Raw genomic sequence first — 55755 nt, 5'->3', positions numbered from 1 at the left:
CCGCCACCGCGTCGACGTCCTCGCGGGCCAGGAACGGGCTGGTGCACTGCACGAGCAGCACCACGTCCACCGGCGAGCCGTGCAACGCCTCGTGGGCGTCGAGGGCGTGCAGGACGGCGGCCTCGCTGCTCGCGGTGTCACCGGCGATGGCGGCGGGCCTGAGGACCACCTCGGCGCCGGCGGCCCGGGCGACCTCGGCGATGGCCGGGTCGTCGGTGGACACCAGAACATCGGTGATGAGCCGGGTGGCGCGGCATTCGCGCACCGCGCGGGCCACCAGGGGTACGCCGGCGACGAGGGCGAGGTTCTTGGCGGGTACGCCCTTCGAGCCGCCGCGTGCGGGGATCACCGCGAGGACGCGGCGGGGCCCCGGTGCGCCGGACGGGCGGGCGCCCGGCTCGGCTCCGGGTTCCGGACTGGTCATGGGCAGGTCTCCTTGGAGAAGGGGCGTGCGGGTGTGGGCGCCGGCGGCGCGGGCCGGCTCTTCGGCGGGTGCGGGGCTCACAGCTCCCCCATCCGCCGGATCACCGGTGCGACGCGCTGCACGCCGTGCCGGTAGGCGCCCCGGGCCGCGTCCCGCATCGCCCCGCGCACCACGCGCCGTACGCCGGTCGCCTCGCTGCTCGCGGGCGCGCCGGGCAGCGGCGCACCGTCGGGGGCGAGGTGGTGGCGGGCGAGGATGCCGGGCTGGTAGCCGGGGGCGGTGACGGGTGTGTAGTACGGCGCCAGGGGCGGGCGTCGGGGCCGGTCGAGCAGCTCGGTGACGCGCTCGCGGGCGGCGTCGAAGGCACGCTCGTACGCGCCGTCGGCCGCCACGCCCTGCCGGGCCAGCCACTGCGCATCGGGGACGGGTGCGTGCCCCGCGTCGAGTTGGTCGAACGAGGCGAGGCAGCCCGAGCCGATGAAGTGGTGGTTGCCGAGCGTCTCGCGGACGCCGACGTCGGTGAGGATCGCGGTGGGGATGCGCCGGTGCAGGGATTCCAGGGCGGCCGTCGAGGAGACGGTGACCAGGAGGTCGGTGCGGTCGAGGACCTCGCCCATGTGCCCGTACACGAGCCGGAGGTTGGGCGGGAGCCCGCCCGGCACCTTCTGCACGAGCTTCTGGTACGGGAGTTCCTCGATGTGCGTGGTGTGCTCGCCGGGCCGTGAGCGCAGCTTGAGCAGCACCTCACGGTCGGGATGCCGCTGGGCGTGCCGGACCAGGCGGCCGAGCAGGTGGGTGCGGTCCGCGCGGGTCACCGGCACGGACGGCTGGGCGGCGAAGACGACGGTGTACGGGGTGTGCGGGCGGTACGGCTCGCCGCCGAGGAACGGCAGCGCCGTCTCCACCACGCTCGACGCGTCCGCGCCGACACCTTCGTACACCGCGCGGAAACGCTCCGCGTCCTGACGGGAGTTGGCGAGGACGACATCGGCGCCGTGCCGCAGGAGCAGTCCGTCGGCGAGCTTCTCGTAGACGACACCGACGTAGCCGGTGACGACGACGGGCCGGCGGCTGCGGCCGCGCCACGCATGGGCGAGCCCGTGCAGCATGGCCTGCACTCCCCCGCCGACCAGGGCGAGGACGACCACGTCGTACGTTCCCTCGCGCAGTGCCGCGAGGAATTCGCTCCCGGTGACCTCGCGCAGGGTGTCGGCGCGCACTCCGACCTCGGTCAGCTGCCGGGGTGTGGGGGTGGCCCGGCCGCGCAGCAGGTAGCCGTCGAGGGCGGGAGCGGAATCGGCCGCGGGTGCGTCCGCGGGCCCGCCGTCCGCCGCCGCGACGAGGCGGTGCGCGGTGAGCGCACCCCACTTCCATCGGGTGTCGGAATCGGCGAGCACGGCGACCCGTGGCTTCCTGTGGATACTTGGCACGTCACAGACGCTAGGAAGCCATTCGGTTCGGCGGCCCAACCCGAATACAACAAACGGTTAACAGCACGTCGACGATCGGCGAATCAGCGTGCCCCGCGGGCTGGTTCACCGATCTGCCACGCTTCGTTCACCCGCCATCTTCCTACGGGTCAAGACGAATGGCGGCGGGACACCTAGCGTCACCCGCGTGGTTAAGCTCTCCGTCATCGTGCCGTTCTACAACGTGCAGCAATACGCGCCCGACACCCTCAGAAGTCTGCGGGCCAATGCGCGTGCCGACTTCGAATTCCTGCTCGTCGACGACTGTTCCAGAGATCGCACGCCCGAGATCCTCGAGCAGACCGCCCGCGAGTTCCACGACGCCGGCCTCGCCGAGGTGCGAGTCCTCAGGCACGAGAAGAACGGAGGCCTGGCCACCGCACGCAACACCGGACTCGACGCGGCGCGTGGCGAGTACCTCGCCTTCCTGGACGGGGACGACTGGCTCGCCCCCGGCTACTATCCCGAACTCCTGTCCCGTATAGAGGACTTGGGCTGCGATTTCGTCCGCACCGACCATGTCCAGTGCACCGCGCGGGCACGCAGCGTGCACCGTGTCCCGTACGGCCGGCGCGACGAGGTCCTGGTGCCGCGCGATGTGATCCTGCCCGCCGACCGGTCGACGCCGGTGGACTACGCGTACGCCTGGGCCGGTATGTACCACCGAAGGCTCGCCGACCGCGGTCTGCTGCACTTCACCGACGGCCTGCGTACCGCCGAGGACCGGCCGTGGATCTGGCGGCTGCACCGGGAAGCGGAATCCTTCGCCGTGCTCGGACTTCTCGGTGTTTTCTACCGGCGTGGTGTCGCCTCGTCCCTCACCCAGATCGGGGACGTACGCCAACTCGACTTCATTCGGGCATTCGACCAAGTGATCCGGGAAACCGCGGAGGACCGGGATGCCGCACAATTGCTGCCGAAAGCCGTCCGTACCTACTGCGCCATCATTTCGCACCATCTCGGTTCCATCGAAAGGTTCGAACCAGCCGTGGCCCGTAAGCTGCGTGCCCTGAGCGCGGCGGCATTGAAGAGAATGCCGCAGGACATTCTGAACGACGCACTCGACTCCATGGACGTCCAGCGCGCGACCCGGCTCCGACGGCTCAGGCGCCGTCCCGTCTCCGCGGAGGTGGCGGCCTGATGGCCCGCGGCACCACCCAGATCTTCTTCGCCTCCACCCTGTACGGGACGGCGACCCTGGCCGCCGCGCTCGACGCGGGCCTCTTCCGCCCGGCGGACCGGCGGCTGCTCCTGGTGAGCAACAACGCGTCCAACCCCGAGACGACCCCGTCGATCGACGCCATGCCCGGCTTCGGCCTGCTGGGCGCGCGCTTCGACGCGGTGGTGTCCTGGAACGACGCCATCTCCCCCTTCCACCCCGGGGGTTGGGCACCTCGGCAGGACGATGTGCCGATGTGGGAGCGGTATCTGCGGATGCTCTGGGACCTCGGTGACGACCGCCTCGAGCTGGTCGTCGAGTCCATCCAGGTCAACCCGTCGCTCGCGCTCGCGCAGATCTTCACCGGCGCCCCGATCGACGTGTACGCGGACGGCCTGATGAGCTACGGCCCGACCCGCAGCAAGCTCGACCCGCTGATCGGCACCCGGATCGGCCGGCTCCTGCATCTGGACCTGGTGCCGGGCCTGCAGCCGCTGCTGCTCACGGAGTTCGACGTACCACCGGAACTCGTCCCCACCGAAACGTTCGTGAAAGTGCTCGGCGAACTCACCGATACGGCAGCCGACTTGGAGCTCCCGGACGGCCAACCGCCCCTGCTGCTCGGCCAGTACCTCTCCGCACTCGGCATCCTGACCGCCGAGGAGGAGGAGCAGCTGCACATCCGGATGCTGCGCGGCGTCCTCGAACTCGGCCACACCCGCGTGGTGTTCAAGCCGCACCCCACCGCGCCGGCCCGCTGGTCGCGGCTCCTCGAGGAGGAGGCGGAGCGGCTCGGCGCCGAACTGGCCGTGATCGACCGACCGGTGCTCGCCGAGGTCCTCTTCCAGCGGCTGCGCCCCGCACTGGTCGTGGGCTGCTTCTCCACCGCGCTCCTGACGGCCGCATCGCTGTACGGACTCCCGGTCGCCCGGATCGGCACCGATCTGCTCCTGGAGCGCCTGACCCCGTACGAGAACAGCAACCGGGTGCCGGTCACGGTCGTCGACGCGCTGCTGCCTGAGCTGACCGACCGGACCGCGGTCGAGGCGCAGCACCTCGACCCGGACGCGTCCCGGCTCGCGGGTCTGCTCACCGCGGTCGGCTTCGCCATGCAGCCGCAGATCCATCCCGGCCTCCGGCCGGCCGCCGAGCGCTACCTCGGCCAGTACCTGAACGCCCGTACGCGCCGCTACTTCAAGCGCCGCCGGCTCACGGCCCTGGCCCTGCCCGGCGCCGTCCCCGCCCAACTGGGCTTCATCCCACGCAACTCGACGGTGCGCCGGGTCGCCCGCCGGGCACGCGCCGTGAAGCGGGCCGCACTCGGATGAGCGCCTCCACCACCACGGTCCCGGACCCGCATCTGCCGCCGGAGACCTCCACCGGCCCGGCCCTGTCCATCAAGCCGCCCGCCGTACGCGCCGCACCGCGCGCCTCCCGGCTGCGCGCCCTCGACGGGCTCCGCCTGGTCGCCGCCCTGATGGTGGCGCTCTACCACTACGGCGGCCGGGACGGCGAGATCTCCCAGGCCTGGGGCAGCTCGCCCGCCATGCAGTTCCCCACCGCGCACACCTGGTTCGCGTACGGCTGCCTCGGGGTGCAGATCTTCTTCGTGATCAGCGGGTTCGTCATCTGCATGAGCGGCTGGGGCCGGCCGCTGCGCTCGTTCTTCGCCTCGCGTGCGGCCCGTCTGCTGCCCTCGTACTGGGCGGCGGTGATCCTGGTGACCGCGGTCTTCGCGCTGCCACCCGTCGTGTACGCGGCCGTCTCGCCGAGCGATTTCCTGGTCAATCTGACGATGCTCCAGCAGCCGCTCGGCGCGGACCGGGTGCTCGGGGTGTGCTGGACGCTCTGGGCGGAGGTGCGTTTCTACGCGCTCTTCGCACTGTGCGTCGTGCTGCCGGGGGCGAACCGGCGCCGGGTCGTGCTGTTCTGCGCGGTCTGGACGCTGGCCTCGGTGATCGCGGAGGCGGCCTCGATGCCGCTGCTCGATCTGGTCCTGATGCCGGAGTACGCGCCGTTCTTCATCGGCGGCATCGGCCTCTACCTGGTGCACCGGGACCGGCACGACGTCACCGCCTGGGGCATCGTCGGCGTCAGCTGGCTGCTCGGCCAGCACTACGCGGTGGACCGCCTCTGGCACGCGCCGAACCCGGACTTCTTCTCGTTCCGCCCGTCGCTCGGCATCATCGCGGTGGTCACCCTCGGCTTCGCCGCGGTCGCCGCCGTCGCGCTCGGTCTGCTGAACCGTGTGGACCGGGCCTGGCTCACCACGGCCGGGGCTCTGACGTACCCGTTCTATCTGGTGCACGAGCACCTGGGCTGGGTGTCGGTGGGCGCCCTGCACCGCGGTCTCGGACTGCCGAGCTACGCCACGGTGCTCGGCACGGTCGCGCTGATGCTGGGGCTCGCCTGGCTGCTCAACCGCTTCGTCGAGGACCGCTTCACACCGAGGATCCGGGCGGCGCTCAAGCGGGGGTGACGCTCTGCCGTTCAGGCGGCGCCCGGGAGCGGGCGTCCTCGGCGGCCGCGCGGGCCGTACGTACTCAGGCGCCGCTCATGGAGAGCTTCACCGCGAAGCCGAGGAAGAGCGCGCCCGCCGCCGAGGTCGCCCCCGCCGACAGCCGCCTGCGGCTGCGGAAGGCGGCCGCCAGGCGCGTACCGCCGAAGATCAGCGCGGACAGGTACAGCACGCTGGCCAGTTGCGCGAACGCCCCGAGCACCACGAACGACAGCGCGGGATAGGCGTACCCGGGATCGACGAACTGCACGAAGAACGAGATGAAGAACAGGATCGCCTTCGGATTGAGCAGGCTGATCACGAAGGCCCTGCGGTACGGCCGCTCGGCCTCGCCCTCGGTGGGGTTCGCCGGAGCGGCGCCCGCCTCGGCGGCGCGCTCCGCGCGGGTGCGCCACAGGTTCCACGCGGAACGCATCATGCCGATCGCGAGCCAGGTCAGATACGCGGCTCCGGCGTACTTCACGATCCCGAACAGCACGGCGTTGCCCTGCAGCAGCGAGGCGACGCCCGCGGCGGACAACGTCATCAGCACGGTGTCACCGCACACGACACCGAGCGCGGCCCGGTATCCGGTGCGTACGCCGCGCCGAGCGGCGACGGACAGCACGTACAGCGAGTTCGGGCCCGGCAACAGGACGATGAGAGCAACGCCGATGAGATACGTCGGCAGATCGGTGACACCCAGCATGTCGGCGAGTGTGACACGCACCCGCCGACTCGGACACGGCGTTCCGTATAGCGGACATCACCGTCCACGGGGCGCCGGGGTCACCGCAGCGCCCACGGGAAGCGCGGCGCCCACGGACAGTGCGACGCCCTCAGAACGCGTCCGTCGGGACGTACGTGCCCCACACCTCGCGCAGCGCGTCGCAGACCTCGCCGACCGTGGCGCGGGCCTTGAGCGCGTCCTTCATCGGGTAGAGGACGCATGCGTCGCCGCGGGCCGCCTCCTTGAGCGCGGCCAGTGCGGCCTCGAGCGGCGCGGGGTCGCGTTCGGCGCGCAGCCGGGCCAGGCGTGCGGCCTGCTGCGCCTCGATCGCCGGGTCCACGCGGAGCGGCTCGTACGGCTCCTCCTCGTCCAACCGGTAGCGGTTGACGCCGACCACCACACGTTCGCCCGCGTCGGTCTGCTGGGCGATGCGGTACGCGCTGCGCTCGATCTCGCCCTTCTGGAAGCCCTGCTCGATGGCGCGGACCGCGCCACCGAGATCCTCCACGCGCTGCATCAGGGCCAGGGCCGCGGCCTCCACCTCGTCGGTCATGGTCTCCACCACGTAGCTGCCCGCGAACGGGTCGACGGTGGCCGTCACATCGGTCTCGTACGCGAGGACCTGCTGGGTGCGCAGGGCGAGCCGGGCGCTCTTGTCGGTGGGCAGTGCGATGGCCTCGTCGAAGGAATTGGTGTGCAGCGACTGGGTGCCGCCGAGTACCGCGGCGAGCCCCTGGACGGTGACCCGCGCCAGATTCACCTCCGGCTGCTGCGCGGTGAGTTGGACGCCCGCGGTCTGGGTGTGGAAGCGCAGCATCAGCGACTTGGGATTCCGCGCCCCGAACTCGTCCCTCATCACCCGGGCCCAGATGCGGCGCGCGGCCCGGAACTTGGCGACCTCCTCGAGGAGTGTCGTACGGGACACGAAGAAGAAGGAGAGCCGCGGCGCGAAGTCGTCCACGTCCATCCCGGCCGCGACCGCGGTCCGTACGTACTCGATGCCGTCGGCGAGCGTGAAGGCGATCTCCTGCGCGGGTGAGGCACCGGCCTCGGCCATGTGGTAGCCGGAGATCGAGATGCTGTTCCACCTCGGGATCTCTGTCCGGCAGTACTGGAAGATGTCGGCGATCAGGCGCAGGGACGGCTCCGGCGGGAAGATGTAGGTGCCGCGGGCGATGTACTCCTTCAGCACGTCGTTCTGGATCGTGCCGGTGAGTTGACGGGGACTCACACCCTGTTCCTCGCCCACGAGTTGGTAGAGCAGCAGGAGCAGGGCCGCCGGGGCGTTGATGGTCATCGAGGTGGACACCCGGTCCAGTGGGATGCCGTCGAACAGGACGCGCATGTCGTCGATCGAGTCGATGGCGACGCCGACCTTGCCGACCTCGCCGGAGGCGATCGGGGCGTCGCTGTCGTGGCCCATCTGGGTCGGCAGGTCGAAGGCGACGGACAGGCCCGTGGTGCCGTTGGCGATCAGCTGCCGGTAGCGGGCGTTGGACTCGACGGCGGTGCCGAATCCCGCGTACTGGCGCATGGTCCAGGGCCGGCCGGTGTACATCGTCGGGTAGACGCCGCGGGTGTACGGGTACGACCCGGGCTCGCCGAGCGCGGTGGCCGGATCCCAGTCCCGCAGGGCGTCCGGTCCGTACACCGGCTCGATGGGCAGTCCCGACTCGGACTCGCGCGCCATGGGGGTGTGCCTTCCGCTCGTCGTGTGCCGTGCCGGTCGTGCGGTGCCGTGCCGGTCGTCGCGGGCCGGTCGTGCGGTGCCGTGCCGCTGCCGCTCGGGCTTCGGATGTGGCTCAAGCCTTCCGCCGCCGGGCGTTCGCCTTCCATGATGCGCGGGAAACATCCGGGGGACACGTGGGCCGTGGCACGGGCGTACGGCCGGGGCGCAGAACGGACGTCGGGGGGACGGATGCAGCGGACACCGGGGGTCGGACGGCGGCGGGCGATGGCGGGCGGCGCCGCCGCACTGGCCGTCCTGCTCGCCACGGCGGGCTGCAAGGTGAGCGGCACGGACGGGGAGCACGTGGGCGCATCGGGCGCCGCCACGGGCAAGCAACCACCTCCCCTGACGCAAGCGCCGGACGACTCCGAGGGCCGGGACGACTCCCCGGGCCGGGACAGCGATTCCGGCAGCGGTGACGGCTCCGGTTCGGATCAGGAGAGCGGCCGTACGCCCCCGACTCCCTCCGCCCGGCCGTCCCCCGTCGCCGCGCCGGGCGACGACGGCGGCCGGGTGCGGGAGCTGCAGGCCCGTCTCGCCCAGATCGCCTGGTATTTCGGGCCCGGCCCGAGCGGCGAGTACGACACCGGCACGGTGAAGGCGGTCAAGGGCTTCCAGGCCAAACGCGGACTCCCGCGCACCGGCACCACGGACCGCGCGACCTGGGACCGCCTGACCGGCATGACCCGGAAGCCGACGTACTTCCAGCTCTACGCCGCGGGCGACCAGCCGCCCGCGAAGCCCGACAAGCGCTGCCTGACCGGACGTGCGCTGTGCATCAGCAAGACCAGCCGCACGCTGACCTGGATGGTCGACGGCAAGGTCGTCTCGACCATGGACGTCCGCTTCGGCTCCCAGTACACGCCCACCCGCGAGGGCGAGTTCACCGTCTACTGGAAGTCACGGCACCACGTCTCGACCCTCTACGACACCCCGATGCCGTACGCCCTCTTCTTCTCCGGCGGCCAGGCGGTCCACTACTCGTCGGACTTCGCGGCGAGCGGCTACACGGGTGCGTCGCACGGGTGCGTCAACGTACGGAAGAAGGAGCGGATCGCGTCCCTCTTCGCCCAGGTCCGCAAGGGCGACAAGGTCGTCGTGTACCGGTGACGGAGCCTGCGTGGCTTCTGGGCGCGCCCGCCTCGTGGAACTCGAGGGCCGGGCGCGGGAGAGGTGCAGAGCGAGGGTGGGACCGGGGGAACGTGTCCCACCCTCGCCAACTGCACAGAGCCGTGGGTACGGGGGGAACCCCGGCTCGTGCGGGCCGATGACCAGTCGGCTCACTCATTACTGCGCCGGTGTCTTCGAGAGTGTTACACCCCAGTACGACGAGCGCGGATCGCGTTCCGCGGAGCGCCCGATCAGCCCTTCGGAGAGCTCGTGGCGGACGGGGACGGCGTCTTGTCGGCGGGCGGCGCGAAGCCGGCCGGCGGGTCGGGGGCGTCGGAGGACGACGGGTCGTCGCCCGGCTCGGTCGGCTTACCGCTCGCGCCGTCCCCGTCGGAGTCGTCGCCGTCGTCCTGGCCGTCGCCGGGCCGGTGCTCGCCGCTTCCGCCGCTCTGGCCGCCGTCGCGGTCGAGCAGCCGGTCGCAGAACCGCTTCACGTCGGCGGAGCTCTTCGCCGCCTTCTCCAGCTTCCGCTGGATGCTCGGCTCGAGCGGCCGGCCCGCGCGGTGGTCGCGGCAGGCGTCGACCGCCTGCTCGTACCACTCGCCAGGGGACCACTGATCGCGTCCGCCGCCGGTGGACGGCTGATCGCCGTCGTCCTGCGGCGGCTTGTGGTGGTCACCCTCGGACGGGTGCCCGCCGTCGGTTCTCGGACGGTCCTCGTCCTGCTCCTCGTCGTCCGGTTCCGGCGTTCCGGAGCCGGCGATCCCGGGCTCGGACGGGTCCGTGGACGGCGAGGACAGCGGGTCGGGCGGTGTGGCGACCGCGGACACCGAGGACGCGGGTCCCGGCTCGGACCGACCGCCGAACGGCGTGGGGATCACGCCCGCACCCGCCGCCATCGCGACCCCGCCGAGCGTGCATGCGGCGAGCGTCGCGGCCAGGCCGAAGCGGACCGGACGGCCCCAGCGCGACGTCGTGGGCCGCCCGCGCCCGCCCGCGACACGTACGGCAGCCACCGTGGCGCCGCCCCCGCGGACCGTGGCGCCACTCGCCCCGGTCGCCTGCCGGAAGGCGGCGACCGCGGCTTCTTCACCGGGGAGTTCCTCGTGCTGCGGGTGGTGCGCCGCGCGGGCCGCGCCCAGGACCGAGGACAGTCGGCCGGCACGCGCGTGTGCGTCGTCGTCGACGGCGTCGAGGGGCTCACCACGCAGCAGCTGCTCTGCCACGTCCTCGTCCAGCCACTTAAAGCGCTCGTCGGCCATCACATGTCCTTCTGCGTCCGCATCCGCGATTCCGTCACACCCGCGGAGCTCGCGGTGCGTCCGCGGTGTCCCCGTTGCGGCGGTACGACACCGAGCATCTCGTCGTGCCCGCCGAGCAGTTCCGCCAGTCGTTTCAGTCCCCGGTGGGCGGCCGTACGCACGGCTCCGGGGCGCTTGCCCAAGGCCTTCGCGGCACTCTTCGCGTCCAGACCCATCACCACCCGCAGCACCACGGCCTCGGCCTGGTCCTGCGGGAGCTGCGCGATGAGCGCCATGGTGTCGCCGGTGGCCAGCGCCTCCATGGCCTCACCGGCGGTGTCGGCGTGACCGGGCTTGCCGGTCAGCTCCTCCTCGTCGCCGCCGACCGCGGGGCGGCGGCCGCGCATGCGTATGTGATCGAGGGCCCTGTTGCGGGCTATCCGTGCCGTCCAGCCGCGGAACCGGTCGGCGTCGCCGCTGAACCGCTCCAGGTCGCGCGCGATCTGCAGCCACGCCTCCGACGCCACGTCCTCGGCGTCGATGTCACCGACGAGTGTGCGTACATAGCCGAGCAACCGCGGGTGCACTGCGCGGTACACCAGACGGAAGGATGCCTCGTCCCCGTCCTGTGCAGCGAGCACCGCGGCGGTCAGCTCCGCGTCCTCCCCCAGCACTGCGCGCGCCCCCCTTGCCCCTCGGCCGGCGCCGCGGTCCACGGCTCCGGGATTCGCCGTCCTGATCGATCTCTGGTGGCTGCCACATGCCCGTGGTCAACCCGGCGCGAAGCAGAACGCTACGGGCCGACGGGCACCCGCGTCCATGTTTGTACAACGTGCAACCATCACGTGACGTACCGCGGTGTGACAGAAAACGCATGCCCGGCGCTGAGGTAAGTACGGGTCGCCGCGCGACCCGTCCCGTGCGACGGTCGGGGCCTCTCCTGTGGGGGGTGGCGGCCCCGGCCGTTCGCCTCTGGCACGTACACCCATTCCGGTATCCCATCTGTCCCGGCCGGGGCCGGTGTGCTGTGCCCGACGCGCTGTGCCGAGCCCGGCCGCACCCCGGCTCCGGCGCCCTGCCCCCTTCGTGCGCGCCTACAGACGACGGAAAGGCCCCGGTGGCCGACGGACCTGGTGGTCCACGTCGGCCGCGGAGGCCTTTCTCCCGTCGCGAGGCCCGCTCACGGGCCGTTCCCCGGATGCTCCACCCGGCAGAGGCGACGGCCTCACCTTTGGGTACGGCCCCCGGAAGCAGCGAGGCGGCGGCGCTCGAGGCGGGTGGCGACGGCGTAGGCGCCGCCTCCGGCGAGGGTGAGGACCCAGTAGAGGCCGGTGCTGCCGGCGAGGAGGGCGCCCGTGGAGGTGAGGGCGAGCCAGGTGCCGAGGCCGTAGTGCAGGAGGTTCCGGCGCTGGGCGCCCTCGGCGACGTAGAGGAGGCCGACGATGAGGCCGGATCCGGTGGGCCAGAGCATGGCCTGCAGGTCGGGGTCACCGAGGGCGGAGGTCAGGCCGGTGATGGCGAGGAAGAGGGCGGCGAAGCCGGTGATCCAGGCGGCGCCGAGCAGCTTGCCCGAGAGGACGTCACGGGGGTCGGTGGCGGTGCGCTGGGCGCGCAGGGCGGCGAGCGTGGCCCGGACGGTGCCGAGGGCGAGACCCGCGCCGAGCAGGGCCGGCGGCAGCCAGCCCGGCAGGTCGAGCAGCGGGGCGTCGCCGGCGGAGACGGCCGCGGAGCCGTGGCCGAGCACGTAGGCGAGACCGAAGCTGATGTACGTCGCGCGGTTGTCGACCTCGCCCGGCGTGCGGACCGGCGTGACGGTGCTGGTGACGATCGGGGCGGCGGGAGCGGTGGGAGCGGCGACGGACATGGCGGGAACCTCCGGGTGATCGGTACGGGCGTCGGGGCGGGACTCGGAGCCGAGTGCGGCACGAGGGCCGGAACAGGCTTCGGCGCAGGCTTCGGAACCGGCTTCGGAACAGGCTTCAGAACAGGCTTCAGAACAGGGCGAGTCGGGACGACACAGCGCCAGACCCCGGGAACGATGACGACCTTGCCGGTGACGGTGCGGGACTCGGCCAGCGCCAGCGCCGAGGCGGCGTCGGCCAGCGGGATCCGGGCGGCGATCTGCGGGACGAAGGAGCCGTCGGCCATCAACCGCAGGACCTGGGTGAGGTCCTCACTCATCCGCCGCTGCCAGGAGGCGCGGCAACGCCGCTTGCCCGCCCAGAGGTTGTAGAAGTGGGCGCTCCTGCCGTTCGGCAGGCTGTTCCACGCCGCGAGCCGTCCGAAGAGCTTCAGGACCGGCAGTTGCGAGTTGCCCTTGTCGCCCTTCGACGCCGCCGAGCCGTAGGAGACGAGCGTGCCGCCCTTGCGCAGCAGCCGCCACGACTCCTCCACTCCCGCACCGCCGACATGGTCGAAGACCGCGTCCACGCCGTCCGGCGCCAACTCCCGGATACGGGCGTACATGTCCGGGTCGCGGTAGTCGACCGGTGTCGCACCCAGGGCACGCACCGCCTCGTGGTGGCGCTCCGAGGCCGTGCCGATCACCGTGAGGCCGGCGTGCCGTGCCAGCTGTACAAGGGTGGAGCCGACTCCGCCGTTGGCGCCCAGGACCACGATCGTGCCGCCGGCACGGACCTCGGCCGTGCGGTGGAGCATCTGCCAGGCGGTGATCCCGTTGACGACCACGGTCGCCGCGCCCGCCGCGTCCACGCCGTCCGGCACCGGCATCAGGTCCGCGGCATCGACCGTCAAGTGACTGGCCCACGCGCCCACTTTGGTGACCGCGGCGAACCGGCGGCCGACCAGTCCGGCGTCCACACCGGGTCCGGCCGCGACGGCCGTACCCACCAGGTCGTAGCCCGGCACGAAGGGGAACGGCGGCTGGTCGAAGTACGTCCCCAGGCGCATCTGCTGCTCGGCGAACGAGACGCCCGTCGCATCCATCCGCAGCACGACCTGCCCCTGCTCCGGCGCAGGCAGCTCGCGGGTCCGGGACTCCAGCCCCTCCGGCTCGACCTCCCCGGGGAGCACGATCTCGGTGGCGGTGATGACGGCGGTGCCTTTCGCGGCGTTCATGGCGTCCATGGCGTACTCCTCGGTGCGATGCCCATTAACTTACGGCCGTAAGACTACGGCCGTAAGTCGAGCGGGCGCAAGGGAGTGCCGCAATAAACTTCACGGTGTAAGTTGACAGCATGGAACACACCGGAACGGCCGACGCGCCAACGCCCACCCGACCCCGCGCACGTGCACGCAACCGACGCGGCGAGGGAGGGCGCCTGCGCGAGGACATCGTCGCGGCGGCGATGGAACTCCTCGACGAGACGGGCGACGAACGCGCCATCACCCTCCGGTCGGTCGCCCGCAAGGTCGGCATCGCCGCGCCCTCGATCTACCCGCACTTCCCCGACCAGCCGGCCATCATGCTGGCCGTCGTCCGCCAGGAGTTCACCGGACTGATCACCAGCCTGCGCACGGCAGTCGAAGAGGCGGGCGACGCCCCGCGGCGACGTCTGTACGCCGTCTGCGAGGCGTATCTCGAGTTCGCCCAGCTCCATCCGCAGCGCTACCGCACCATGTTCGGCGGACTGTGGATCCCGGACCTGACCGACAGCTCCCTGTCCGAGCAGGACCTCAGCACCCTCGGCATGGACAGCATGCAGATCCTCGTCGACGCCCTCTCCGACTGCGTCGAAGCGGGCGAGTCCACCAGCACCGACGCGTCCGCCGACGCGGTGGCCCTGTGGGTGGGCCTGCACGGACTCGCCCACCAGCGCGCCGTCAGCGCCTCGTTCCCGTGGCCGGAGGGGATCGCCGACCGCGTCATCACCTCGCTCGCCCACCTCAAGGACACCGGCGCCTGATCCGCCCCTGCCGGGCAGGGACGGATCAGGACTCCGCGAAGTGCCCCTTCGGGGGCGGCAGTTCAGGCACTCAGTGCACTCTCCACCGCACGGGCCAGTGCGCCGTACCCCGCATCGTTCGGGTGCTTGTGGTCGCCACTGTCGTACGCCGGGTGGAGGCGCTCCGGGTCGTCCGGTGCGGCGAGTGCGCGGTTGAGGTCGACCACGGCGTCGAACTCCCCCGACGTCCGGACCCAGTTGTTGAACTCGCGGATCTTGGCGGCCGATGCGGCGTTGTAGTACTCGGCGCCCTTCATCGGCAGCAGGGTGGCTCCGACGACCTCGACTCCGCGGCGGTGCGCCTGGCGTACGAGGCTGCGCTGCTGCTCTATCAACTCAGCTACGGATACAGCCGGGTTGGGCTTGTACGTCGTCAGGTCGACCTCACTGAACCCGATGTCGTTCAGACCTTCGAGGAGCACCACTGTCCCGACCCCCGGCTTGTCCAGGACGTCCCGCTCGAAGCGGGACCAGGCACTGTCGCCGAACCAGGACGAGTCGTGGAGCAGGAGATTCCCGCCGATCCCGGAGTTGAGTACGGGACGAGGCTCGCCCTTCGCGGCCAGGCGTTCCGCGAGTTGGTCCGGCCAGCGCTTGTCCGCGTCGGCCGTGGAGCCGAAACCGTCGGTGATCGAGTCGCCGAAGGCGACGATGCCGCCCTTACGCCGAGGGGAGTCCCCGGCGCCGCGCACCTCGACGTCGCTCAGGTAGTACAGCGACTGGGTGGTCTCGGTGAACGGCTTCCCGCTGCTGTCGGCCCGCCGGTCGCCGCGGGCGCGGTAACTGGTGGCGTACGCCTGGTCGTGGAAGGTGGCGGCACCGGTGCGCTCGCGGAGGTAGAGGGTGACGGTCAGTTTCTGGAGTCGGCCGGTCCTCAGGGCGACGGGGTCGCCGGCCAGCCGACCGCCGACCGGCACGGTGGCGGATCGGCTTCCACCGAAGGTCAACTCCTTTGCTGTACCTGGACGTTCTGCCGCTCCTCGGCCGGCCAGGGCCGCCGTCGCGCCGGTGATGTGCAGGGGCGAGGTTCCGTAGCGGTTGGAGAGGCGGATGCGTATCTCCTCGCCGGGAGCCGTGACCCGTACGACCTGGCGGAGGGTGTGGTCGCGGAAGCCCTCCTCGCTCCAGTTGTCCCGGAAGCTGGTACTGGGACGCTGTGAGGGCGCGGTCCAGGCGGCGGTCCAGGGCGACCGGCTGCCGTGATCGGCGGGGGTACCGCCCGCAGCGGCGGACGCGGCCGAGGCCGGGCTCGTGGCGGTCGAGGCCAGCAGGAAGGCGGCTGCCAGGGCGAGGGCGGGGCGGAGGGTGTGGGTGTGGGTGTGCATGGGGTGCGGGGTCCTCTTCTACGTGGTTCAGGGATCGGGGCTGACTTCGGGGTTGCGCGTTCGGGTTCGGGTGCGGCTTCGGCGGGGCGGCGGGCTCAGAGTTGGCGCAGGGCGCCGCCGTCGACGCTCCATTCGGCGCCGGTGACCTGGGCGGCTCGCGGGGAGAGGAGGTACGCGATCACGTCGGCCACCTGATCGGGGGTGCCGATGCGCCCGGTGGGCAGGCGGCGCTCCTCCTGGATGAAGTGGTCCACGGCCTTGTCGGCGGCCAGCCCGAAGCGTTCGGCCAGCTGCTCGGCGAAGCCGCCGGGCGCGTCGAAGAGGGCGGTACGGGTGGGCCCGGGCGAGACGACGTTGGACCTGATGCCGACCGAACCGAGGCTCCCGGCGAGGGACTTGGAGACCGACAGCAAGGCGGCCTTCGAGGCTGCGTAGTCGGCGATCGTCGCGTCGGGCAGCCTGGCAGTCTCGCTGGCCACGTGGACGATGCTCGCGCCATCCGCGTTGTCCTGGAGCAGGGGCAGTGCGGCCCGGGTGAGGCGCACGGCGGCATGCAGATTGAGTTCGAACGTGGCGTGCCACTGCTCGTCGTCGATGGCGGCGAAGCCGGGCCGGGAAGTGAGGGCGGCGGCGTTGTTGACCAGTCCGTCGAGCCGGCCGTGAGTGGACCGTACGCGCTCCACGATCTGCTCGGCGGCGGACGGATCCGTCAGATCCGCAGGGACGAACTCGGTCCGGTCGGGCAGGACTTCGGCGCCACCGCCGTTGCGGGCGACAGCTACGACATGGGCCCCCTCACCGGTGAGCAGCTGCGCGGTGGCACGTCCGATGCCGCTCGTGGCGCCGGTGACGAGGACGACCTTGTCGGTGAGCTGGAGATCCATGGTCTTGCTCCTGGGCGGGGTGCGGGCGGTGGTCTGCGGTGCCCGGTGAGGTCGTGACGGCGGGCACTTCACCCGCCGCCGCTTCGCTAACGGGCGCACAGTTCCGTTACGACCAAGAAGCTAACACGTACTTTCCGTTAAAGGAACCCCAGTCCCGATACGCCGCCCTGCCTTTCGGTCTGCCTCTCACCACCGCCCGCCGTAGCGCCGCACCCGCTCGCGCAGCCACTCCCCGACCCATCGCTCCTCCTGGCCGGACGCCTGCCGCAGGCCGCGGGCGGCGATCGTCGCCACGAAGTACACGAAGCGAACGCGCCTCAACTCCCCCTCGATGCCCAGGACTTTTCCCCGACCCAGGGACGTCGGACCCGGCATGCACGACGAACACCCCTCCCCCGTAAGGCACTTCCGCCGCCCCCATCGCCTCCACCACCTCTGCCGCAACAGCCCCTCCCCTCACTCTCCGTGGGGATGCGGCCACAGATTGCGGTCGGCATCGATGGGCTCGCCAGCGGTCCCGGCGTGACAAATACGCCGGCACACAGGGGAGTCGGGGAGTTCGTCATGACCATCGAGGACAACCCGGGTTCCCGGACCAGTTACGGCGAGGAGCTGCGCCGACGCCGCGAGGCGGCCGGACCCACACAAGGGGAGCTGAGCGTGCGTGCGGTCATCTCGCGCACGCACATCGCCCATCTCGAAGCGGGCCGCCGCCGCCCCGCTCTCGACGACGCCCGACGACTCGACCACATCCTCGACACCGGCGGAGTCCTGGAGAACTTCCTGCCGACCCGCGGCGAGGGCGCGGTCGCGGAGCACTTCGCCGAGGCGCTGCGCCTGGAGGAACGGGCGACGGCGATTCGGGTCTACGGGCCGAACCTGGTGCCCGGCATCCTCCAGACCGAGGCCTACGCACGCGAAGTACTCGCCTCCGGCTTCCCACCCAAGACCGTTGAAGAGCGTGACAAGCTCGTCGGCACGCGGCTCCAACGCGCCCGCATCCTGGGCGACTTCAAGTCACCGGTGGTCTGGACACTGCTGGCTGAGGCGGTACTGCGACGGCACGTCGGGGGCCCGGCTGTGATGTGCGAACAACTGCGGCACATCGCGCAGTTGGGAGAGTCGAGCCGGATCCGGGTGCATGTTCTGCCGTTCACGGTGGGTCCGCACGCGCTCCTGGAAGGCGTGGTCTCCCTCATGTGGTTCGACGATCTGCCGCCCGTCGCCCACGTCGAAGGGCTCAAGACAGGCCGTGTTCTCGAAGTCCCCTCCTGGTGGGCCGGTGCCAGGCCGTCTACGAGCACGCCATGGTGACGCCCTGTCCCACCGGCACTCGCTGGCACTGATCCGATCCGTCGCGGAGGACTACGAACATGCACAGCAAGAGTGAGCGACCCATGACCATCCCGAACGCCTCGGCCCTGACGGCTGGCGTAAGTCGTCGTACAGCGGCGGCGAGAGCGGCGAGTGCCTCGAGGTCAACGACGCCTGGCGCAAGTCGAGTTACAGCGGCGGCGACAGCGGGGAGTGCCTGGAGGTCGACGACACCCCGGCCCCCGCCCGCGTCCCGGTCCGCGACAGCAAGAACCCCACCGGACCGGCCCTCGTCTTCACCGCCCCCGCCTGGACCGCGTTCATCACCTCGCTCAGCTGCCCGCACTGACACTCAACCAGCCGCCCACGAAGGCCACTTCACCTGAGTCCGCCCGGATACGGAGGCACCGCGGCTGAGCGCCGGTGTCGACGCCGCTCGAGGACGGCGAGCAGAGCGAACCCCAAGGCTGCCGCGGTGAGAGCCGTCGCAGCGGGGACACCCCAGGTCTTCAACGGCCGTGCGTCAGCGGCCGGTTGAACGTCCGTGCTGGACTCGCGCGCCGCCGCACCGCCCCCGCCATCGGCGCCCCGGGCTCCGGGCTCGAAGGGCTCCGCCGAGTCGGGCACCACCCCCGAGTCGTCGATCTCGATGTCGAGCCGAAGCGGCAAGGTGTCGCCGCGGCTCTTGTTGGTGGAGGTGATGCCGGCCTGGATGTAGTACGTGCCGGCCAGTTCGGCGGCGTCGTCGTTGTCCTCGCGAACGCCGAGCGAGCAGTCGGCCTCTACGGATCCGCCCTCCCGCGCCGTGCTGCCGCCCTTCCAGATCGCAGCGGTGGGGCTGTCCGCCCGGCAGCGGGCCGGCTGCCGGACCGGGTCATAGACCGCGACGCCGAACGCCTCCGGCTCGGGCCCCGGGTTGTACCCGGCCGGCAGGGTCGTCCTCGCGGTGACGGACAGGGACTGCCCCGGCAACAGATCGACCCGGTAGAAGTACAGATCGCCCACGACGGTGTCGCCGCTGAGCGTCCCGGCCTGCACGGGCCTGGCGCTGTTGAAGGTCGCCCCGCCCTGGATCCCGCCGCCCCCGTCGGCCGCGACGGCCGCAGGGACAGCCAGGGCGAGCAGGGCGGCGGCAAGGAGTGCGGCTCGGCGCCCGGTCCGTCGACGGTCGTGCATCACGAGGTCCTCCGGCGGGTGATGACGAAACGGACGAGGAGGGCTACAGCGAGGCCCACTGCGGCGGCCAGCGCGAGGGGCAGGGGACGTGTCATATCGGAGGACGCTCCCGCGTTCTGGGCGTCCTGACCGTCCTGGGCGTCGCCCCTGGCATCCCGGGCGTCCTCGCCCGGAGCGGCGGACGGGGACTCACCCGTCGCCTGCCCACCCTCCGCGCCGGCGCCCCGGCCGTCCGCGGCGGGCGCACCGTCGGCGTCGACGGCCCGGCCCCCGAGGCCGACGGCCAACTCGACCGACTGTGCCCCGGTGGCGCGTACGTCGTCGACGACCTGGGCGCACACATCGACCGCCTGCCGCCCCTTCGGGACCGCGTCCCAGGTCAGCCGATCGGTCGCGATACCGGCGCTGATCACGTTCGCCCAGCTCGACTTGATGGTCTGCTCGTCGTCGAACGGCTTGTCCGCACCGGGCAGATGGAGCCGGATCCGGGTGAACGACGCCCTCTCGTACTCCCCGTCCTCAGGGATCACCGCGGCACTGAAGCGCAGGGACTGCCCCGGCCGTACACGCACCGTGTACCACCGCTTGTCGCCGTAACCGAATGCGTCGCGGTACTGGCCCGGCTCCAGCCGCGGGGCCTCGGCGCAGGTCTTTCCGCCCCGCACTTCCGCGCCGGAGGCCTCGTACGGGCTGAGCGCGCGTTTGACGGAGTCGTCGAGGCCGTCGCCCAGTTCGTCCGCGTCGCCGGCGTCCACGTAGGTGCCCTTGGTCGCCTTCGCGATGCAGCGGAGTTCGGAACGGGCCTTGCCGGTCACCTTGAGTCCGACGGTGTCGATCACCAGGTCGAGCCCTGCGCCCTTGAGTTCGCGGGCGACCTGGCAGGGGGACGGTGGGGCGCAGGTGTCCTCGCCGTCGGACACGAGGACGATGCGGCGCGGCCCGGCGTCGCCGAGTTCCTTCGCGGCGGTCTTCAGGGTGGCGCCGATCGGGGTCATGCCGAGCGCGTCCGTGGCGCGCACCTCGGCGGTGGCCCGCTTCTTGGCCGCGGTGTCGAGCTCGGCCACGGGGGCCAGCAGCTCGGTGTCGCGGCAGCCGGGGCCGGTGTCCTCGCCCGCGTACTCGGAGCCGTAGACACGCACTCCCATCGCCGTGCCGTCGGGCACACCGGCGATGAGCCCGGTGACCGCCTCCTTGGCGGCGGCGAGGCGGGTCTGGCCGCCGGCGTCCTTCTCCTTCATCGAACCGGAGGCGTCCAGGATCGTCATGATGCGCGGCTGCGGTTCGTCCGCCGAGGCCGCCGGGGCGACGGCCGCCACCGTCGCCGCCACTGCGGCTGCGATCAGGACGGCGAGGGCCCGCGTGCGCCTCATCGCGCACCATCCGGGTTGACCGTCTGTTCCTCTGTGTGAACACCTTCGACCAGGAGTGTCGTCACGGGTCCATCCAAGTCAGCGTAGGGATCACGGGGTTGCCCGCTTCCATAGATTTGCAAAGATGAACATATTCTTCGCTTACGCAAAGTGCAAGAGGTGGGGGCGGAGTCCGCTCGTGCGGACCCGGTTCTGTCGGGCCCCGGCTCGGCACGCGCGCCCCGAAGCTGGCACAGTTCCTTCGGGTGTACGACGCCGACCGGAACCGGCTGCACCCGCCACGCAGCGCACGAAGGACGCACGGGGACCGAGCGGGGGCGAGATGAACGAGACGGTGTTCGCCGGACGGTACGTCCTGGCCGACGAGATCGGCCGCGGGGCCGCCGGCGCCGTCTGGCGGACCTGGGACCTGCGCCGGCAGCGGTACGTGGCGGCTAAGGTGCTGCAACGCCAGGCGGCCGGGGACCTGCTCCGCTTCGTACGGGAGCAGAGCATGCGCATCGAGCATCCGCACGTACTGGCCCCCACCAGTTGGGCGGCCGACGACGACCAGGTGCTGATCACCATGGACCTGGCTGACGGCGGCTCGCTCGAGGACCTGATCGGCGACTACGGGCAGCTGCCGCCGCCCCTGGTCTGCACCCTGCTCGACCAGCTTCTCTCGGGCCTGGAAGCGGTCCACGCGGAGCAGATCCTGCACCGCGACATCAAACCGGCCAACATCCTCCTCGACGCGACCGGCCTCGGCACTCCGCGCGTGCGCCTGTCGGACTTCGGCCTGTCGCTGCGCCGCGGCGACCCGCGGCTGACCGAGAACCACCAGGTCGTCGGCACACCCGGCTACATCGCTCCGGAGCTCTTCGAGGGGGACGATCCGCACATCGCGGGCGACCTGTTCGCCGTGGGCGTGGTGGCGCTGTACCTGCTGCAGGGCGTCGAACCGGACGCTCGCGCGCTGGTACGCGAACTGGAGTCGGCCTCCGTCGCACCCGAGGCGCCGGCGGGCATCGACGAACCGCTCTGGCAGGCGGTCCTCATGCTCCTGCAGCCCGACCGGCGCGCGCGTGCGCGCAGCGCGGCAGCGGCCCGCGAGGCCATTGCCCGGGCGGCGGCGCGACTGCCCGCGGCGGTGGCGTCCGACGCGGAGCCGATCGAGGTGTTCGACCAACTCGGCCCGCTGCCCGAGGGGTTCGGGCCCTCGGGTCCGCTCACGGACGATCCCTCCGATGCGGGCACGGGGGCGCCGAACGCTTCGATGCCGGGCGTATCGGACAGTGCGGCGACCGGTGGGACGGCGGGTTCGTCGGGCGCGGGGAGGATCGGCGCCACCCCGGGCACATCGGCCGAGGCGACGGCGGGTGCCGCGCCGGGCACAGCTCCCGGCACGCCTCAGGGCTCGACGGTTGACGCACCCACGGGCTCGATGGCCGGTACAACACCCGGCACATCTGCGGGAGCAGCGCCCCACGCCCCGGCAGGCAGCTCGACCGGCACGACACCGGGCACGCCTGCACGCCCAGCATCCACCGGCACGACACCCGCTACAGCACCCGACGCACCAGCGGACAGCGCGACCGGCACGACATCCGGCACGGCCGCTGGGCGACCGCCCGGCACGCGGGCGGGCATACCGGCGGGCGCGCCAAGTGGCCCGGTGCCCGCCACGCCGGCGGGCTCACCGGCCGGGGCGACGCCTCGCGGGCCCGACCCGCGGACGGCCACGCCCGACCCGTCGCGGACGACCCCGCCCGGGCCCGCAGGACCGCCGGCTTCGCAGGAGCCCGAGGTGACCAGCTACCACCTCGCACCACCGGCCTCCGGCCCGGACACCGCGCACAGTCCGTACCCCGCCGCGCCGGGCGCCTCCGCTCCGGGCACCCCTCCCCCGTTCCCTCACGTCCCTGAAGGGATCGACCCCGGCGGCGGCCCGCACACCACCCGCCCCGACTCCCGGGCCACACCGCCCGGTCCGGACCGCCCCCAGCGCGCCCCGGGCACGACCGGACGGCTCTGGCTCCTGGCCCTCATCACCTGCAGCCTGGCAGCGGCACTCTGGGCACTGGTCCTGATCGTGGGTTAGCCCGCGCGGCATCGACGGTCCGCGTGCCACCGCCGAACCCGACCACCCCTCCGCGAAGCCCTTCGCAAGGGTGTCCGCAGGGCGTTGTCACCGCGAGGCACGGCGCTCACCCGGACGTACGCGCCCGCCGGGCCGCCGCCGCACGCAGGATGCGCCGGCCTTCGGCCGAGATCCCGACCGTGCGGCGCAGTCCGTTGCCGGCGCCCTCTGGGTCCGCGAGCACCTCCAGGATGCGTCCCTGGCGCCGCAGTTCCCCCGCGAGCAGCGGACCCACCCCCACCGGCTCCGCCCCTCGGCGCAACTCCTCGGGCGGTACGTCGCCATCGGCCAGGTCCAGGCAACGGTGCACGAGCACCGCGGTCGACGAACAGCCGTCGGCCCACTCGCGCAGCCCCGCTCCCGTACGGTCCTGCGGGGCTGTGGCCCACGCCGACCGCACCAGTTCCACCGCCATCGTCAACGTCCCGTCACCACCGCCCGCAGTCGGCCGCGCAGTACTCCGAACCCCCGAAACCCCCAGCTCCGCACGGAGTTTGGCGAGCGGAACAGACCAGTCAGCACCAGCGTCCAGCGCCGCCCACAACGGCCGCAACGTGTCGTCCCGCCCACCCAGCAACGGCAGACAACGGTCGAGGCAGGCAAGCCCGCTCGCCGCCAACGCGCCCTCATCCGCGCAGGCGATCATCTCCACCAGGCTCACCGGGCCTCCCCACCCCCACGTCGAACATCCCTGTGCGTCTTACTGCGCCTCTCGTGGCCGAAATGTCACTACACCGACGGCCGATTCGCGGTGCACTCCCGGCCTGAACCCCTCCGGGCGAACCCGGCGTCACCCCGGCTGCACCCGTCCGAAAACCACTTCGAGCCACCTCACCGAGTCCTCTACGCTGGCGCGGTGACGACGCGGCTGATCATCCTCAACGGCGGTTCCAGCTCCGGCAAGACGGGCATCGTGCGATGCCTGCAGGACGTACTCCCGGACCCCTGGCTGGCGTTCGGCGCCGACTCCTTCGTCGAGTCCATGCCGGCACGGATGCGGGCATCCGACACGGGAATCGAGGTGGGGGCGGACGGCACGGTCAGCGTCGGCGAGGAGTTCCGCGTCCTCGAAGCGGCCTGGCGCACGGGCATCGTGGCGATGGTCCGCGCCGGTGCCCGAGTCGTCATCGACGAGATCTTCCTCGGCGGCGGCGCATCGCAGCAGCGGTGGCAGCAGGTGCTCGGCGACCTGAACGCGCTGTGGGTCGGCGTCCACTGCGACGCCCAGGTGGCCGCGGGCCGCGAGATCGCCCGCGGCAACCGCGCCCGAGGAATGGCCGAACTACAGGCGCAGTCCGTCCACTTGAACGTGACCTACGACCTCGAACTCGACACCACCCACACCGAACCCCTCACCTCCGCCCACACCATCGCCAACCACCTGCATTAGCCTCGGGCACCACTCCCGCCGCTCGCCTCCCACACCCTCACGCCCGGGCCCAGCTGCTCACCCACGGGCACTCTCGACACACCGACCCGCCCGACACCGCCACCCACGTCCAGGGGCCGGACCACCGAACCCCTGGACCCACGACAGCGAGGACACCGCCAGCTCGCACACCGGCCCCGCCGGCGCCACCACCCGCTTCGTCTATGTCGACTTCGACCAACTCGCCACCCGCCTCCCAGGCCCTGAACCCGCCCGCTGCACGGGACTTGACCTTGTACGCGGGCCCGATAGCGTGCTGCAGCCTGTCGTTGCGTAGGGCGGCGACCCCACCGTCGCGCGGGCCTCGGTCGCGGAGTTTCGTCGGGTCGTTCCTCTGTGCGCTCATGCTGTAGGTACACCGCTCACGGCCGATCGGTTCCCGATCCGTGCTCACCCGTCCCGACCGGCTCCAGCTCCCCCGCCCAGCCACCGAACTTGGCGGCCGCCCGGACCACCTCGTCCGGCAACACCGCCAAGTGCGAGCCCCGCCGGCGACCTGCTCACTCATATATCCACCGCCGGCCGCGAATTGGCTGAGGTGGCCTTCGCCCCCGACCCGCCTGACACAAGACCACCCGCGTACGTGCTCAAGAGATGTCCCGGGAGGTGACCGCCGGCGCGGAGACCACAGGAGCCGGGGGTGAGCAGTCGCAGGGGCAGTCGCAGGGCAGTCGCAGGGGTACGGCATGAGCTCGCTCACCCTGCTACCCCCGGGGAGTCGAGCAGCCCCGCCAGAGTGGTGTAGGAGCGGTCCCAGGTCCATTCCGTCCGGACCCAGTGGCGGCCCTTCTCGCCCATCTCGCGGGCGAGTTCGGGGTTGCGGAGGAGCCTGATCAGGCGGTCCGCCGTCGCCGCCACCGAGTGACCGTCGACGACATGGCCGGTCTCCCCGTCGCGTACCGCGTCGGGGGCGCCGCCCGAGTCGCCTGCCAGGACGGGGAGTCCGGACGCGGCGGCTTCCAGGTAGACGATGCCCAGGCCCTCCACCTCCAGGCCGCGTCGGCGCGTGCGGCAGGGCATGGCGAAGGCGTCGGCGGCGGCGTAGAAGGAGGGGAGGGCGTGGTGGGGGTGGCCGCCTGCGAAGACGACCGAGTCCACGACTCGTTCAGCCAGGGCGAGTTGGTGCAGGTCGGCGGCGTACGGGCCGTCGCCGACCAGGAGGAGCATGACGTCGGGGACCGCCCTGCGGATCCAGGGCAGCGCCCTGATCAGCGTGTCCTGGCCCTTGCGCGGGACCAGCCTGGCCGCGCACAGGATCACCGGGCGGCGGCCCAGGCCGAAGCGGGCGCGCACCGGGCCGCCGTCCAGGCAGGGACGGAAGGTCGTGGTGTCCACGCCTGGGGCCAGACGGGCGGTGCGGGTCCCGGGAGCGAGCGCCGCCTCGATCGGCCGGCGGGTGCTCGCACCCAGCCAGGTGAGGGCATCGGCCTGCGTGCCGATGCGGCGCAGCAGCGACCTGGCCCCGGGGGTGCGGGACCACCACACCTCGTGGCCGTGCGTGGTGACGACGGCGGTACGGATGTCCGTTGTCCGCCGCAGCGGGCCCGCCATCAGGCCGAGCGGCGCCGCCGCGCCGAACCACACCCGGTCACAGCCGTACCGGCGGGCCACGGACGCGGCGTGCGCGGTGGCCCGGGGCGAGGGCAGGAGGGTTCGTGCGCGGTGCCGGATCACCGGGTGCGGAAAGGCCTCGTCGGGTGCCGGCTCCGCCGTGGCCGGGTTCACCGCCGAGGTGAAGACGACCACCTCGCCGGGCGGGAAACGGCCGGCCAGTTCACGGACGAACGTCTCGATGCCGCCCTGCCGGGGCGGGAAGTCATTGGTGACGATCAGCGTGCGAGAGCGGGAGTTGTTCGTCATGCGAGGGCCTTGTCCCTGGAGGGGGCGGGAAGGGTGACGGTGGTGCTGCCGCGCTTCGGCGTCCGGAACAACGGCACCCCGAGCACCAGCGGATAGACGAGGTAGCCGAAGCGAGTCGCGGGCATCAGGGCCATCGCCAGGCCCAGGCCGAGCGCGAGCCGGGCCGCCGCCGCCCGTGCCGTCCCCGGTGGCCGCACCACCAGTGACACCGCGATCAGCAGCGCGCTCACCGCGAGGAGCGCGAGCGCGATCACCTTGCCGCCGGGGACGTACGTCGCGAACAGATGGCCGGGCAGCGGGCTCCCGGCCGGCGAGAGGGTGTCGGCGAGGCCGAGCGGGAAGGCGACGACGCTCCGGTAGAAACCGCAAGGGTTGGCGAGGGCGAAGGGCAGCACCGCCGCCGTCACCGTGGGCAGCGCCACGGCCGTGTACCGCAGCGCGGGCCGCCGGCCCCGGCGTACCGCGATCAGCGCCAGCGCGACGGGGAGCGCGGGCCACGCTGTCCACTTGAGCGCGGCGGCGGCGCCGAGCACCAGCCCCGCCCGGCCGGGGCGTTCCTGTCCGGCGAGTACGAGGCCGAGGCACATCAGACCGACCACCGGCAGGTCGATCCCGCCGACGGCGAGGGGCAGCGCCACCACAGGGCAGGCGAGCAGCCGGGCCCGGTGCATTCCGGCCGCCGCGAGGGCCGCCGCGAAAGCGCCGCCCAGCCACAGGCGCGCATCGCCGGGCAGCACGCCGAAGAGCGCCATCCCGGGCAGATAGGGGTTGAAGTCGGCGACGGCCGAAGGGTCGGCGGCGTACGGACTGCCGGTCGTGAGCAGCAGCTGCCCCGACCGCTCGACGACCGTGACCTCCAACTGCCCGAGCCCCGCCGTGACCAGCAGGACGAGCGGCGCCACGACGGCCCCCGCCACCAGGACCACCCGGACGGCCGGGCGTGAGCGCGCACCGCACGCCAGGACCGCCGCGGCCGCGTAGCCCGCTCCCGCCACCACCCCCCACACCCGGTGCGGTGGCAGATCCGAGGCCAGGGCGAGCCCCAGAGCGAAGGCCGCGCATCCGGCCCACGTGTACGGCTCGTACCGCTCGAGCCGCGCGTGCCGGATGTGGCGCAGGTAGCGTTCAAGACTCTTCGTCATGTCCGACGACGGTAGAAATCCGCTGCTCGGAGCACGTCAGTCGAGACTCCGGACCTGGTAGTCAACCCGTGGCATGACATGCGGGCTCAAGGTCAACCCGTGCGACGACGCGCGCACCCGCGCCGGCACGGACGATGGACGCATGAGTACGTCCCTTCAACAACGGCTCCGCGCCTGGATCGCCGCACCCGCCTACCCCTGGGTCACCGGCGGTGCCCTGACCGTCGGTGCCGTGGCGGAGTTGATCGCCTTTCCCGGATCCGTGACGACCACGACCGGGGTCCTCGTCTCGTCCGCCTCGCTCATGTGGCTGCGGGCGTTCCCGCCTGTCGCCGTGCTCACCCTCGCCGCGGGACTGCTCGGGTTCGCCGGGGACGTCAACCTGTACCTCTCGATCATGGCGAGCGGGCTGATCGGCTGCTACGCCCTGGGCCGCCACCGGGTGACGCACCCCGCAGTCACCGTCGCGGGCGGCGCACTCGGGGCCCTCTGCGTGAACCTGGTGCACATCAACACCTGGTCGCGGATGGACCTGCCGGTGCCCGTGCTGTGGGAGACGCGCTCGCTGAGCCTGTTCGCCGAGTCGTTCCTGCTGGCCGTGGTCATCTTCGGAGCCGTGATGATGGGTGACGCGGTACGTTCCCGGGAGGAGACCCGCAAGGAACGAAGCCTGGCCCAGGCGCAGTTGATCTCGATGGAGCGGCAGCAGGCCGCCGAGGCCGAGCGTGCTGCCATCGCCCGTGAGCTGCACGACATCGTCTCGCACTCGGTGTCGATGATCGCGGTGCAGGCCGAGAGCGCCACGTACACCACCCCCGGACTCACCCCCCGGGCCCGCGACGGCTTCCAGCAGATCGCCGGCACGGCCCGCTCCTCGATGGCCGAACTGCGCCGCCTCCTCGGTGTCCTGCGCACCCCCCAGGGCCAGGAGGAGCCGGCCCTCACCGCACCACAGCCGACCCTCGACCATCTCGCCGAACTGGTCGAGCAGCACCGGGCGGTGGGCGGCGAGGCCGAGCTGAGGGTCTCCGGGGAGCGGGTGCCGCTGCCCGCCGCGTGGGAGCTGTCCGCCTACCGGATCGCCCAGGAGGCGCTGACCAACGCACGCAAGCACGCGCCCGGCGCCCGTACCGTGGTGGAGATCGACTACGGCGCAGACCGGCTGCTCACGCTGCGCATCCACGACGACGGCTCAGGCTCCGCTCCAGGCTCCGGCGCCGGCCACGGCCTGACCGGGATGCGGGAACGGGCTGCCCTGGTCGGGGGCCGACTCAGCGCAGGCTCGGGCCCGGACGGCGGATTCCTGGTGGAGGCCGAGCTTCCGTGGGGGACCGGGTGATCGGCACGGAGAAGGAGTTCGATGTGATCCGGGCACTGGTCGCCGACGATCAGGCTGTCGTCCGCACCGGCTTCGTGAACCTCCTCAACACGCAGGAGGACATCGAGGTGGTCGGCGAGGCCGAGGACGGTGCACAGGCGGTGCACGTCGCCGCCGAGACGAGGCCCGATCTCGCGCTCCTCGACATCCGGATGCCGCACAAGAACGGCATCGAGGCGGCCCGCGAGATTCTGGCCGGGTCAGGGGGCGCGACGAAGGTCCTGATGCTGACGACCTTCGGCCACGACGAGTACGTGTACGACGCGCTCGCGGCCGGTGCGGGCGGCTTTCTCCTCAAGGACGCGACCTTTCCCGAACTGCTGCACGCGGTACGGGTGGTGGCGACCGGGAACGCGCTGCTCTCGCCCGAGATCACCAAGCGGGTGATCGGCGAGTTCGTGCATGCGCGGGCATCGCGGCTGCCGGTTCACTCCGTGGGTGAGCTCACGGCGCGTGAGGCCGAGGTCCTCACGCTGATCGCTCGGGGACTGTCCAACGCGGAGATCGCGAGCGAGCTCACGATCACGGATCACACCGTGAAGACCCATATCAACCGGCTGTTCGCCAAGTTGGAGCTGCGGGACCGGGCGCAGGCCGTGATCGTGGCGTACGAGTTGGGGCTGGTGCAGGTGAGAGGCGGGACCGGCTGAGGGCTTGTGCCGACCGTCCCGCACGGCCCCCACGTGCGCCTGGCCCAACCGCCCCGCACAGCCCCCACGTGCGCCTGGCCCGACCGTCCCGCACAGCCCTCACATGCGCCTGGCCCGACCGGACTTGCCCACCCGTCACCACGAGGCCGAGCCCCGGTGCGGGTACGTCACCACCACCTGGACCTCGCCCTGGTACCCGACCTCCCCGGATCCGGGCAGGTCACCCGGGCGCGGGGGACGTCGTGGGCGGCCAAAAAATGCCGAGGTGGCCCGGGAGCCGGTCCCCGGAGGTGGGTGGCCGTGGGCTTGGACCAGGCCGCCGCGCCCGGATCGACCGCGGGGTCGTGCACGGCCCGGTCCGCCGTGGACGGGCCCGGGTGAGCCGCGTCGTAGCAGCGGTTGCCGGCACGGCGGAAGGTCTCCTGCCGGTCCGTGAGGGGGCCCTGCCCGCCGAGCCGGTTCGCCGGGCCGAAGACCCCGATGAGACGGCCCCGTTCGTCGGGGTTGCGCGGACTGCCGCCGTACCTACGCGAAACGGCCCCGCACGCTCACTGCGCAGGGACCCCGAGCCGGTCCAGGAAACGGAAGAAGAGGAGTTCCGCCGAGGGCTCCGCGGGGGAGGTCAGGACGGCGGTGAGGCGGGTGGGGTCGCAGGTGAGGCCGGCCTCGGCGGACCAGCCCGCCGCCCGCTCCGCGGCGTCCGCGGCCGGCAGGAAGAGGTCGTCGGGTTCCTTGCCGTCGGCCGAGAGGTAGTCGGCCATCGCCTCACGGTCCAGGCAGGCATTCCATGCGCCGCTCCCGGGGCCCGCAGCCTCCACGGCCACGCATTCGCTGTCCATCACGAACCCGAAGAGAGCGGGCGCACCCGTCTCCTGGGCGAGCTTGCTCATCGAGCCGACGTCGGGGACCGTCGCCTCCCAGATCTGCCAGCCGCCCGCCCGCTGCTCGTGCAGCGCGATGCCGTCCCGTACGGCGCTCAGCGCGTCCAGTTCCGCCAGCGGCCGCTCGCTGCGGCCCACCACGTAGTACCCCCAGAAGCCCATGCTGCTCCCCCTTGCTCACATGCTCACGTACGCGTGCGCAGCGGCGCACCCGCGCAGGGGTGGCCGAGGCACGACGGCTCCAGGACGACCGTCGGATGCGGCCTCCGACTCAGAATCCAACACACCCGCACGGAAGTTCGCCACCCAAAGTCCACATACGACTAGGACGGTTCTGCGCGGACGGGGGCGCGCACGGGGCGCGTCCCCGGGTCCGGCGACGGGTCGGCGACGGGTTCCGGTTCACCCCAGGTCGCGGGCCAGCTTGCTGAAGTCGGCCCAGGAAAGGGCCGGTTGGCGGGAGTCCCAGACCTTCTGGGACATGGCCTGCAGCGGCGTCCGGATCCCGTCGGCGATCTGATCCTGCGTCTGGGAGTTGGACAGGTCACACCAGACCGCGAACCGCGCTCCGAGGATCTGGCCGTCGTACTTCGCGTCGACGGGCTTCGTGCCGCGCACCACCCGCGGGGTCCAGTCGCGGTAGATGCGTTCGCCGGTGGGGTACGTGAAGTCGTTCGGCTGGCCGAGGACGTAGTACAGGTACTCGTCGTTGAGATTGACCAGGTCGCGGCCCGCGCTCAGGTACTCGGTGGGCTCGCGGGCGCCGATCTCCTTGCCGGTCCAGTACTCGACCTCGATGTCCTTGGCGGCCTGTTCGGTGCCGCCGCGGTAGAAGCCGTCGTTCCACGCCTTGAGCCCCCGTTCGTGGGACCGCATCAGGTCGGCGCGGTCGTTGAGCCAGCCGGTGGCGAGGTCCTGGACGCCTGCGTCCGGTCCGTACTTCTCGCGGGCGGCCTGGGCGAGGGCGGGATAGGACGTGCCGGGGTTACTGGCCATCATCGCCTGGTACTCGTCGGAGCCGAGGTGCCAGTAGGCGCCGGGGAACAGCTCCGTGTACTCCTCGAGGAGCTCGTCGACGATCTTCGCCGAGTCGGGGTTGGCGATGTCGATGGCGCCGCGTGCGGGCACGCCCGAGGCGTTCTTCAGCTGCAGATCGGGGTGGGCCTTGATGACCGCGCCGAGGTGGCCGGGCGAGTCGATCTCGGGAATGACCGTGATGTGCAGCTGCTGCGCGAGCTTGACGATGCGGCCGACCTCGGCCTTCGTGAGGTGCGGCTGCGAGACGATCTCGGGGTGCGAGGACGACTCGATACGGAACGCCTGGTCGTCGGAGAAGTGCAGGCCGAGCTGGTTGTACTTGAGGTCGGCGAGCTCACGTACCCGCTCCTCGATCCAGCCGGCCGTGAAGTGCTTGCGCGCGATGTCGAGCATGAACCCGCGCTGCGGCTTCGCCGGCTGGTCCCGTACGACGCCCTCGGGCGCGGTGCCGTCGCCCTTGACGATCTGCTTCAGGGTGCGGGTGCCGTAGAAGACGCCGGCCTGTGCGCTGCCGGATATCTGCACGCGGCCGTCGCGGACGGCCATCTCGTACGCCTCCGCGCCGGACTTGGCGTCGCTGCCGGACTTCCTGACGTCGAGGACGACGTCGCCGGAGCGGGCCTTCGCGCCCTCGGCGTACTTGAGTTTCAGCTCGCCCGCCAGGAGGCGGCCTTCGTCGGCCAGGGCGTCGGCGTCGTCGTCGGAGACGACCACCCGGCCCTCGGGGCCCGGTTTCCAGCCGGGGCCGCGGGCGGCCTCGTGCTCGCGGACCGCCGGGATGGTGCGCGGCGCCTTGGAGACCGGGTAACTCTTCGTCGGTGTCGGCGCCGAACGGGCGCTCGCGCTGCCCGTGCCGCTCGTACCGCCCGTGCTGCCGCCGCTCGGCCAGAGGATCACCGTGAGCAGGGCGGCCACCAGGACCGCGACCCCGGCGCCGATCAAGAGCTGGGTGCGCTTGCCGGCGCCGCCCCTCGCATGTGCGCGCGTCATCGTGCCGCCCTCCGCGTCGTCGCCACGGCCTGCCGGGGCACTGCGGTCCCGTCGTCAGGACGGCCCCACGGTTTCTGACGGCGACAGGGCCGAACGGGGGACGACCCCGGCCACGACCGCCCGGATATGGACCGCGATGACGGCTGTACGTCTGTGCGTTTCACCCCTGCAACCTCCCACGGGAGCCGTTCCCCCACCGAGCCGAGGACCTGCGACGTCCACTGCCCGTATCGAAACTCTCCCGTCCGGGTGAAATTCGCGCATCCTTCAGACGACTCTCATCACCCGTGGATAGCGTGTGCCACTTCTCCCGCACATCACCTCCCGCCGCCCGAAGGTCTGCCGCTCCCACCGGCCGACATCCCGGGCCGCCCACCAGGAGCGCACGCTGCCGACGTCCCACGCACCCCGTCCGCCGCACCGCTACGACCCCGAGTCCGTACCGGCGCAGGCACACGGCGCGCGCCTCGAAGGGGATCGAGGCGCCGCCGACCCGGCCGCGCACCGGACCGCGGGGGACGCCGGCACGGGGGGCCGCAGCAGCCGCGTACCGCCCGGTGTCGCCGCCTTCAACGACCGCTCCGCCACCGACGCCGAGCGCACCCTGCTCACCTGCTGCGCCAGCCGCAGCTGGTCCGGACGCATCGTCGCCCACCGGCCGTACCCGGACCTGGACGCGCTGCTCGCCGCCTCCGACGAGGCCTGCTACGACCTGCCGGCCGACGAGCTCGCGCGGGCACTCGCCGCCGAACCGCCCGCCGCGCCCGAGGAGGCCGAGGTACCGCGCGCCGCACTCACCGCCCTGACGGCCGCTCATGTCGCCTACGAGAGCCGCTTCGGCCACCCGTTCGTGATCAGCCTGGACGGCTACGGCCGCGCCGAACGCCTGGACCAGATCCTCTCGGGCCTGCGCACCCGCCTCGGCAACGACCCGGACGACGAACGCGCGACGGCCGCCGAGGAGCTGCGCCGGCTCGCCAGGTCCCGCATCGCCCACCTCGTCGGAGCCGGAACCGAAGCCGGCGCCCAGGCCGCGCGCGACGTCACCCGGACGGACCACGACGCCCCGCGGACACCCGATTCGGGACGCTCCGCGAGCCCCTCCGATAGGCCGTACGTGCCTGTTTGATCACACCCGAGGACCCCGGGCGGGCGAACCGACAACTCGTCGATACGATGTCGAGCGGCCGGTGGACCGTACCCGGCCGGGTACGACCGACATCACTGCGAATTCCTCGTAGCCACGAGGAGAAGATGACGGCCTGCTCCCATCCCCGCTCCCGGAGGGTTCTTCCGTGCCGGCTGGAACGCTGTACCGCGGCCGGGAAGGAATGTGGTCATGGGTGGCTCACCGAGTCACCGGCGTCCTCATCTTCTTCTTCCTGTTCGTACACGTCCTCGACACCGCTCTCGTACGCGTCTCCCCCGAGGCGTACGACGAGGTCGTGGCCACCTACAAGACGCCGATCGTGGCGCTGCTCGAATACGGCCTCGTCGCGGCCATCCTCTTCCACGCGCTCAACGGCCTGCGTGTCATCGCCGTCGACTTCTGGTCGAAGGGCCCGCGCTACCAGAAGCAGTTGCTCTGGACCGTCATGGGTGTCTGGTTCGTCCTGATGGTGGGTGCCCTTTACCCGGTGCTCGGCCACGCCGTACGCGATCTCTTCGGGAGCTGAGGCCGACATGTCTACGCAACAGACCGAGTCGGCCAAGTCCGGATCCGTGGAGGTGGACGACGTGACCCTCTACGACGTCGACCACCCCGCGCCCGTCATCGAGCCGCCGCGCAAGCGCACCAAGAAGACCCCGAAGTCGACTCGAGGCAACTTCGAACTCGCCGCATGGCTGTTCATGCGCCTGTCCGGAGTCGTGCTCGTCGTCCTGGTCATCGGCCACCTGCTGATCCAGCTGGTGCTCGACGGCGGCGTCTCCAAGATCGGCTTCGCCTTCGTGGCCGGCCGCTGGGCCTCGCCGTTCTGGCAGACCTGGGACCTCGTCATGCTGTGGCTCGCGATGCTGCACGGCGCCAACGGCCTTCGTACGGTCATCAATGACTACGCGGAGCGGCCGAACACCCGCCTGTGGCTGAAGGGCCTGCTGTACACCGCCACGGTGTTCACCATCCTGCTGGGCACGCTGGTGATCTTCACCTTCGACCCGAACATCCGCTAGGCGCTTGGATACCAGGGACCGAGGTAACCACTCATGAAGATCCACAAGTACGACACCGTCATCGTCGGCGCAGGCGGCGCCGGCATGCGCGCGGCCATCGAGTCGACCAAGCGCAGCCGTACCGCCGTGCTGACCAAGCTCTACCCCACCCGCTCCCACACGGGCGCCGCGCAGGGCGGTATGGCCGCCGCGCTCGCCAACGTGGAGGAGGACAACTGGGAGTGGCACACCTTCGACACGATCAAGGGCGGTGACTACCTGGTCGACCAGGACGCCGCCGAGATCCTCGCGAAGGAGGCCATCGACGCGGTCCTCGACCTCGAGAAGATGGGCCTGCCGTTCAACCGCACCCCGGACGGCACCATCGACCAGCGCCGCTTCGGCGGCCACTCCCGCTCGCACGGCGAGGCCCCGGTCCGCCGGGCCTGCTACGCGGCGGACCGCACCGGCCACATGATCCTCCAGACGCTGTACCAGAACTGCGTGAAGGAGGGCGTGGAGTTCTTCAACGAGTTCTACGTACTCGACCAGCTCCTCGTCGAGGTGGACGGCGTCAAGAAGTCCGCCGGCGTCGTCGCGTTCGAGCTGGCGACCGGTGAGATCCACATCTTCCAGGCGAAGTCCGTGATCTACGCGTCCGGCGGCACGGGCAAGTTCTTCAAGGTCACGTCGAACGCGCACACCCTCACCGGCGACGGCCAGGCGGCCTGCTTCCGGCGTGGACTGCCGCTCGAGGACATGGAGTTCTTCCAGTTCCACCCGACCGGCATCTGGCGGATGGGCATCCTGCTCACGGAGGGCGCCCGCGGTGAGGGCGGCATCCTGCGCAACAAGGACGGCGAGCGCTTCATGGAGAAGTACGCGCCCGTCATGAAGGACCTCGCCTCGCGTGACGTCGTCTCCCGGGCGATCTACACCGAGATCCGCGAGGGCCGCGGCTGCGGTCCCGAGGGCGACCACGTCTACCTCGACCTGACCCACCTGCCGCCGGAGCAGCTGGACGCGAAGCTCCCGGACATCACCGAGTTCGCGCGGACGTACCTCGGCATCGAGCCCTACACGGACCCGATCCCGATCCAGCCGACCGCGCACTACGCCATGGGCGGCATCCCCACCAACGTCGAGGGCGAGGTCCTCGCCGACAACGACACGGTGGTGCCCGGCCTGTACGCGGCGGGCGAGGTCGCCTGCGTCTCGGTGCACGGCGCGAACCGGCTCGGCACCAACTCGCTCCTGGACATCAACGTGTTCGGCCGCCGTTCCGGCATCGCCGCCGCCGAGTACTCGGCCAAGCACGACTTCGTCGAACTGCCGGACAACCCGGCCGCGTTCGTCGAGAACCAGGTCGAGATGCTGCGCGACTCCACCGGCACCGAGCGGGTCGTGGAGATCCGCAAGGAGCTGCAGGAGACCATGGACGCGAACGTCATGGTGTTCCGTACCGAGCAGACGATCAAGACGGCGGTCGAGAAGATCGCCGAGCTGCGCAAGCGGTTCAAGAACGTGTCCGTCCAGGACAAGGGCAAGCGGTTCAACACCGATCTCCTGGAGGCCATCGAGCTGGGCAACCTGCTCGACCTGGCCGAGGTGATGGCGACCTCCGCGCTCGCCCGCAAGGAGTCCCGCGGTGGCCACTACCGCGAGGACTTCCCCAACCGTGACGACGTCAACTTCATGCGCCACACCATGGCGTACCGCGAGGTCGGCGACGACGGCGCGGAGTCCATCCGTCTGGACTACAAGCCGGTTGTCACGACCCGCTACCAGCCGATGGAGCGTAAGTACTGATGGCTACTCCCGTACTGGACAAGGTCGAGGCAGACTCGGCCGCCTCCCCCTACATCACCGCGACCTTCCGGATCCGCCGGTTCAACCCGGAGATCTCGGACGCGGCGGTCTGGGAGGACTTCACGGTCGAGATCGACCCGAAGGAGCGCGTCCTCGACGCGCTGCACAAGATCAAGTGGGAGCTGGACGGGACGCTGACGTTCCGGCGTTCCTGCGCGCACGGGATCTGCGGTTCCGACGCGATGCGCATCAACGGCCGCAACCGGCTGGCGTGCAAGACGCTGATCAAGGACCTCAGCCCGGAGAAGCCCATCACGGTCGAGCCCATCAAGGGCCTGACGGTCCTCAAGGACCTGATCGTGGACATGGAGCCGTTCTTCCAGGCCTACCGTGACGTGATGCCGTTCCTGGTCACCGAGGGGAACGAGCCGACGCGTGAGCGTCTGCAGTCCGCCGAGGACCGTGAGCGCTTCGACGACACCACCAAGTGCATCCTGTGCGCCGCGTGCACGTCCTCGTGCCCGGTGTTCTGGAACGACGGGCAGTACTTCGGCCCGGCGGCGATCGTCAACGCGCACCGCTTCATCTTCGACTCGCGTGACGAGGCCGGCGAGCAGCGCCTCGAGATCCTGAACGACAAGGACGGCGTGTGGCGCTGCCGCACGACGTTCAACTGCACGGACGCGTGCCCGCGCGGCATCGAGGTCACCAAGGCCATCGCCGAGGTGAAGAAGGCGCTGATCACGCGGCGGTACTAGGGCGTGTGCGGTGCGGGCCGGCAACGGTCCGTACGGCTGCACCGAGCCCCGCCCCTCCGACTCCCGGAGGGGCGGGGCTTTGTGCTGTCGGGTGTGGCGCCGCGTGTGGCGTCGGCCGGGAATGTCTGCTAGGAGCCTAATCTGACGTTATGTCACTCGATTTGCTCGGCTTCGACAATGTCCTGCTCCCTGTCGGCGACCTCGGCGCCGCGGTGGAGTTCTACCGACAGGCGGGGTTCCCGCTGTCGTTCCGCCTCGACGAGGCCGGGGTCGCCCTGTTCAAGGTCGGCCCGGAGATGCCCGGCGTACTGCTGCGGCACGAGGAGGGGATGCTCCCCGGCCCACCGCACGACACCGCCCCGCGCGCCTGGCTCGAGGTCCCGGACGCGAAGGCGGCGGCCCGGGCCCTGGAGGAGGCCGGGGTGGCCGTCCTGGGCAAGCCCTTCTCCGTCTCGACGGGCTACACCGTGGAGATCGCGGACCCGTGGGGCAACGTCCTCGGCTTCACGGACTACCTGAAGCGGCCGGAGCTGGCGCGGGGGTGAAGTGGGGCGTGCCGGACGGACTGCCGGGGGCCCGTGCGGGCCCGAGGGTCATCCGACGCCGATCAGCACGCCCAGCGAAGCGATCGCCAGCAGGAAATGCAGCACGGTCAGGACGAGGGCCGCGGGATGCATCCACAGGAGATGCCAGCTTCGTTCCCCCGTGCTCTTCCGCCACAGCCCACCCTTGCGGGACAGCCATGTCCCGTACGCCGCCACTCCGGTCGGCAGCACTGCCAGCACGTTGGGCACATCGGACGCCTCGCCCAGCAGGGGCACGAGGAGCGCGATGACCACCGGCAGCAGGGCGAGGGCGAAGGCGAGCAGGACCATGTGCTCCTTCAGGGATCGCACGGGCACCCCGGGCCGCAGAGAGCGCGGAAACAGTGACGCGACGGACACCGGCCCGGGCGCCGCCGGCGAGGCGCTCCGGTACGGGGCTGCGCCGTGGGGATGCGCCAAGTTCCGTGTCGGGTAGGGCGGGTTGGGCGGGGCATCGGCCGTGGTCCGGGTCGGGGCCGAGGGTCCCGCGGCGGGCCGGGGCGGCGGCAGCGGAGCGGCGGGTTCCGCCGGTGGCCGAGCCGCCGACGTACGGGTCGGCTCCGCGTGCAGGTTGCCCCGCGGGGACCGCGGTGGCGCGTGGACGCCGGCGGGGGCGGTGCCGACCGGCGTCGTGGGGCTGTACGCGGCCGGGGGGCTCGCGAGGCGGGCACGGGCGTCCTCCACCGCCGCGCGCATGCGCTCGGCGTCCCGGAAGCGGTCGTCCGGGCTCTTGGCCAGCGCCGTGGCGACCAACTCCTCTATGTATGCAGGGAGTTCGATGCCCCGGTCGGAGAGCTTCGGCGGTGGGGCCGTCGCGTGCTGGTACCCGATCCGGAATCCGCTGTCCGCGTCGAACGGCACGTCCCCGGTGAGCAGCCGGAAGAGCAGGACACCGACCGCGTACAGGTCCGTGCGTCCGTCGAGGTCGCGGCCGGACTCGAACTGCTCGGGCGCCATGTAGTGCGGTGTGCCCACCGAGAAGCCGGTCCGGGTGAGCGTGCTGCCCTGGTGGTCGAGGGCGTGCGCGATGCCGAAGTCCATGACCTTGACCGAACCGTCCCGGCACACCATGACGTTGGCCGGTTTGATGTCGCGGTGGACCATCCCGCGGGCGTGGCTCGCCGCGAGGCCGGACAGTACGTCGGAGACCACCGCCAGCACCTCTTCGGCCCCGGCCGTCCGGGGATCGCGCGGCGCCCACTCCGCGAGCGTGCGGCCGTCCAGGTACTCCATGACGATGTACGGCACGGCGCCGCCTTCGAGCGGCTCCTCCCGGACGTCGTAGACCGAGACGACCATGGGATGGCTGAGCCGGGCGATCGCCCGCGCCTCGCGCCGGAACCTCTCGCGGGCGCTCGCATCGACGGCGAGTGCGGCGTTCATCGTCTTGAGCGCGACCTCGCGATCCAGTTCGGAATCCCAGGCCCTATGGACGGCCGCCATGCCGCCTTCACCCATCAACTCCCCGACGACGTATCGCCCTTGGTCCAGTTCCTGCCCCGGCTCCAGCCCCGCGACCATCGCGCGCCACACCTCCCTCACCAGAGACGCACGTTATCCAATGCACTGTCCGCGCTCCATGGGCACCCATGGTTGAACGTGTTCAAAAAAAGGTCTAGAGTCAGGGCCATCAGCTTTTGAACGTGTTCAAGAATGGTCTGCGGGCCGTGGGACGCGTTCCGAAGACGGCTCGAGCAAGGGCAGGATCATGGACCTCACAGTCCTCGCGTACGTCGTGTACCTGGTCATCAGCATCAGCCTCACCGTGTGGGTGGCGCGCACCCTCAGCCGCAACGGACGGATCTTCCTGGCCGATGTGCTGCAGGGGAACGAGAAGCTCGCCGACGCCGTCAACCACCTCCTGGTAGTCGGCTTCTACCTGGTCAACCTAGGCTTCGTCGCGCTGTACTTGAGCGGCGACGAGTCGCTCGCCGACGCCCGCGCCGTCTTCGAGGCGCTCTCGGTGAAGCTAGGTGTCGTGCTGCTCGTCCTCGGTGTCCTGCACCTCGGCAACGTCTGGGTGCTCAACAAGATCCGGCGCCGCGGCATGATGGAGCGCGAGCAGCAACCGCCGGTCCCGCCCCAGGGATTCGCCGGCGAGCAGGGTCCGTGGGCCACTCCGACCGGAGCCTGACGATGCACACCGCCGCCGCTCCCGCCGACCGCCGGCCCGCACCGCCTCCCGTACGCCGCCTGACCGTGCTCTACGACGCCGAGTGCGCCCTGTGCACGCACGTACGCGGCTGGCTGGCCGGGCAGCGGAAGTTGGTGCCCATCGACCTGGTGGCCGCCGGTTCCGCGGAGGCGCGACGGCGGTTCCCCGCGATCGACCACGGCAAGACCTTCGACGACATCACCGTGATCGGCGACGGCGGGCAGCTCTACCGCGGGCCGGCCGCCTGGGTGGTCACCCTGTGGGCGCTGGCCGAACATCGGCCGCTCGCCCACCGGTTGGCGACCCCGGCGGGCGCCCGGATCGCGCGGGCCACCGCGCTCGCCGCCGCCCGCTACCGGTCCGCGCAGCGCCCCTCCGAAGGCAATTGGGGCGGTGGCGTGTACCGCAGAGGGGACGGCTGGACGTACCGGCCCGACCGGGGCTGGGTGTTCACCGGATCCGACGGCCCGGACGGCTGCGCCGACGGCCGCTGTGCGACTGGTTAGGCTCTGACACCGTGCTAGGAGCGAGCGACACCCCGGACGAGGAACCCCCCGCGGCGGCGGGCAGGAACGACGGGCCGCAGCAGCCCCCGGCGAGCGGCGGAGGACCGCGGCTCGCCAAGGACGCCGGAGAGCCGCGCCCCGCGAAGAGTGAGCAGACACGGACGCTGATCCTCGAGACGGCGATGCGGCTGTTCCAGGAGCGGGGGTACGACAGGACGACGATGCGGGCCATCGCCAAGGAGGCGGGGGTCTCGGTCGGGAACGCGTACTACTACTTCGGCGGCAAGGAGCACCTGATCCAGGGCTTCTACGACCGGATCGCGGCCGAACACCGGGCGGCGGTACGGCCGGTGCTCGACCGGGAGAAGGACCTGGAGGCGCGGCTCGCCGGGGTGCTGCGGGCCTGGCTGGACGTGGCGGACCCGTACCACGAGTTCGCCACCCAGTTCTTCAAGAACGCCGCGGACCCGGACAGTCCGCTCAGCCCGTTCTCCACGGATTCGGAGCACGCGCGGGAGGCCGCGCTCGATGTGCACCGGGAGCTGCTCACCGGTTCCAAGGCCAAGGTGCCGGAGGAACTGCGGGGCATCCTGCCGGAGTTGATGTGGCTGTCGCAGATGGGGCTCGTCCTGTACTGGGTGTTCGACCGTTCGCCGGGGCGGCGGCGCAGTTACCGGCTCGCCGAGCGCGGCGCACGGCTCACCGCCCGCGGGGTGGCACTGGCCCGGTTCCGGGTGCTGCGGCCGCTGGTGGTCGAGGTCCACGACCTGTTCACGGACTTCCTGCCCGGGATCACGCGGCCGGCCGGGCCGCCGGAGGGGGACGGCCCGGCGGACGCGGCCGGGGCGGGGACCGTCAGGTGACGGCGTCCGCCTCGCCCGCGGGCCGGACCGGCAGCTCCACGTCGTACACCAGCGGGTCGGTGCCCACCTCGATGAGGAAGGAGCGAGCCGTGCTGCCGGGCGCGCTCACCACCAGGTCGTACCGGCCCGCTCCCGGCACCGACACGATGTAGGAGCCGTCGGCGAGCGAGTCGACCCGGTCGAGGCGCGCGCCGGACGGTCCGAAGAGGGTGAGCGTCGCGCCCTGGACGGGCTCTCCCTGCGGGGAGCGGATCAGGCCGAAGACCGCCGAGGCGACGCCCGCGTCCGCACCACCGGGCACCAGGCCGGCGTCCGGCTCGCTCGTACCGCCCGTTTCCGCCGGGCCGGCGCCCGCGTCGCGCTGCGGGCCGACGACGCACGCCGCCGCTCCGCGTCGTACCGCGTCGTGTTTGCGGCGCCAGGCCCGCCGGGGCCGCCACCGTCCGGGACCGGTCCACAACCACAGGACCATCAACCGGTGCCAGGGGAACCGCGGTCCCCTCCGTCGTTTCCTTCCCGTCCTCATCTCCTGCCCCCTCTGTGCAGTCCGTGGACCGGGGCCCGACCCGTGCAGGCGGGTCTGCCCGCAAGGTCGGATTCCGGTCCTGTCGTACGCACTCGGTCTCCAGGATCCGTCGAAGACAGCTCGGAACAACTGATTCCGGGCGAACTCTCAAGCAACTCCAAAGCTGGGCCCGTCCCGGCGCTCGCCCGGGCCGCGGATACTGGTGCCATGAGCCAGCCGTCAGCCGGTGAGGGCGCGACCGTGCTCGTCGTCGAGGACGAGCCGAGCATCGCCGATGTCCTCGCGATCGCCCTGCGCTACCACCGCTTCCGCGTGCTCGTCGCGAGCAGCGTCCGCGAGGCACGCACGCACGTGGCCGGGACCAGGCCCGACGCCGTACTCCTCGACGTGATGCTGCCCGACGGCGACGGGCGGCTGCTCGCCCGTGAGCTGCGCGGGAGCTGCCCGGACACGGCGATCGTGTTCCTCACCGCGCGGGACGCGCCCGCGGAGATCGTCGGCGGGCTCGGCCTCGGGGACGACTACATCACCAAGCCGTTCAACATCGACGAGGTCGTCGCCCGCGTCGGCGCCGTACTGCGCCGCACCCGTCCCGCCGCGGACGGCAGCGAGAGCGACGTACTGCCGTCGGCGCCGCCGCTGCGCTACCAGGGCCTCGAACTGGACGAGACGACCTACACGGTGCGCCGCGAGGGCCGCCAGGTCCAGCTCACCCCGACCGAGTACGCCCTGCTGCGCTTCCTGGTCCGCAACGGCGGCCGGGTGGTGACCAAGGAGCAGCTCCTGCGGCATGTGTGGAGCTACGAACATGCCGCGGAGTCCACCGTCGTCGAGACGTACATCAGCTATCTGCGGCGCAAGCTCGCGCCGCTCGGCGCGCCGGAGATCACCACCCGGCGGGGCGTCGGGTACGGGCTGGCATGAAGCTCTTCGGCCGCCCGCGCCCCGGGTCCGCGACCGCCCGCAAGGGCCGGCGCCGCCATTCGCTGCGCGCCAAGCTGACCGCGGTGAACGTACTGCTGCTCGCGCTCGGTGTGGCGGCCGCCACCGCGGTGAGTCTGATGGGCATGCGGCACTATCTGCTCGACAAGGTGGACACCGAACTGGTGTCGTCCCGCCAGTCGTTGGAGCTGACCGGTCTCACCCGGCAGCAGATCGAGGCGCTTGGTGCGGTCGGCTCGCTGCGCGACCAGCTGGCCCAGGGCATGCGGGCGGACGGCTCACCGCCACGGCCCGGCATGATCTTCGCCGCGGTCGACGCCCGGGGGCGTGCGCTGTCCTTCGCCGGGGTGCCGCCCACACCGGAGCAGCACACGCTGGTGGCGGCCCTCGACGACCCGGTGGGGATGGCTCGTACGCAGGCCGGACCGCGGGACGTCGAGATGGACGGCGACTCCTACCGGGCGGTGGGCGCCCGGCTCGGGGACGACTCGGTCGTGGTGATGGCCGCCTCGACGCAGGCCGTGCACGTGGGGATCCGGCAGGCGCTCAAGCTCGATCTGGCCTTCGGTGCGCTGCTCGTGCTGCTGCTGACCGTACTGACCCTGGTCGGCACCCGCCGCAGTCTGCGTCCGCTGGAGGACATGGTGGAGACGGCGTCGGCCATCGCCGAAGGGGATCTGACCCGGCGGGTCCCCGCGGGCCAGAATCCGGTGACCGAGATCGAGCAGCTCAGACTCGCCCTCAACTCGATGCTCCACCAGGTCGAATCGGCCTTCGACACCCGCGAACGCAGCTCCGAACAGCTCCGCCGCTTCGTCGCGGACGCCTCGCACGAGCTGCGCACCCCCCTGTCCGCGATCCGCGGCTACCTCCAGTTGTACGACCGCGGGATCCTCCACGACCCCGACGAACGCACCCGCGTATGGGGCCGGACGAACGCGGAGGTGGACCGCATGGGCCGGCTCGTCGAGGAGCTGCTGACCCTGGCCCGCCTCGACCAGGAGCCCGAACTGCAGCTGCGGAACGTGGACTTGAGCCGTCTCGTACGGGACGCGGCGCAGGATCTGCGGGCGCAGCAGCCCGACCGGCCGGTGTCGGTGTCGGCGGACGGGGCGATCCTGGTGCGCGCGGACGAGTCCGGGCTGCGCAAGGTGGTCGGCAATCTGATGGGCAACATACGTGCGCACACGCCTTTGGAGGCCGCGGTCTCGATCGGACTGGCCCGCAGCGAGGGCATGGTGCGGCTCACGGTGGCGGACGAGGGTCCCGGGCTGTCGTCCCGGGACGCGTCGCGCATCTTCGACCGGTTCTTCCGTACCGGCGGCAGTCCGGGCAGCGGGCTCGGGATGGCGATCGTGCAGGGTGTGGTGGCGGCGCACGGCGGCGAGGTGGCGGTGGCGACGGAGCCGGCGGCGGGGCTCACGGTGACGGTCAGCCTGCCGGCGGAGCCGGTGGGGGTGTCCCGGGGGGACGTCTTTCCGGGGAAGCGGGCCTGATCTCTCCGGGCGCGCAGCCCGCCAGCATCAGTAGGTGTCGAACCCGACGTCGACCGTCGATGCGCCGCGCAGAGGTGCGATCTGCTCGGCCTCGTCCCGTAGCGCCTGCTGGTCGCGCTTCGGCAGGGAGGCGAACGTCCTGACGGTCACGGCCAGTTTCCGGCCGCTCTTGCGTGGCCGCCAAGTGCCGCTGATCCGGCCGTGGGTGAGGATCGCGCCCGGTTCGCCGACCGTCTTCCACACCTCGCGGTGGTACTTCTCGTCGACGATGGTGTCGCGGTCCCGCATCTGGGTGTACGGGTCCCGTGGCGGGAGCAGCCGTACGCCTTCGGGCTCGGGTGCGGACCTCAGTGCGGCGAGGTCTTCGGTGAGGATCCACGCCTTGCGGCCGCCGAGGTCCACCTGGCTGAGCTCCTCCTCGAGCAGGGACCACCAGGGGTCCACGTCGCCTGCCTTGACTCCGAGCCAGGCGGCGAAGTGCCCCCGGGTCGAGGGTCCGTAGCTGCGCAGGTAGCGGCGCAGGAGTTCGGAGCGGGCGAGCTGCGGGGCGGTGTCCGTGACCGGGGTGTCGAGCCATTCGTCGACCAGGACGAAGGGGGCCTCGTTCCTGGTGCGCGGGGCGAAGCAGAGGGTCCCCTGCAGCGTGAGGATGCGGACGCAGAAGTGGACGACGCCCTCACCGAGCGACTGGCCCTCGGCATGCGGCCCGTCGCTCTGCCAGATCTCGCGCTGCTTCTTCGGCAGGGTGCGTGCGATCCGCTGGGCGAGGTCCGCGCCCAGTTCGTCGATAGCGAGCCGGCGCCCGGAGAGTACGGCGTGGATCTCGGCGTCCGTGCGCTCGACCGCTTCGGTCAGGCTCATGCCGAGCCTGTCCACGGACCGCTCCACTCCGGTGACGAGGTGGCGCTTCGCTTCGTCGGTCGGCGGGAGCACGCCGGTGGTGAAGACGGGTGCGTCGGCGGCGGGGAAGAAGAAGGGCAAGCCGCGCATGCACCAGGTCTGGAGCAGGCTCTTCGTGCCGGCGATCTCCTCCGTCACCTTGTCCTGCGTGACGTCCCGCACTCTGGCGTGCAGGGCGAGGAGCGCAGAACCGGGCGGGCTGTTCTGGATCCCGCACCGGCCTGCTGCGTCGAGCAGTCCGTCGGGGTCGAGGCGCTCGGTGAGGTGATGGGCGCCGAGACGGAAGGCGATGACGTCGCTCTTCGAGACCTTGCCGGGCATGGGCGCATCGTAGGCGGCGGGTTCAGGCGAGGGTGCCGTCCGCGGTCGCGCGCTCGGGTTCGGGTTCGGGGTCGGACTCAAGCTCCGGCTCCGGTTCGGTTTCGGGCGGTTCGCTCACCAGGGCCCATACGGTGCGGCCGTAGCGTCCGTCCTGCCACACTCCCCAGGCCTGGGCCAGCGTGCCGACGATCCGGGGCCTTCCCTGCGGGCCGTCGTCGCCGGGGCCGCCCTCGAGGTCGCCGTCCAGGGTGAGGCGGACGGCCGCCGTTCCGTCGTCGGACACCTCGATGAAGCACGCGCGGCCGGCGAGTACGGTCACGGCGACCTCGAACTCCCGCTCCCTGGCCGGTCCGTGCCGGATCGCGAGGGTGGCCAGCTCGGACACCAGGAGCACCGCGTCGTCGGCTGCGGATCCGGTGGTGCCTGCCGCGCCGGCGGGGCGGTCCCAGGCGGCGAGGTGGTCGCGTACCCGCTGCCGGGCGAGGGCCACGTAGGCGGCGTGCCGGGGCAGCCGGACCACGTTGCGTCGGAGCACTGCGCCACCTCCGGGCACCGTTCGCACACACCTCGGGCACATGATGGTGCGATGCGGAAGCGGGCCCTGTCATCCCGGACCGCATCAACGGCCGGGCGCGTGGCCGGTTTTCGGTGGTAGGGGGTCAGGCCTGCCGGGAGGCGAGGGTGACCACGGTGATGTCCGAGGGCGCGCCCACCCTGACGGGCGGCCCCCAGGCCCCTGCGCCGCGGGTCACGTAGAGCTGGGTGTCTCCGTAGCGTTCCAGGCCGGCCAGGGTGGGGTTGGCGAGGTCCGCGATGATGTTGCCCGGCCACATCTGGCCGCCGTGGGTGTGGCCGGAGAGCTGCAGGTCTACGCCGTGCTTCACCGCGTCGTGGATCATCACGGGCTGGTGGGCGAGGAGCACGGACGCCCGGGAGGTGTCGCGGTCCCCGAGTGCCTTGGCGTAGTCGGGCCCCTGGTTCTGGTCCTCGCCGGAGATGTCGTTGACGCCTGCGAGGTCGAAGTCGCCGATGGGGAGCCGGGCGTTCTCCAGGGGGTGCAGGCCCAGTTCCCGTACGTGCTCGACCCATTCCTCGGCGGCGTCCGAGATGTACTCGTGGTTTCCGGTGACGAAGAACGAGCCGTGGCGCGACTTGAGCTGCGCCAGCGGCTCGGCGGCCGGGCCGAGGTCGGCCACCGACCCGTCGACGAGGTCGCCGACGACGGCCACCAGGTCGGGCTGGGTGGAGTTGATGGTGTCGACGATGCGCTGGGTGTGGCCGCGGCCGAGTACCGGTCCGAGGTGGATGTCGCTGACGACGGCGATACGGAATCCGTGGGCGCGGCGCGGCAGTCGGGCCAGCGGCACGGTGACCCGCTTGACGGCCGGGCCGCCGAGGACGTTCTGCGCGCCCGCTCCGACGGTCGCCACCGCGGCGGCGGCCGCGGCACCGCCGACGACCCGGGAGACGAAGAGACGGCGGGAGGGCCCTGGGGCTGCCGGGGACGCGGGGGCCGCCGGCTCGGTGGGCGCGGGGGGTGCGGTGCGCGCGTCGGGCGCCCGACCCGCGTCCGCCCCGGCCTCTTCCGACTCCCCGGTGTGCGGGACGAGCGCCGGCTCTTCGTCCGCGGGCGCGGCGGGCACGGCGACCGAACCGGTGTCCGGGCGGCGCACGTCACGCTGTTCGAGGAACCGGCGCAGTAGCGGGCGCACCGCTTCGCCGACGACCAGCGCGAGGCTCACGTAGATGAAGAACGCCATCCACAGATAGCCCGGCCACGCCACGATCTGCTGCAGCCAGAACGGCGCACCGGCCCGGCCGGAGCCCGGTGCCGCGACCATCAGGGCCGGCCCGGCGATGAACACGGCCGTACCGATACGACGGGCCGCGGAGCCCGCCGCCGTGGTGTCACGGACGAGGCGCCGCCATCCGTACCAGTGCAGCGCGACGAGAGCGGCGAGCACCGCCACACCGGCGATCACGAAAACTGCGACCACGTCGATGACTCCTTGTCAGGTACGGCGCAGGGCGCGCAGTCCGCGGAACCCGATGACCCCGACCACCGTCCCCAGGAGAAAGGACGTCACGGCGAGCAGCAGATGGACCCAGAAGTACGTGGTCGGGTCACCGGCGTCGTCGAAGGCGAGCCCGCTCCCGTCCTTCCACAGATTCTTGACGAAAGTGACCCAAATGACCCAGCTCCAGGCCCCGAAGGCGAGAAGGAACCAGGACACGGGGCGGCTGAGCTTCATACCTTCAGTATCTCCGGGACCCCGGTGGAGTCGCCGCCGGGGTGGGGGCAATGACCGGAGCGGTCACGAAAAGAGTGATTGTCCTACGACACAGGGCACTCCGGGTGCCTCAAGCCGGGGGAAGCCCTGTACGTTCTCGTCCGTGCCTGCATCGAGTGCGTCTTCTATGACAACTACTGCGCCTTCTTTGTCGTCCACTGCCCGTTCTGCTGTCGGTTTCTGGGCAACGAAGGGCGCGGTGACGTTCGTTTCCGCCGCGCTGCTCACCGTCTCCGCCGGTGGGCCGGCTCTCGCGGACGACAAGCCGGGCAGCAAGCCGGACCAGCCGAAGCCCCCCTCCGCGATGTCCTCGGTCGGCGGCGCGCGGCTCGGCCAGCCCGGCACCCAGGTGAACCTGGGCACCAAGACCCCCGTCCTGCCGAAGAAGGTCACCGGCCGCTCCTGGATGGTGTCCGACGCGGAGACCGGCGACATCCTCGCCTCGCACAACGCGCACTGGCGGCTGCCACCCGCGAGCACCCTGAAGATGCTCTTCGCCGACACCGTGCTGCCGAAGCTGCCCAAGGACCAGAAGCACAAGGTGGAGCCCTCGGACCTGGCGGGCATGGGCGAGGGCAGCAGTCTGGTCGGCGTCAAGGAGGACGCGTCCTACTCGGTGCACGACCTGTGGCTCGGGGTCTTCCTGCAGTCCGGCAACGACGCGGTGCACGTCCTGTCCGCGATGAACGGCGGCGTCGACAAGACCGTCCAGGACATGAACCGGCACGCGGAGCAGCTGCAGGCACTGGACACCCACGTCGTCAGCCCGGACGGCTATGACGCCAAGGGGCAGGTCTCCAGCGCGTACGACCTCTCCCTGATCGCGCGCTCCGGGCTGCAGAAGAAGGACTTCCGGGAGTACTGCTCGACGGCCACCGCGAAGTTCCCGGGCGGCGGCAAGGCCGACGACTTCGACATCCAGAACACCAACCGGCTGCTCACCGGGGCCGACGGGGTGACCCCGTACAAGGGCATCGCGGGAGTGAAGAACGGCAGCACCACGCACGCGGGGACCACGTTCACCGGTGTCGCCGAACGGGACGGCAAGGTCCTCCTGGTGACGGTCATGAACCCCGACTCCGACGAGTCGCAGGCCGTCTACAACGAGTCCGCGCGACTGCTCGACTGGGGCTTCGCCGCGGCCGGCAAGGTCGACCCCGTCGGCGAACTCGTCGCCCCGAAGGGCGCGGCCGGCGATGCGGCGTCCAAGGGCTCGCCCGCGCACGGCAAGGACCATGGCAAGGGCACGGGGCAGTCGGCCGCCGCCGCGAAGAAGGACGACTCGAGCGGGCTCGGTATCGCACTCGCGATCACCGGCGGCGTGCTCGCCGTCATCGGGGCGGGCGTCTTCCTCGTCAACCGCCGCTGGCCGCTGCCCGACCTGGTGCGGCGGTTGCCCCGCCGCTGAGCTCCTCCGCCGTCACGCCCCCGTCCGGAGCCTCGTTCTGCTCGGGGCGCGTGAGTGACTTCGTCGCCGTCCAGGCGGCGCAGAACAGCAGCAGTTTCGCCGTGAAGTTGATCCACAGGAGCAGTGCCACCGGTACGCCGAACGCCCCGTACATGGACCGCGCCGCCACCTCGCGCATATAGCCGCCGATCAGCAGCTTGAGGAGTTCGAAGCCGACGGCCCCGATCAGGGCCGCGACGAACAGCCGGCGGCGCGGCGGCTGCACCCCGGGCAGCAGACTCAGGACGTAGAGCAGGATCAGGAAGTCGGCGAGCACGGCGAGGGCGAACGCCACCGTGACCAGGAGTCCGCTGCCCGCCCCGGTGTCCGCGATGCCGACCTGGCGGGCCATCCAGCTCGCCGCGGCGGAGCCGAGGTACGAGGCGGCGAACGAGGCGAGTCCGGTCAGGCCGAGCCCCCCGAGCACGGCGGCGTCCTTGGCCTTGCGCAGCACCACGTTCTCGTCCTCGTCCACCTCCGGCTTGCCCCAGACGGCGCGCAGGCAGCCGCGCATCGAGCCGACCCAGTTGATGCCGGTGAACAGCAGCGCGCCGCCGGCGACCAGGCCGACCGTGCCGGCGTTGTCCACCAGCGCCGAGATGTCGAGTTCGCCCGCGATACCGGGGACCTGCTCGGCGATGGTGTCCTCGACCTTGCGCAGCTGACTGCCGCTCAGCAGCATCGCGGCGACCGCTGCGCCGACGGTGACGAGCGGGAACAGGGCCAGGAAACTGATGAACGTCATCGCCGCCGCGAGCCGCGACCATTGGGCCGCGTCGAGGGTCTCGTACGACCTCCACGCGTGCGTGCCCATCAGCCGGGTGGCGAGCGGTCCGATGCCCGGGAGCTTTTTCAGCCAGTCCATGGTTCCTGTCTTCCCCGTCCTGCCGCTCTCCCCGCAGTCGGAAGACCAACGTCCGCGTTCCCCGGAGGTGCGGGGCGATTCCGTGCCCGCGCCCGCACCGGAGACGCTATCCGCAGGCCGCGCCGTGAAACCGAGGACGTGGCGGGGTTCCCGGACGACATCGCGCGGTTCCCGGTCCCGCTCTGCCCCGTACGGCCGACACCCGTACCCCGACGGGGGCCGTACGGCCGATATCCCTACCGCAATACCGGGTGACACTCGCTTAATCACGCATATGTGGCATGAGTGTCATAGATCCGGCAATTCTCCCGTCGGCGGGTAGCGTCGCCCCCATGTCTGCCGACTCGGTTTCCGTCACGGGCTGGGGTCGCACCGCCCCCACCAACGCCCGCCTGATCCGCCCACGCACACAAGAGGAGACGGCCGACGCCGTCCGGGACTGCGGGGCGCGCGGCAGCATCGCACGCGGACTCGGCCGCGCCTGTGGAGACGCCGCACAGAACGCCGGGGGCTCCGTCCTCGACATGACCGCCCTCGACCAGGTGCATTCCATCGACTCCTACGCGGGCACCGTCGTCTGCGACGCGGGCATCAGCCTGCACCGGCTCATCGAAGTACTGCTGCCGCTCGGCTGGTTCGTGCCCGTCACGCCCGAGACCCGCTACGTGACCGTCGGCGGGGCCATCGGCACCGACGTCCACGGCAAGAACCACCACACGGCGGGATCGTTCAGCCGGCACGTGTCCTCGCTGGAACTGCTCACCGCCGACGGCACCGTGACCACCGTGGAACGTGGCACGGAGCTGTTCGACGCCACCGCAGGCGGAATGGGCCTGACCGGCGTGATCCTCACCGCCACCATCGAACTCATCCAGGTCCGCACCTCGTTGATGTCCGTGGACACCGAACGGGCCACCGACCTGGACGACCTGATGGCCCGTCTCACCGCCACCGACCATCGCTACCGCTACTCGATCGCCTGGATCGACCTCCTCGCGCGCGGGACCTCCATGGGCCGCTCCGTACTGACACGAGGCGACCACGCACCCGTCGACGCACTGCCCGCACGCGCGCGCAGGGAGCCGCTCGCCTTCCGGCCGAAGCGGCTGCCCGCCGCGCCCGCACTGTTCCCGGAACGGCTGCTCGGCCGCGGTTCGGTCAGCCTGTTCAACGAACTCTGGTACCGGCGTGCTCCACGCGCGCGTAGCGGCGAACTGCAGAAGCTGTCCACGTTCTTCCACCCCCTCGACGGTGTGCCGCACTGGAACCGGGTCTACGGGCGCAGCGGATTCGTCCAGTACCAGTTCGTCGTCGGGCACGGGCAGGAGGAGGCGCTGCGCCGGATCGTCGGACTGCTGTCGCAGCGGGGCTGCCCCTCGTTCCTGGCCGTACTGAAACGGTTCGGCGAGGGGGATCCGGGCTGGCTGTCCTTCCCGATGCCCGGGTGGAGCCTCGCTCTGGACATCCCCGCGCGGATGCCGGGCCTCGGCACGTTCCTCGACGAACTGGACGCCGAGGTCGCCGAGGCGGGCGGCCGCGTCCACCTCGCCAAGGACGCCCGTCTGCGGCCCGAGATGCTCGCCGCGATGTATCCCCGCCTGGACGCCTTCCGTGCGCTGCGGGCGCATCTCGACCCGCGCGGCGTCTTCACCTCCGACCTGGCCCGGCGCCTCGCGCTCTGAGCCGATCCCCGCCCCGCCCGCTCACTCCCTCCCCCGCCCCTCCCGTTCACGCCCGCCCGTTCAGTCCCTCCCCCGCACCGTCCGGTCCTCTGAGTCAGGAGCCCGTGTCATGAAGGACGCCTTCGGCACTCCGCAGTCCCTGCTCGTACTCGGCGGGAGCTCCGAGATCGCTCTCGCCACCGCCCGCAGACTCATCGCCCGGCGCACCCGCACCGTCTGGCTCGCCGGCCGCCCCTCCCCCGCGCTCGAGGCAGCCGCGGAAGGGCTGCGGGCCCTCGGCGCCGACACACGCACCGTCGCCTTCGACGCGCTCGACACCGAATCGCACGCCGAGGTGCTCGGCAAGGTCTTCGCCGAGGGCGACATCGACCTGGTCCTGCTCGCCTTCGGTGTCCTCGGTGACCAGGACCGCGACGAGGCCGACCCGCTCGCCGCCGTCCGCGTCGCCCAGACCAACTACACCGGGGCCGTGTCGGTCGGCCTCATCTGCGGGACGGCGCTGCAGGCCCAGGGCCACGGTTCGCTCGTCGTGCTCTCCTCGGCCGCCGGTGAACGCGCCCGCCGCGCCGACTTCATCTACGGCTCCAGCAAGGCCGGGCTCGACGCGTTCACCCAGGGCCTCGGTGACGCTCTGCACGTGTCCGGGGTGCACGTGATGGTCGTACGCCCCGGGTTCGTACGGTCCCGGATGACCGCCGGCCGGCCCGACGCACCGCTCGCGACCACACCGGAAGCGGTGGCCTTGGCGATCGAGACGGGACTGCGGCGGCGCTCGGAGACCGTGTGGGTGCCGGGGGCGCTACGGGTGGTGATGTCGGCGCTGCGGCACACTCCGCGCGCGGTGTTCCGGCGGTTGCCGGTGTGAGGGGGCGCCTGCGGGGGGCGCCTGCGCCGGGGGTCGTCCGTGCAGGGGGCCGTCCGTGCAGGGGGCCGTTCGGCCCCGGCCTCAGCAGGTCGGGAGGGTGCCGCGGACGTCGCGTCCCGCCGACTGCGGCGGAATCGTGGGGCCACCGAAGGTGAACTCGCGCAGCTTGCGCCACACCGCGTCGGCACCCTGCTCGTACAGCGCGTACCCGGTGCAGGACCACGAGGCCGCGTAGTCGGACAGCTCCTCGTAGGCGCGGTCCATGGCTGCGTCGTCGATACCGTGCGCCACCGTCACATGGGGGTGGTACGGGAACTGCAGCTCACGGGCGATGGGCCCGGACGCGTCCCGTACCTGCTTCTGCAGCCAGGTGCAGGCGTCCGCCCCCTCGACCACCTGCACGAAGACGACGGGCGACACCGGGCGGAACGTCCCCGTCCCCGAGAGCCTCATCGGGAACGGACGGCCCGCCGACGCGACCTCCGCGAGATGCAGTTCGATCGCCGGCAGGGACACGGCGTCCACCTCGGTCGGTGGCAGCAGGGTGACGTGGGTCGGAATGCCATGCGCCGCGGGATCACCGAAGCCCGCACGCCGCTCCTGGAGCAGGCTGCCATGAGGCTCCGGGACCGCGATCGAAACGCCGAGCGTTACGGTCCCCACGTCGTCGTCCTCCATCTGTGGTCGGCAGGGGCTGCCAGTGTCTCCGGCACCCCCGCCACCCGGCCAGGGTCCTAGGTCCGTCCGCCGGCGGGCCGGGAGTCCTCCCGCGCCCGCCGGACATTCCGTCGGGTCAGTGCTTGGCGGGCACGAGGCCCACCCGGTCGTAGGCCCTGGCGAGAGTCTCGGCCGCGACGGTCCGCGCCTTCTCCGCGCCCTTCGCCAGGATCGAGTCGAGCGTCTCCGGGTCGTCCAGGTAGGCCTGGGTCCGCTCCCGGAACGGCGTCACGAACTCGACCATCACGTCGGCCAGGTCGGTCTTCAGCGCACCGTAGCCCTTGCCCGCGTAACTCTGCTCCAGTTCCTGGATACCGGTCCCGGTCAGGGTGGAGTAGATGGTCAGGAGGTTGCTCACACCCGGTTTGGCCTCGGCGTCGAAGCGGATCTCGGTGTCCGTGTCCGTGACCGCGCTCTTGACCTTCTTGGCCGTCGCCTTCGGCTCGTCGAGCAGATTGACCAGCCCCTTGGGGGTGGACGCCGACTTGCTCATCTTGATCGACGGGTCCTGGAGGTCGTAGATCTTCGCGACCTCCTCGAGGATGTGCGGGTCGGGGACCCGGAAGATGTCGCCGCCGAAACGCGCATTGAAACGCTCCGCGAGGTTGCGTGTCAGCTCGAGGTGCTGGCGCTGGTCCTCACCGACCGGCACCACGTCCGTGTCGTACAGCAGGATGTCCGCGACCATCAGCATCGGGTACGTGAACAGGCCGACGGTCGCCTGGTCCGCGCCGTGCCGCGCCGACTTGTCCTTGAACTGGGTCATCCGGGAGGCCTCGCCGAACCCTGTGATGCAGTTCATCACCCAGCCGAGCTGCGCGTGCTCCGGCACGTGGCTCTGGATGAAGAGGGTGCAGCGCTCCGGGTCGAGCCCGGCGGCCAGCAGCTGCGCGGCCGCGAGCCTGCTGTTCGCCCGCAGGTCCGCAGGGTCCTGCGGGACCGTCACCGCGTGCAGGTCCACGACCGAGTAGAAGGCGTCGTGGGTCTCTTGCAGAGCGACGTACTGACGGATGGCGCCGAGGTAGTTGCCCAGGTGGAACGAGCCCGACGTGGGCTGGATTCCGGAGAACGCACGCGGGCGGCGCTGCGAGGTGGAGGGACGTTCAGAGGCCATGTGCCCCATTGTCTCAGGTGGCTGGGACGGCTTCGGAGACGGAGTCGGAATCCAGGGGCGCGGGGTGGGGGGTGGTGGGCGCAGGGGGCGCGTGGTGGGGGGCGGTGGCTTTGGGGTGCGGGAGAGGCTCGGGGGGGGCGGGGCGGGTGGGTGCCGGTGCGGGCGGGTGCGGGTGGCCGCCTCGGAAAATTGGGTGCGGTGAAGTGGGAACCCCTTGTCGGGCTGCGGTGTATCACCTGTGTCAGAACGCGGGAGGGACGCGGGAGGGGGGGACACATCATCTGCGACGAAGCCGTGGTCATCGAGCGGGTGCGCACCGGAGAGGCGGAGGCGTATGCGGATCTGGTGCGTGCCCACACGGGCATCGCGCTGCGGGCAGCCAGAGCGCTGGGAGCGGGCGCGGACGCGGAGGACGTGGTGCAGCAGGCGTTCTTCAAGGCGTACCAGTCACTGGGGCACTTCCGGGACGGGAAGTCCTTCCGTCCCTGGCTGTTACAGATTGTCGCGAATGAGACGAAGAACACGGTCCGCTCGGCCGGACGTCTCAGAGCGGCAGCCGACCGGGAGGCGGCCCTCCTCGCCGCCGAGCCGGCCATACCCGAATCGGCGGACCCCGCCCTGGCAGCGGTCGAGGTCGAGCGGCGCACGGCCCTGCACCACGCGCTCAGCCGGCTGAGCGGCGACCACCGCCTCGTCGTGACCTACCGCTATCTCCTGGAAATGGACGAGGCGGAGACGGCCGAAGCCCTCGGCTGGCCCCGCGGCACGGTGAAGTCCCGACTGAACCGGGCCCTGAAGAAGCTCGGCCGCCTCCTACCGGAGGAGCCCACACCACAACCACAACCACCAGCACCAGCACACAGCGCACGAGCGAGCACACCGGTACCAGGTGACGGCCCCCTGCAGAAGGAGAAGGGACCGAGAGGAGGTGACAGGAATGACCGACGAGGACGGGAACGCCCCACCGCGGAAGGCCGGGCCTGAGCGCACACCACAGGACGATCGCGGCGAGGGCGAGACACAGGGCACCGGACTCGAATCGCACGGAGGGCGCGAGACACAGGACGAGGAGGGAGCGGCTTCCCCCGAACTACGCCGAGAACTGGTCGAGTTGGGGCGACAGCTGCGCCACCCTGACTTGCACGGCGAAACGATGGCCGAGCAGGTCCTGGCCCGCATAGTCGCCGAATCGGTTGCGACACCCGTCCGTGTCGCGCCCAGCCACTCGGAACGTCTGCGCGGATGGCTTCGCAGACACCGGCGCGGCATCACGGCCACACTGTGCGGTCTGCTCACCGTGACTGCCGTGACACCGCCCGTCCGGGCTGCGGTCGGCGAGTGGATCGGCTTCGGCGGAGTCGCCGTACGTCACGACCCGTCGGCCGACGCTCCAGACTCCGACGACGATCAGCCTGCCCGGCGGGACGGATGCGGAGGGCTGATTCCTCTGCCGGATGCCGGCCGCCTTGCCGGCTTCGCCCCCGTACTCCCCGAAGAGTTGGGGGCACCTACAGCCGCAGCCGTCACGATCCACGGTCCAGGACACCGCCGTGTACTCACGGTCTGCTGGACCGGCGGGGCGCACGGGCCGATACGCCTGGAGCAGTTCCCGGCGTCCATCGACCCACTGTTCTGGAAGACCACACGCGCGCGGTACGAGCAGGTGCAGGCGGCCGGCATCAACGGCCTGTGGTTCCCCGAGGTGCACACCCTGGAGCTGCGACTGCTCGGCCCGGACGGACACGGGTACCGCCGGCTCACCCACCCGGCCGGGCCGACGCTGGTCTGGCAGGTACAGGGACGGACCCTGCGTCTCGAGGGCGAATCGTCACGCGAGCGGGCCATCGAAATCGCGAAGAGCGCGGGGTCCGGCCGGGATAGGGGGTGACGGCAAGGGCGGGGACGAATGGGGCGGGAGGGGGCGGGGGGCCGGGGGGGGGGGG

Annotated in this window: 52 protein-coding genes and 2 pseudogenes (1 of these 54 running past the window's edge); 27 read left to right on the top strand and 27 right to left on the bottom strand. The window is 71.5% G+C overall.

Features of this window, described 5'->3' with window-relative positions; all coding sequences use genetic code 11:
* A protein-coding gene (locus tag DSC45_RS01965) for an acylneuraminate cytidylyltransferase (RefSeq protein WP_119286393.1) crosses the window boundary here: on the bottom strand, nt 1-424 show its 5' end (the start). Its footprint begins 950 nt before the window's first position; the window shows 424 of its 1374 coding nt (coding positions 1-424); its start codon is at nt 422-424; its stop codon lies off the left edge, out of view.
* Nucleotides 425-501: 77 nt separating this feature from the next.
* Nucleotides 502-1854 carry a DUF6716 putative glycosyltransferase gene (locus DSC45_RS01960; protein WP_119286391.1) on the bottom strand — a complete coding sequence of 451 codons (1353 nt, stop codon included), beginning with the start codon at nt 1852-1854 and terminating at the stop codon, nt 502-504.
* Nucleotides 1855-2041: 187 nt separating this feature from the next.
* On the opposite strand from DSC45_RS01960, the gene DSC45_RS01955 reads away from it, so the two are divergent.
* Genes DSC45_RS01955 through DSC45_RS01945 form a run of 3 tightly spaced genes read left to right on the top strand, consistent with a single transcriptional unit; the run spans nt 2042 to nt 5531 of the window.
* Nucleotides 2042-3034 carry a glycosyltransferase family 2 protein gene (locus DSC45_RS01955; protein ID WP_119286389.1) on the top strand — a complete coding sequence of 331 codons (993 nt, stop codon included), beginning with the start codon at nt 2042-2044 and terminating at the stop codon, nt 3032-3034.
* Complete coding sequence (locus DSC45_RS01950) at nt 3034-4380, top strand: alpha-2,8-polysialyltransferase family protein (RefSeq protein WP_119286387.1); 1347 nt, start codon at nt 3034-3036, stop codon at nt 4378-4380. Before DSC45_RS01955 ends, DSC45_RS01950 begins: the two co-directional genes overlap by 1 nt.
* Entirely contained in the window at nt 4377-5531 is a 1155-nt protein-coding gene (locus DSC45_RS01945) for an acyltransferase family protein (RefSeq protein WP_119286386.1), read from the top strand. Before DSC45_RS01950 ends, DSC45_RS01945 begins: the two co-directional genes overlap by 4 nt.
* A gap of 64 nt (nt 5532-5595) precedes the next feature.
* Here DSC45_RS01945 and leuE read toward each other — a convergent pair whose 3' ends face one another.
* Complete coding sequence (gene leuE / locus DSC45_RS01940) at nt 5596-6258, bottom strand: leucine efflux protein LeuE (RefSeq protein WP_119286822.1); 663 nt, start codon at nt 6256-6258, stop codon at nt 5596-5598.
* 130 nt (nt 6259-6388) lie between these two features.
* Nucleotides 6389-7969 (bottom strand): acyl-CoA mutase large subunit family protein, encoded by a 1581-nt coding sequence (locus DSC45_RS01935; RefSeq protein WP_119286384.1) that lies wholly within the window; start codon nt 7967-7969, stop codon nt 6389-6391.
* A gap of 228 nt (nt 7970-8197) precedes the next feature.
* Between DSC45_RS01935 and DSC45_RS01930 the strand changes: the two genes are divergently transcribed.
* Nucleotides 8198-9118, top strand: coding sequence for a L,D-transpeptidase family protein (locus DSC45_RS01930; protein WP_240434328.1), 921 nt, complete (start codon nt 8198-8200; stop codon nt 9116-9118).
* 251 nt (nt 9119-9369) lie between these two features.
* Here DSC45_RS01930 and DSC45_RS01925 read toward each other — a convergent pair whose 3' ends face one another.
* The 4 genes and pseudogenes from DSC45_RS01925 to DSC45_RS01910 form a co-directional block, all read right to left on the bottom strand.
* Nucleotides 9370-10380 carry a hypothetical protein gene (locus tag DSC45_RS01925; protein ID WP_119286380.1) on the bottom strand — a complete coding sequence of 337 codons (1011 nt, stop codon included), beginning with the start codon at nt 10378-10380 and terminating at the stop codon, nt 9370-9372.
* Nucleotides 10380-11033, bottom strand: a complete 654-nt coding sequence (locus DSC45_RS01920; protein WP_119286378.1) for an RNA polymerase sigma factor — start codon at nt 11031-11033, stop codon at nt 10380-10382. The genes DSC45_RS01925 and DSC45_RS01920 overlap by 1 nt, the downstream gene beginning before the upstream one ends.
* Before the next feature lie 551 nt (nt 11034-11584).
* A complete protein-coding gene (locus DSC45_RS01915; protein WP_119286377.1) occupies nt 11585-12223 on the bottom strand; it encodes an ABC transporter permease in 639 nt (212 codons plus the stop codon).
* A 167-nt stretch (nt 12224-12390) separates the two neighbouring features.
* Nucleotides 12391-13437, bottom strand: a pseudogene (locus DSC45_RS01910) (medium chain dehydrogenase/reductase family protein); the annotation flags it as partial.
* A gap of 119 nt (nt 13438-13556) precedes the next feature.
* Here DSC45_RS01910 and DSC45_RS01905 point away from each other — a divergent pair.
* Nucleotides 13557-14225: a TetR/AcrR family transcriptional regulator gene (locus DSC45_RS01905; protein WP_119286375.1), complete on the top strand. Its 669-nt coding sequence runs from the start codon at nt 13557-13559 to the stop codon at nt 14223-14225.
* Between the two features lie 62 nt (nt 14226-14287).
* Here DSC45_RS01905 and DSC45_RS01900 read toward each other — a convergent pair whose 3' ends face one another.
* The 3 genes from DSC45_RS01900 to DSC45_RS01890 form a co-directional block, all read right to left on the bottom strand.
* The gene (locus DSC45_RS01900; RefSeq protein ID WP_119286374.1) at nt 14288-15589 is read right to left on the bottom strand and encodes an SGNH/GDSL hydrolase family protein; all 1302 of its coding nucleotides are present in this window, start codon (nt 15587-15589) and stop codon (nt 14288-14290) included.
* Nucleotides 15590-15684: 95 nt separating this feature from the next.
* Nucleotides 15685-16473, bottom strand: a complete 789-nt coding sequence (locus tag DSC45_RS01895; RefSeq protein WP_119286372.1) for an SDR family NAD(P)-dependent oxidoreductase — start codon at nt 16471-16473, stop codon at nt 15685-15687.
* 186 nt (nt 16474-16659) lie between these two features.
* Nucleotides 16660-16848, bottom strand: a complete 189-nt coding sequence (locus DSC45_RS01890) for a hypothetical protein (RefSeq protein ID WP_240434327.1) — start codon at nt 16846-16848, stop codon at nt 16660-16662.
* 189 nt (nt 16849-17037) lie between these two features.
* On the opposite strand from DSC45_RS01890, the gene DSC45_RS01885 reads away from it, so the two are divergent.
* Together DSC45_RS01885 and DSC45_RS36890 are read left to right on the top strand one after the other, a co-directional pair.
* Nucleotides 17038-17787 carry a helix-turn-helix domain-containing protein gene (locus DSC45_RS01885; protein ID WP_240434325.1) on the top strand — a complete coding sequence of 250 codons (750 nt, stop codon included), beginning with the start codon at nt 17038-17040 and terminating at the stop codon, nt 17785-17787.
* A 217-nt stretch (nt 17788-18004) separates the two neighbouring features.
* The gene (locus DSC45_RS36890; protein WP_346426640.1) at nt 18005-18136 is read left to right on the top strand and encodes a DUF397 domain-containing protein; all 132 of its coding nucleotides are present in this window, start codon (nt 18005-18007) and stop codon (nt 18134-18136) included.
* Nucleotides 18137-18165: 29 nt separating this feature from the next.
* Here DSC45_RS36890 and DSC45_RS35590 read toward each other — a convergent pair whose 3' ends face one another.
* A complete protein-coding gene (locus tag DSC45_RS35590; protein ID WP_162929086.1) occupies nt 18166-18963 on the bottom strand; it encodes a hypothetical protein in 798 nt (265 codons plus the stop codon).
* The gene (locus DSC45_RS01870) at nt 18963-20333 is read right to left on the bottom strand and encodes a VWA domain-containing protein (RefSeq protein ID WP_119286367.1); all 1371 of its coding nucleotides are present in this window, start codon (nt 20331-20333) and stop codon (nt 18963-18965) included. Before DSC45_RS01870 ends, DSC45_RS35590 begins: the two co-directional genes overlap by 1 nt.
* A gap of 322 nt (nt 20334-20655) precedes the next feature.
* Between DSC45_RS01870 and DSC45_RS01865 the strand changes: the two genes are divergently transcribed.
* On the top strand, nt 20656-22413 hold the full coding sequence (locus DSC45_RS01865) for a serine/threonine-protein kinase (RefSeq protein ID WP_240434324.1): 1758 nt from the start codon (nt 20656-20658) through the stop codon (nt 22411-22413).
* Nucleotides 22414-22519: 106 nt separating this feature from the next.
* On the opposite strand, the gene DSC45_RS36885 is transcribed toward DSC45_RS01865, so the two are convergent.
* Nucleotides 22520-22873 carry a hypothetical protein gene (locus DSC45_RS36885; RefSeq protein WP_346426639.1) on the bottom strand — a complete coding sequence of 118 codons (354 nt, stop codon included), beginning with the start codon at nt 22871-22873 and terminating at the stop codon, nt 22520-22522.
* Nucleotides 22874-23308: 435 nt separating this feature from the next.
* Between DSC45_RS36885 and cpt the strand changes: the two genes are divergently transcribed.
* The gene (cpt, locus tag DSC45_RS01855; protein WP_119286363.1) at nt 23309-23842 is read left to right on the top strand and encodes a chloramphenicol phosphotransferase CPT; all 534 of its coding nucleotides are present in this window, start codon (nt 23309-23311) and stop codon (nt 23840-23842) included.
* A 735-nt stretch (nt 23843-24577) separates the two neighbouring features.
* Here the strand turns inward: cpt and DSC45_RS01850 are convergent.
* On the bottom strand, nt 24578-25741 hold the full coding sequence (locus tag DSC45_RS01850; RefSeq protein ID WP_119286361.1) for a glycosyltransferase family 4 protein: 1164 nt from the start codon (nt 25739-25741) through the stop codon (nt 24578-24580).
* Nucleotides 25738-26883 carry a glycosyltransferase 87 family protein gene (locus DSC45_RS01845; protein WP_119286360.1) on the bottom strand — a complete coding sequence of 382 codons (1146 nt, stop codon included), beginning with the start codon at nt 26881-26883 and terminating at the stop codon, nt 25738-25740. The genes DSC45_RS01850 and DSC45_RS01845 overlap by 4 nt, the downstream gene beginning before the upstream one ends.
* Before the next feature lie 142 nt (nt 26884-27025).
* Here DSC45_RS01845 and DSC45_RS01840 point away from each other — a divergent pair, with 142 nt between their 5' ends.
* A complete protein-coding gene (locus DSC45_RS01840) occupies nt 27026-28222 on the top strand; it encodes a sensor histidine kinase (protein ID WP_119286820.1) in 1197 nt (398 codons plus the stop codon).
* Nucleotides 28207-28911, top strand: coding sequence for a response regulator (locus tag DSC45_RS01835; RefSeq protein ID WP_240434323.1), 705 nt, complete (start codon nt 28207-28209; stop codon nt 28909-28911). The genes DSC45_RS01840 and DSC45_RS01835 overlap by 16 nt, the downstream gene beginning before the upstream one ends.
* A 548-nt stretch (nt 28912-29459) precedes the next feature.
* Here the strand turns inward: DSC45_RS01835 and DSC45_RS01825 are convergent.
* Together DSC45_RS01825 and DSC45_RS01820 are read right to left on the bottom strand one after the other, a co-directional pair.
* Entirely contained in the window at nt 29460-29954 is a 495-nt protein-coding gene (locus DSC45_RS01825) for a hypothetical protein (RefSeq protein ID WP_119286358.1), read from the bottom strand.
* Between the two features lie 240 nt (nt 29955-30194).
* Complete coding sequence (locus tag DSC45_RS01820; protein ID WP_119286356.1) at nt 30195-31820, bottom strand: beta-N-acetylhexosaminidase; 1626 nt, start codon at nt 31818-31820, stop codon at nt 30195-30197.
* A gap of 298 nt (nt 31821-32118) precedes the next feature.
* Between DSC45_RS01820 and DSC45_RS01815 the strand changes: the two genes are divergently transcribed.
* The 6 genes from DSC45_RS01815 (at nt 32119) to DSC45_RS01790 (ending at nt 37083) form a co-directional block, all read left to right on the top strand.
* Nucleotides 32119-32949: a 2-oxo-4-hydroxy-4-carboxy-5-ureidoimidazoline decarboxylase gene (locus tag DSC45_RS01815; protein WP_346426638.1), complete on the top strand. Its 831-nt coding sequence runs from the start codon at nt 32119-32121 to the stop codon at nt 32947-32949.
* A 166-nt stretch (nt 32950-33115) separates the two neighbouring features.
* Nucleotides 33116-33496: a succinate dehydrogenase, cytochrome b556 subunit gene (sdhC, locus tag DSC45_RS01810; protein WP_119286354.1), complete on the top strand. Its 381-nt coding sequence runs from the start codon at nt 33116-33118 to the stop codon at nt 33494-33496.
* A 7-nt stretch (nt 33497-33503) separates the two neighbouring features.
* Complete coding sequence (locus tag DSC45_RS01805) at nt 33504-33992, top strand: succinate dehydrogenase hydrophobic membrane anchor subunit (protein ID WP_119286352.1); 489 nt, start codon at nt 33504-33506, stop codon at nt 33990-33992.
* Between the two features lie 33 nt (nt 33993-34025).
* Nucleotides 34026-35780 carry a succinate dehydrogenase flavoprotein subunit gene (gene sdhA / locus DSC45_RS01800; protein WP_119286350.1) on the top strand — a complete coding sequence of 585 codons (1755 nt, stop codon included), beginning with the start codon at nt 34026-34028 and terminating at the stop codon, nt 35778-35780.
* A complete protein-coding gene (locus tag DSC45_RS01795; protein ID WP_119286348.1) occupies nt 35780-36538 on the top strand; it encodes a succinate dehydrogenase iron-sulfur subunit in 759 nt (252 codons plus the stop codon). Before sdhA ends, DSC45_RS01795 begins: the two co-directional genes overlap by 1 nt.
* A gap of 149 nt (nt 36539-36687) precedes the next feature.
* The gene (locus DSC45_RS01790) at nt 36688-37083 is read left to right on the top strand and encodes a VOC family protein (RefSeq protein ID WP_119286346.1); all 396 of its coding nucleotides are present in this window, start codon (nt 36688-36690) and stop codon (nt 37081-37083) included.
* A 48-nt stretch (nt 37084-37131) separates the two neighbouring features.
* On the opposite strand, the gene DSC45_RS01785 is transcribed toward DSC45_RS01790, so the two are convergent.
* Nucleotides 37132-38664, bottom strand: a complete 1533-nt coding sequence (locus DSC45_RS01785; RefSeq protein WP_240434322.1) for a protein kinase domain-containing protein — start codon at nt 38662-38664, stop codon at nt 37132-37134.
* A 166-nt stretch (nt 38665-38830) separates the two neighbouring features.
* Between DSC45_RS01785 and DSC45_RS01780 the strand changes: the two genes are divergently transcribed.
* The 3 genes from DSC45_RS01780 to DSC45_RS01770 all read left to right on the top strand — a co-directional run bounded on the left by DSC45_RS01780 (nt 38831) and on the right by DSC45_RS01770 (nt 40646).
* Nucleotides 38831-39256: a hypothetical protein gene (locus DSC45_RS01780; RefSeq protein ID WP_119286345.1), complete on the top strand. Its 426-nt coding sequence runs from the start codon at nt 38831-38833 to the stop codon at nt 39254-39256.
* A 2-nt stretch (nt 39257-39258) separates the two neighbouring features.
* Nucleotides 39259-39783 carry a thiol-disulfide oxidoreductase DCC family protein gene (locus DSC45_RS01775; RefSeq protein WP_119286812.1) on the top strand — a complete coding sequence of 175 codons (525 nt, stop codon included), beginning with the start codon at nt 39259-39261 and terminating at the stop codon, nt 39781-39783.
* A 164-nt stretch (nt 39784-39947) separates the two neighbouring features.
* Nucleotides 39948-40646, top strand: a complete 699-nt coding sequence (locus DSC45_RS01770; RefSeq protein ID WP_240434369.1) for a TetR/AcrR family transcriptional regulator — start codon at nt 39948-39950, stop codon at nt 40644-40646.
* Here DSC45_RS01770 and DSC45_RS01765 read toward each other — a convergent pair.
* Entirely contained in the window at nt 40639-41106 is a 468-nt protein-coding gene (locus tag DSC45_RS01765; protein ID WP_240434321.1) for a carboxypeptidase-like regulatory domain-containing protein, read from the bottom strand. The two genes, DSC45_RS01770 and DSC45_RS01765, sit on opposite strands and share 8 nt — an antisense overlap.
* A gap of 273 nt (nt 41107-41379) precedes the next feature.
* On the opposite strand from DSC45_RS01765, the gene DSC45_RS01760 reads away from it, so the two are divergent.
* Both DSC45_RS01760 and DSC45_RS01755 read left to right on the top strand, forming a co-directional pair.
* A complete protein-coding gene (locus tag DSC45_RS01760) occupies nt 41380-42096 on the top strand; it encodes a response regulator transcription factor (RefSeq protein ID WP_119286342.1) in 717 nt (238 codons plus the stop codon).
* Nucleotides 42093-43610, top strand: coding sequence for a sensor histidine kinase (locus DSC45_RS01755; protein WP_119286340.1), 1518 nt, complete (start codon nt 42093-42095; stop codon nt 43608-43610). Before DSC45_RS01760 ends, DSC45_RS01755 begins: the two co-directional genes overlap by 4 nt.
* A gap of 27 nt (nt 43611-43637) precedes the next feature.
* On the opposite strand, the gene DSC45_RS01750 is transcribed toward DSC45_RS01755, so the two are convergent.
* The 4 genes from DSC45_RS01750 to DSC45_RS36210 all read right to left on the bottom strand — a co-directional run bounded on the left by DSC45_RS01750 (nt 43638) and on the right by DSC45_RS36210 (nt 47083).
* Nucleotides 43638-44831 (bottom strand): winged helix DNA-binding domain-containing protein, encoded by a 1194-nt coding sequence (locus DSC45_RS01750; protein ID WP_119286338.1) that lies wholly within the window; start codon nt 44829-44831, stop codon nt 43638-43640.
* 22 nt (nt 44832-44853) lie between these two features.
* Complete coding sequence (locus DSC45_RS01745) at nt 44854-45366, bottom strand: ATP-binding protein (RefSeq protein ID WP_346426637.1); 513 nt, start codon at nt 45364-45366, stop codon at nt 44854-44856.
* A gap of 124 nt (nt 45367-45490) precedes the next feature.
* The gene (locus tag DSC45_RS01740) at nt 45491-46828 is read right to left on the bottom strand and encodes a metallophosphoesterase (protein WP_119286337.1); all 1338 of its coding nucleotides are present in this window, start codon (nt 46826-46828) and stop codon (nt 45491-45493) included.
* Between the two features lie 15 nt (nt 46829-46843).
* Entirely contained in the window at nt 46844-47083 is a 240-nt protein-coding gene (locus DSC45_RS36210) for an SCO4848 family membrane protein (RefSeq protein WP_240434320.1), read from the bottom strand.
* Here DSC45_RS36210 and DSC45_RS01735 point away from each other — a divergent pair.
* Nucleotides 47022-48530, top strand: a complete 1509-nt coding sequence (locus DSC45_RS01735) for a D-alanyl-D-alanine carboxypeptidase family protein (protein ID WP_240434319.1) — start codon at nt 47022-47024, stop codon at nt 48528-48530. The genes DSC45_RS36210 and DSC45_RS01735 overlap by 62 nt on opposite strands.
* Here DSC45_RS01735 and DSC45_RS01730 read toward each other — a convergent pair.
* Entirely contained in the window at nt 48478-49434 is a 957-nt protein-coding gene (locus tag DSC45_RS01730) for a YihY/virulence factor BrkB family protein (protein WP_119286333.1), read from the bottom strand. The genes DSC45_RS01735 and DSC45_RS01730 overlap by 53 nt on opposite strands.
* A 332-nt stretch (nt 49435-49766) precedes the next feature.
* On the opposite strand from DSC45_RS01730, the gene DSC45_RS01725 reads away from it, so the two are divergent.
* Complete coding sequence (locus tag DSC45_RS01725; RefSeq protein WP_119286332.1) at nt 49767-51116, top strand: decaprenylphosphoryl-beta-D-ribose oxidase; 1350 nt, start codon at nt 49767-49769, stop codon at nt 51114-51116.
* A 109-nt stretch (nt 51117-51225) separates the two neighbouring features.
* Complete coding sequence (locus DSC45_RS01720; RefSeq protein WP_119286330.1) at nt 51226-51981, top strand: decaprenylphospho-beta-D-erythro-pentofuranosid-2-ulose 2-reductase; 756 nt, start codon at nt 51226-51228, stop codon at nt 51979-51981.
* An 81-nt stretch (nt 51982-52062) separates the two neighbouring features.
* On the opposite strand, the gene DSC45_RS01715 is transcribed toward DSC45_RS01720, so the two are convergent.
* Together DSC45_RS01715 and trpS are read right to left on the bottom strand one after the other, a co-directional pair.
* Nucleotides 52063-52644: a 2'-5' RNA ligase family protein gene (locus DSC45_RS01715; RefSeq protein ID WP_119286808.1), complete on the bottom strand. Its 582-nt coding sequence runs from the start codon at nt 52642-52644 to the stop codon at nt 52063-52065.
* A 130-nt stretch (nt 52645-52774) separates the two neighbouring features.
* On the bottom strand, nt 52775-53812 hold the full coding sequence (trpS, locus tag DSC45_RS01710) for a tryptophan--tRNA ligase (protein WP_119286329.1): 1038 nt from the start codon (nt 53810-53812) through the stop codon (nt 52775-52777).
* A gap of 231 nt (nt 53813-54043) precedes the next feature.
* Between trpS and DSC45_RS01705 the strand changes: the two are divergent.
* Together DSC45_RS01705 and DSC45_RS01700 are read left to right on the top strand one after the other, a co-directional pair.
* Nucleotides 54044-54634 (top strand): annotated as a pseudogene (locus tag DSC45_RS01705) (RNA polymerase sigma factor); the annotation flags it as partial.
* 115 nt (nt 54635-54749) lie between these two features.
* Complete coding sequence (locus tag DSC45_RS01700) at nt 54750-55700, top strand: hypothetical protein (RefSeq protein ID WP_119286327.1); 951 nt, start codon at nt 54750-54752, stop codon at nt 55698-55700.
* Nucleotides 55701-55755: the final 55 nt, after the last annotated feature.

The sequence above is a fragment of the Streptomyces sp. YIM 130001 genome (assembly GCF_003574445.1).
GTDB lineage: Bacteria > Actinomycetota > Actinomycetes > Streptomycetales > Streptomycetaceae > Streptomyces.
This window is presented reverse-complemented; position numbering and strand designations above follow the sequence as displayed.

Coding starts and splice junctions, on each gene's coding strand:
- DSC45_RS01775 (WP_119286812.1), top strand. CDS start 39,259: ATGCACACCGCCGCCGCTCCCGCCGACCGCCGGCCCGCACCGCCTCCC.
- DSC45_RS01820 (WP_119286356.1), bottom strand. CDS start 31,820: ATGACGCGCGCACATGCGAGGGGCGGCGCCGGCAAGCGCACCCAGCTC.
- DSC45_RS01930 (WP_240434328.1), top strand. CDS start 8,198: ATGCAGCGGACACCGGGGGTCGGACGGCGGCGGGCGATGGCGGGCGGC.
- DSC45_RS01850 (WP_119286361.1), bottom strand. CDS start 25,741: ATGACGAACAACTCCCGCTCTCGCACGCTGATCGTCACCAATGACTTC.
- leuE (WP_119286822.1), bottom strand. CDS start 6,258: ATGCTGGGTGTCACCGATCTGCCGACGTATCTCATCGGCGTTGCTCTC.
- DSC45_RS01870 (WP_119286367.1), bottom strand. CDS start 20,333: ATGAGGCGCACGCGGGCCCTCGCCGTCCTGATCGCAGCCGCAGTGGCG.
- DSC45_RS01945 (WP_119286386.1), top strand. CDS start 4,377: ATGAGCGCCTCCACCACCACGGTCCCGGACCCGCATCTGCCGCCGGAG.
- DSC45_RS01845 (WP_119286360.1), bottom strand. CDS start 26,883: ATGACGAAGAGTCTTGAACGCTACCTGCGCCACATCCGGCACGCGCGG.
- DSC45_RS01755 (WP_119286340.1), top strand. CDS start 42,093: ATGAAGCTCTTCGGCCGCCCGCGCCCCGGGTCCGCGACCGCCCGCAAG.
- DSC45_RS01725 (WP_119286332.1), top strand. CDS start 49,767: ATGTCTGCCGACTCGGTTTCCGTCACGGGCTGGGGTCGCACCGCCCCC.
- DSC45_RS36210 (WP_240434320.1), bottom strand. CDS start 47,083: ATGAAGCTCAGCCGCCCCGTGTCCTGGTTCCTTCTCGCCTTCGGGGCC.
- DSC45_RS01905 (WP_119286375.1), top strand. CDS start 13,557: ATGGAACACACCGGAACGGCCGACGCGCCAACGCCCACCCGACCCCGC.
- DSC45_RS01730 (WP_119286333.1), bottom strand. CDS start 49,434: ATGGACTGGCTGAAAAAGCTCCCGGGCATCGGACCGCTCGCCACCCGG.
- DSC45_RS01700 (WP_119286327.1), top strand. CDS start 54,750: ATGACCGACGAGGACGGGAACGCCCCACCGCGGAAGGCCGGGCCTGAG.
- DSC45_RS01865 (WP_240434324.1), top strand. CDS start 20,656: ATGAACGAGACGGTGTTCGCCGGACGGTACGTCCTGGCCGACGAGATC.
- DSC45_RS01890 (WP_240434327.1), bottom strand. CDS start 16,848: ATGCCGGGTCCGACGTCCCTGGGTCGGGGAAAAGTCCTGGGCATCGAG.
- DSC45_RS01950 (WP_119286387.1), top strand. CDS start 3,034: ATGGCCCGCGGCACCACCCAGATCTTCTTCGCCTCCACCCTGTACGGG.
- DSC45_RS01825 (WP_119286358.1), bottom strand. CDS start 29,954: ATGGGCTTCTGGGGGTACTACGTGGTGGGCCGCAGCGAGCGGCCGCTG.
- DSC45_RS01780 (WP_119286345.1), top strand. CDS start 38,831: ATGGACCTCACAGTCCTCGCGTACGTCGTGTACCTGGTCATCAGCATC.
- DSC45_RS01935 (WP_119286384.1), bottom strand. CDS start 7,969: ATGGCGCGCGAGTCCGAGTCGGGACTGCCCATCGAGCCGGTGTACGGA.
- DSC45_RS35590 (WP_162929086.1), bottom strand. CDS start 18,963: ATGCACGACCGTCGACGGACCGGGCGCCGAGCCGCACTCCTTGCCGCC.
- DSC45_RS01805 (WP_119286352.1), top strand. CDS start 33,504: ATGTCTACGCAACAGACCGAGTCGGCCAAGTCCGGATCCGTGGAGGTG.
- DSC45_RS01885 (WP_240434325.1), top strand. CDS start 17,038: ATGACCATCGAGGACAACCCGGGTTCCCGGACCAGTTACGGCGAGGAG.
- DSC45_RS01760 (WP_119286342.1), top strand. CDS start 41,380: ATGAGCCAGCCGTCAGCCGGTGAGGGCGCGACCGTGCTCGTCGTCGAG.
- trpS (WP_119286329.1), bottom strand. CDS start 53,812: ATGGCCTCTGAACGTCCCTCCACCTCGCAGCGCCGCCCGCGTGCGTTC.
- DSC45_RS01915 (WP_119286377.1), bottom strand. CDS start 12,223: ATGTCCGTCGCCGCTCCCACCGCTCCCGCCGCCCCGATCGTCACCAGC.
- DSC45_RS01840 (WP_119286820.1), top strand. CDS start 27,026: ATGAGTACGTCCCTTCAACAACGGCTCCGCGCCTGGATCGCCGCACCC.
- DSC45_RS01790 (WP_119286346.1), top strand. CDS start 36,688: ATGTCACTCGATTTGCTCGGCTTCGACAATGTCCTGCTCCCTGTCGGC.
- DSC45_RS01895 (WP_119286372.1), bottom strand. CDS start 16,473: ATGGATCTCCAGCTCACCGACAAGGTCGTCCTCGTCACCGGCGCCACG.
- DSC45_RS01750 (WP_119286338.1), bottom strand. CDS start 44,831: ATGCCCGGCAAGGTCTCGAAGAGCGACGTCATCGCCTTCCGTCTCGGC.
- DSC45_RS01735 (WP_240434319.1), top strand. CDS start 47,022: ATGACCCAGCTCCAGGCCCCGAAGGCGAGAAGGAACCAGGACACGGGG.
- DSC45_RS01795 (WP_119286348.1), top strand. CDS start 35,780: ATGGCTACTCCCGTACTGGACAAGGTCGAGGCAGACTCGGCCGCCTCC.
- DSC45_RS01900 (WP_119286374.1), bottom strand. CDS start 15,589: ATGCACACCCACACCCACACCCTCCGCCCCGCCCTCGCCCTGGCAGCC.
- sdhA (WP_119286350.1), top strand. CDS start 34,026: ATGAAGATCCACAAGTACGACACCGTCATCGTCGGCGCAGGCGGCGCC.
- DSC45_RS01720 (WP_119286330.1), top strand. CDS start 51,226: ATGAAGGACGCCTTCGGCACTCCGCAGTCCCTGCTCGTACTCGGCGGG.
- DSC45_RS01925 (WP_119286380.1), bottom strand. CDS start 10,380: ATGGCCGACGAGCGCTTTAAGTGGCTGGACGAGGACGTGGCAGAGCAG.